At 71.3% G+C, this 57,444-nt stretch carries 51 protein-coding genes and 1 pseudogene (1 of these 52 running past the window's edge); 22 read left to right on the top strand and 30 right to left on the bottom strand.

Annotated elements, in window-relative coordinates; all coding sequences use genetic code 11:
* On the bottom strand, positions 1 to 277 hold the start of the coding sequence (locus IPK24_20915; protein ID MBK8077950.1) for an ABC transporter ATP-binding protein. The gene continues 479 nt to the left of window position 1, outside the view; 277 of the gene's 756 nt are visible here — the first part of the coding sequence; the start codon lies at positions 275 to 277; its stop codon lies off the left edge, out of view.
* Positions 278 to 379: 102 nt separating this feature from the next.
* Here IPK24_20915 and IPK24_20910 point away from each other — a divergent pair, with 102 nt between their 5' ends.
* Positions 380 to 1,111: a TetR/AcrR family transcriptional regulator C-terminal domain-containing protein gene (locus tag IPK24_20910; protein MBK8077949.1), complete on the top strand. Its 732-nt coding sequence runs from the start codon at positions 380 to 382 to the stop codon at positions 1,109 to 1,111.
* Here the strand turns inward: IPK24_20910 and IPK24_20905 are convergent.
* The 3 genes from IPK24_20905 to IPK24_20895 are packed head-to-tail and all read right to left on the bottom strand — an operon-like array spanning position 1,108 to position 3,040.
* Positions 1,108 to 1,317 carry a hypothetical protein gene (locus IPK24_20905; protein MBK8077948.1) on the bottom strand — a complete coding sequence of 70 codons (210 nt, stop codon included), beginning with the start codon at positions 1,315 to 1,317 and terminating at the stop codon, positions 1,108 to 1,110. The two genes, IPK24_20910 and IPK24_20905, sit on opposite strands and share 4 nt — an antisense overlap.
* Positions 1,318 to 1,322: 5 nt before the next feature.
* A complete protein-coding gene (locus tag IPK24_20900; GenBank protein ID MBK8077947.1) occupies positions 1,323 to 2,120 on the bottom strand; it encodes an ABC transporter permease in 798 nt (265 codons plus the stop codon).
* Positions 2,117 to 3,040 (bottom strand): ATP-binding cassette domain-containing protein, encoded by a 924-nt coding sequence (locus tag IPK24_20895; GenBank protein ID MBK8077946.1) that lies wholly within the window; start codon positions 3,038 to 3,040, stop codon positions 2,117 to 2,119. The genes IPK24_20900 and IPK24_20895 overlap by 4 nt, the downstream gene beginning before the upstream one ends.
* 129 nt (positions 3,041 to 3,169) lie before the next feature.
* Between IPK24_20895 and IPK24_20890 the strand changes: the two genes are divergently transcribed.
* Positions 3,170 to 4,399, top strand: a complete 1,230-nt coding sequence (locus IPK24_20890) for a sensor histidine kinase (GenBank protein ID MBK8077945.1) — start codon at positions 3,170 to 3,172, stop codon at positions 4,397 to 4,399.
* Positions 4,335 to 5,075 (top strand): response regulator transcription factor, encoded by a 741-nt coding sequence (locus IPK24_20885; protein MBK8077944.1) that lies wholly within the window; start codon positions 4,335 to 4,337, stop codon positions 5,073 to 5,075. The genes IPK24_20890 and IPK24_20885 overlap by 65 nt, the downstream gene beginning before the upstream one ends.
* Before the next feature lie 28 nt (positions 5,076 to 5,103).
* Here the strand turns inward: IPK24_20885 and IPK24_20880 are convergent, their stop codons facing one another.
* The gene (locus IPK24_20880) at positions 5,104 to 5,523 is read right to left on the bottom strand and encodes an NUDIX hydrolase (protein ID MBK8077943.1); all 420 of its coding nucleotides are present in this window, start codon (positions 5,521 to 5,523) and stop codon (positions 5,104 to 5,106) included.
* Positions 5,524 to 5,695: 172 nt separating this feature from the next.
* Between IPK24_20880 and IPK24_20875 the strand changes: the two genes are divergently transcribed.
* Positions 5,696 to 6,472 carry a DUF222 domain-containing protein gene (locus IPK24_20875; protein ID MBK8077942.1) on the top strand — a complete coding sequence of 259 codons (777 nt, stop codon included), beginning with the start codon at positions 5,696 to 5,698 and terminating at the stop codon, positions 6,470 to 6,472.
* Between the two features lie 279 nt (positions 6,473 to 6,751).
* On the opposite strand, the gene IPK24_20870 is transcribed toward IPK24_20875, so the two are convergent.
* From IPK24_20870 to IPK24_20855, 4 genes are read right to left on the bottom strand one after another with little or no spacing between them, the layout of a single operon-like run.
* Positions 6,752 to 7,273, bottom strand: coding sequence for an OsmC family protein (locus IPK24_20870; protein ID MBK8077941.1), 522 nt, complete (start codon positions 7,271 to 7,273; stop codon positions 6,752 to 6,754).
* The gene (locus IPK24_20865) at positions 7,267 to 7,437 is read right to left on the bottom strand and encodes a hypothetical protein (GenBank protein ID MBK8077940.1); all 171 of its coding nucleotides are present in this window, start codon (positions 7,435 to 7,437) and stop codon (positions 7,267 to 7,269) included. Before IPK24_20865 ends, IPK24_20870 begins: the two co-directional genes overlap by 7 nt.
* A gap of 42 nt (positions 7,438 to 7,479) precedes the next feature.
* The gene (locus IPK24_20860) at positions 7,480 to 10,467 is read right to left on the bottom strand and encodes a winged helix-turn-helix domain-containing protein (GenBank protein ID MBK8077939.1); all 2,988 of its coding nucleotides are present in this window, start codon (positions 10,465 to 10,467) and stop codon (positions 7,480 to 7,482) included.
* Positions 10,468 to 10,512: 45 nt separating this feature from the next.
* Positions 10,513 to 14,019 (bottom strand): MMPL family transporter, encoded by a 3,507-nt coding sequence (locus tag IPK24_20855; protein ID MBK8077938.1) that lies wholly within the window; start codon positions 14,017 to 14,019, stop codon positions 10,513 to 10,515.
* 161 nt (positions 14,020 to 14,180) lie between these two features.
* On the opposite strand from IPK24_20855, the gene dacB reads away from it, so the two are divergent.
* Positions 14,181 to 15,518 (top strand): D-alanyl-D-alanine carboxypeptidase/D-alanyl-D-alanine-endopeptidase, encoded by a 1,338-nt coding sequence (gene dacB / locus IPK24_20850; GenBank protein ID MBK8077937.1) that lies wholly within the window; start codon positions 14,181 to 14,183, stop codon positions 15,516 to 15,518.
* Positions 15,519 to 15,543: 25 nt separating this feature from the next.
* Here the strand turns inward: dacB and IPK24_20845 are convergent, their stop codons facing one another.
* A complete protein-coding gene (locus IPK24_20845; protein MBK8077936.1) occupies positions 15,544 to 17,928 on the bottom strand; it encodes an MFS transporter in 2,385 nt (794 codons plus the stop codon).
* A 413-nt stretch (positions 17,929 to 18,341) separates the two neighbouring features.
* Here IPK24_20845 and IPK24_20840 point away from each other — a divergent pair, with 413 nt between their 5' ends.
* Together IPK24_20840 and IPK24_20835 are read left to right on the top strand one after the other, a co-directional pair.
* A complete protein-coding gene (locus IPK24_20840) occupies positions 18,342 to 18,998 on the top strand; it encodes a hypothetical protein (protein ID MBK8077935.1) in 657 nt (218 codons plus the stop codon).
* Positions 18,999 to 19,109: 111 nt separating this feature from the next.
* Positions 19,110 to 19,616, top strand: a complete 507-nt coding sequence (locus tag IPK24_20835) for a gamma carbonic anhydrase family protein (GenBank protein ID MBK8077934.1) — start codon at positions 19,110 to 19,112, stop codon at positions 19,614 to 19,616.
* Positions 19,617 to 19,791: 175 nt separating this feature from the next.
* On the opposite strand, the gene IPK24_20830 is transcribed toward IPK24_20835, so the two are convergent.
* On the bottom strand, positions 19,792 to 20,244 hold the full coding sequence (locus tag IPK24_20830; GenBank protein ID MBK8077933.1) for a hypothetical protein: 453 nt from the start codon (positions 20,242 to 20,244) through the stop codon (positions 19,792 to 19,794).
* Between the two features lie 28 nt (positions 20,245 to 20,272).
* On the opposite strand from IPK24_20830, the gene IPK24_20825 reads away from it, so the two are divergent.
* The gene (locus IPK24_20825) at positions 20,273 to 21,214 is read left to right on the top strand and encodes a hydroxymethylglutaryl-CoA lyase (GenBank protein ID MBK8077932.1); all 942 of its coding nucleotides are present in this window, start codon (positions 20,273 to 20,275) and stop codon (positions 21,212 to 21,214) included.
* Between the two features lie 4 nt (positions 21,215 to 21,218).
* Here the strand turns inward: IPK24_20825 and IPK24_20820 are convergent, their stop codons facing one another.
* Positions 21,219 to 21,599, bottom strand: coding sequence for a hypothetical protein (locus IPK24_20820; GenBank protein ID MBK8077931.1), 381 nt, complete (start codon positions 21,597 to 21,599; stop codon positions 21,219 to 21,221).
* Positions 21,600 to 21,757: 158 nt separating this feature from the next.
* Between IPK24_20820 and IPK24_20815 the strand changes: the two are divergent.
* Both IPK24_20815 and IPK24_20810 read left to right on the top strand, forming a co-directional pair.
* Positions 21,758 to 22,602 (top strand): annotated as a pseudogene (locus IPK24_20815) (Fpg/Nei family DNA glycosylase).
* Between the two features lie 119 nt (positions 22,603 to 22,721).
* Complete coding sequence (locus IPK24_20810) at positions 22,722 to 24,572, top strand: S9 family peptidase (protein ID MBK8077930.1); 1,851 nt, start codon at positions 22,722 to 22,724, stop codon at positions 24,570 to 24,572.
* A 30-nt stretch (positions 24,573 to 24,602) separates the two neighbouring features.
* On the opposite strand, the gene IPK24_20805 is transcribed toward IPK24_20810, so the two are convergent.
* From IPK24_20805 to IPK24_20780, 6 genes are all read right to left on the bottom strand, one after another.
* Positions 24,603 to 25,394 carry a hypothetical protein gene (locus IPK24_20805; GenBank protein ID MBK8077929.1) on the bottom strand — a complete coding sequence of 264 codons (792 nt, stop codon included), beginning with the start codon at positions 25,392 to 25,394 and terminating at the stop codon, positions 24,603 to 24,605.
* 109 nt (positions 25,395 to 25,503) lie between these two features.
* On the bottom strand, positions 25,504 to 26,238 hold the full coding sequence (locus IPK24_20800) for a DNA alkylation repair protein (protein MBK8077928.1): 735 nt from the start codon (positions 26,236 to 26,238) through the stop codon (positions 25,504 to 25,506).
* Positions 26,239 to 26,320: 82 nt separating this feature from the next.
* Positions 26,321 to 26,749 carry a VOC family protein gene (locus tag IPK24_20795; GenBank protein MBK8077927.1) on the bottom strand — a complete coding sequence of 143 codons (429 nt, stop codon included), beginning with the start codon at positions 26,747 to 26,749 and terminating at the stop codon, positions 26,321 to 26,323.
* Between the two features lie 49 nt (positions 26,750 to 26,798).
* Complete coding sequence (locus IPK24_20790) at positions 26,799 to 27,323, bottom strand: helix-turn-helix transcriptional regulator (GenBank protein ID MBK8077926.1); 525 nt, start codon at positions 27,321 to 27,323, stop codon at positions 26,799 to 26,801.
* 3 nt (positions 27,324 to 27,326) lie between these two features.
* Entirely contained in the window at positions 27,327 to 28,412 is a 1,086-nt protein-coding gene (locus tag IPK24_20785; protein MBK8077925.1) for a hypothetical protein, read from the bottom strand.
* 162 nt (positions 28,413 to 28,574) lie between these two features.
* Complete coding sequence (locus IPK24_20780) at positions 28,575 to 30,080, bottom strand: PucR family transcriptional regulator ligand-binding domain-containing protein (protein MBK8077924.1); 1,506 nt, start codon at positions 30,078 to 30,080, stop codon at positions 28,575 to 28,577.
* A 151-nt stretch (positions 30,081 to 30,231) separates the two neighbouring features.
* On the opposite strand from IPK24_20780, the gene IPK24_20775 reads away from it, so the two are divergent.
* Both IPK24_20775 and IPK24_20770 read left to right on the top strand, forming a co-directional pair.
* Complete coding sequence (locus IPK24_20775) at positions 30,232 to 31,413, top strand: CoA transferase (protein MBK8077923.1); 1,182 nt, start codon at positions 30,232 to 30,234, stop codon at positions 31,411 to 31,413.
* Complete coding sequence (locus IPK24_20770) at positions 31,410 to 32,606, top strand: acyl-CoA dehydrogenase family protein (protein ID MBK8077922.1); 1,197 nt, start codon at positions 31,410 to 31,412, stop codon at positions 32,604 to 32,606. Before IPK24_20775 ends, IPK24_20770 begins: the two co-directional genes overlap by 4 nt.
* 187 nt (positions 32,607 to 32,793) lie before the next feature.
* Here IPK24_20770 and IPK24_20765 read toward each other — a convergent pair whose 3' ends face one another.
* Positions 32,794 to 33,558 (bottom strand): fumarylacetoacetate hydrolase family protein, encoded by a 765-nt coding sequence (locus IPK24_20765; GenBank protein MBK8077921.1) that lies wholly within the window; start codon positions 33,556 to 33,558, stop codon positions 32,794 to 32,796.
* A 180-nt stretch (positions 33,559 to 33,738) separates the two neighbouring features.
* Here IPK24_20765 and IPK24_20760 point away from each other — a divergent pair, with 180 nt between their 5' ends.
* A complete protein-coding gene (locus tag IPK24_20760) occupies positions 33,739 to 34,905 on the top strand; it encodes a serine hydrolase (GenBank protein ID MBK8077920.1) in 1,167 nt (388 codons plus the stop codon).
* A 25-nt stretch (positions 34,906 to 34,930) separates the two neighbouring features.
* Here the strand turns inward: IPK24_20760 and IPK24_20755 are convergent, their stop codons facing one another.
* Complete coding sequence (locus IPK24_20755; GenBank protein ID MBK8077919.1) at positions 34,931 to 36,652, bottom strand: biotin carboxylase; 1,722 nt, start codon at positions 36,650 to 36,652, stop codon at positions 34,931 to 34,933.
* 120 nt (positions 36,653 to 36,772) lie between these two features.
* Positions 36,773 to 37,906, bottom strand: a complete 1,134-nt coding sequence (locus IPK24_20750) for a serine hydrolase (GenBank protein MBK8077918.1) — start codon at positions 37,904 to 37,906, stop codon at positions 36,773 to 36,775.
* 286 nt (positions 37,907 to 38,192) lie between these two features.
* Between IPK24_20750 and IPK24_20745 the strand changes: the two genes are divergently transcribed.
* Genes IPK24_20745 through IPK24_20730 form a run of 4 tightly spaced genes read left to right on the top strand, consistent with a single transcriptional unit; the run spans position 38,193 to position 41,696 of the window.
* Positions 38,193 to 39,209, top strand: coding sequence for a tripartite tricarboxylate transporter substrate binding protein BugD (locus IPK24_20745; GenBank protein MBK8077917.1), 1,017 nt, complete (start codon positions 38,193 to 38,195; stop codon positions 39,207 to 39,209).
* Between the two features lie 16 nt (positions 39,210 to 39,225).
* Positions 39,226 to 39,744 carry a tripartite tricarboxylate transporter TctB family protein gene (locus tag IPK24_20740; protein MBK8077916.1) on the top strand — a complete coding sequence of 173 codons (519 nt, stop codon included), beginning with the start codon at positions 39,226 to 39,228 and terminating at the stop codon, positions 39,742 to 39,744.
* Positions 39,745 to 39,748: 4 nt separating this feature from the next.
* A complete protein-coding gene (locus IPK24_20735; protein MBK8077915.1) occupies positions 39,749 to 41,245 on the top strand; it encodes a tripartite tricarboxylate transporter permease in 1,497 nt (498 codons plus the stop codon).
* 43 nt (positions 41,246 to 41,288) lie between these two features.
* On the top strand, positions 41,289 to 41,696 hold the full coding sequence (locus IPK24_20730; GenBank protein MBK8077914.1) for a universal stress protein: 408 nt from the start codon (positions 41,289 to 41,291) through the stop codon (positions 41,694 to 41,696).
* A 43-nt stretch (positions 41,697 to 41,739) separates the two neighbouring features.
* On the opposite strand, the gene IPK24_20725 is transcribed toward IPK24_20730, so the two are convergent.
* The 5 genes from IPK24_20725 to IPK24_20705 form a co-directional block, all read right to left on the bottom strand.
* Entirely contained in the window at positions 41,740 to 42,624 is an 885-nt protein-coding gene (locus IPK24_20725) for an Fpg/Nei family DNA glycosylase (GenBank protein ID MBK8077913.1), read from the bottom strand.
* The gene (locus IPK24_20720; protein MBK8077912.1) at positions 42,625 to 43,092 is read right to left on the bottom strand and encodes a MarR family transcriptional regulator; all 468 of its coding nucleotides are present in this window, start codon (positions 43,090 to 43,092) and stop codon (positions 42,625 to 42,627) included.
* A gap of 30 nt (positions 43,093 to 43,122) precedes the next feature.
* Positions 43,123 to 43,533, bottom strand: a complete 411-nt coding sequence (locus tag IPK24_20715) for an EVE domain-containing protein (protein MBK8077911.1) — start codon at positions 43,531 to 43,533, stop codon at positions 43,123 to 43,125.
* Complete coding sequence (locus tag IPK24_20710) at positions 43,533 to 43,991, bottom strand: hypothetical protein (protein ID MBK8077910.1); 459 nt, start codon at positions 43,989 to 43,991, stop codon at positions 43,533 to 43,535. Before IPK24_20710 ends, IPK24_20715 begins: the two co-directional genes overlap by 1 nt.
* 129 nt (positions 43,992 to 44,120) lie before the next feature.
* A complete protein-coding gene (locus IPK24_20705) occupies positions 44,121 to 46,802 on the bottom strand; it encodes a CHAT domain-containing protein (protein ID MBK8077909.1) in 2,682 nt (893 codons plus the stop codon).
* 94 nt (positions 46,803 to 46,896) lie between these two features.
* Here IPK24_20705 and IPK24_20700 point away from each other — a divergent pair, with 94 nt between their 5' ends.
* The gene (locus IPK24_20700; GenBank protein MBK8077908.1) at positions 46,897 to 48,204 is read left to right on the top strand and encodes a S8/S53 family peptidase; all 1,308 of its coding nucleotides are present in this window, start codon (positions 46,897 to 46,899) and stop codon (positions 48,202 to 48,204) included.
* Positions 48,205 to 48,376: 172 nt separating this feature from the next.
* Here IPK24_20700 and IPK24_20695 read toward each other — a convergent pair whose 3' ends face one another.
* Both IPK24_20695 and IPK24_20690 read right to left on the bottom strand, forming a co-directional pair.
* Complete coding sequence (locus IPK24_20695; GenBank protein ID MBK8077907.1) at positions 48,377 to 48,760, bottom strand: DUF3037 domain-containing protein; 384 nt, start codon at positions 48,758 to 48,760, stop codon at positions 48,377 to 48,379.
* 11 nt (positions 48,761 to 48,771) lie between these two features.
* A complete protein-coding gene (locus IPK24_20690; GenBank protein MBK8077906.1) occupies positions 48,772 to 49,587 on the bottom strand; it encodes a hypothetical protein in 816 nt (271 codons plus the stop codon).
* Positions 49,588 to 49,871: 284 nt separating this feature from the next.
* Here IPK24_20690 and IPK24_20685 point away from each other — a divergent pair, with 284 nt between their 5' ends.
* The 3 genes from IPK24_20685 to IPK24_20675 all read left to right on the top strand — a co-directional run bounded on the left by IPK24_20685 (position 49,872) and on the right by IPK24_20675 (position 54,685).
* Entirely contained in the window at positions 49,872 to 51,533 is a 1,662-nt protein-coding gene (locus IPK24_20685) for an alpha-D-glucose phosphate-specific phosphoglucomutase (protein MBK8077905.1), read from the top strand.
* Positions 51,534 to 51,728: 195 nt separating this feature from the next.
* Positions 51,729 to 53,159: an aspartate aminotransferase family protein gene (locus tag IPK24_20680; protein MBK8077904.1), complete on the top strand. Its 1,431-nt coding sequence runs from the start codon at positions 51,729 to 51,731 to the stop codon at positions 53,157 to 53,159.
* The gene (locus IPK24_20675; protein ID MBK8077903.1) at positions 53,156 to 54,685 is read left to right on the top strand and encodes an FGGY-family carbohydrate kinase; all 1,530 of its coding nucleotides are present in this window, start codon (positions 53,156 to 53,158) and stop codon (positions 54,683 to 54,685) included. The genes IPK24_20680 and IPK24_20675 overlap by 4 nt, the downstream gene beginning before the upstream one ends.
* A gap of 19 nt (positions 54,686 to 54,704) precedes the next feature.
* Here IPK24_20675 and IPK24_20670 read toward each other — a convergent pair whose 3' ends face one another.
* Positions 54,705 to 55,358: a TetR/AcrR family transcriptional regulator gene (locus IPK24_20670; GenBank protein ID MBK8077902.1), complete on the bottom strand. Its 654-nt coding sequence runs from the start codon at positions 55,356 to 55,358 to the stop codon at positions 54,705 to 54,707.
* The gene (locus tag IPK24_20665) at positions 55,345 to 55,992 is read right to left on the bottom strand and encodes an ATP-binding protein (protein MBK8077901.1); all 648 of its coding nucleotides are present in this window, start codon (positions 55,990 to 55,992) and stop codon (positions 55,345 to 55,347) included. Before IPK24_20665 ends, IPK24_20670 begins: the two co-directional genes overlap by 14 nt.
* A 91-nt stretch (positions 55,993 to 56,083) precedes the next feature.
* On the opposite strand from IPK24_20665, the gene IPK24_20660 reads away from it, so the two are divergent.
* On the top strand, positions 56,084 to 57,340 hold the full coding sequence (locus IPK24_20660) for a DUF1015 domain-containing protein (protein MBK8077900.1): 1,257 nt from the start codon (positions 56,084 to 56,086) through the stop codon (positions 57,338 to 57,340).
* Positions 57,341 to 57,444 lie beyond the last annotated feature (104 nt).

Raw genomic sequence — 57,444 nt, 5'->3', positions numbered from 1 at the left:
CCAGGTGGTCGCGTCGTGCCCGTGCCCGCTCGGTCTGGCTCGATGTGGCCATGTCCACCCCGGCCACCTGAACGCCGCCGGACGTGGGCTGATCGAGGCCCGCGACCACGTTGAGCAGGGTGGTCTTGCCCGAGCCCGACGGACCCATGATCGCGGTGAAGCTGCCGTGCTGGAGCGTCAGATCCACGTCGGCCAGAGCGGTTGTCGCCGCCGGACCGACGCCGAACCGTCGTGACACCGCGTTCAGCCGCAGGGGCACGGGAACTGAATGAACCATCAGGGTCTCATTTCTGCATGCGTTATATACAGTCTGCGTTGCAGACAGATAATAGGCAGGCATCTGCGTATCCCACAAGCAGTTGGCGACTAGAATCCGGGCGTGTCCGAGCTGCCGCGCTACCTGCACTTGATGTGGGGCCGCGAACCGGCGGGACGCCGCGGACCCCGCCCGACCCGCACCATCACCGAGATCGGCCGAGCCGCCGTCGAACTGGCCGATGCCGCCGGGCTCGAAGCGGTGACCATGAAGAGCGTGGCCGAGGCGATCGGCTTCACCACCATGTCGCTGTACCGCTATCTGGACAGCAAGGACGAGCTGTTCGCGGTCATGCTCGACGTCGCGGCCGGCCCGCCCCCGCAGCCGGACGTCGGCCAGAGCTGGCGGTCTGCGCTGACCACGTGGGCGCGGGACATGGCCACACATCGATTGGCACATCCGTGGATGCTGCAGATCAGTCCTGGGTCGCCGCCACTGACCCCCAACATGCTGGCCTGGACGGACGCCGGTCTGGCCTGCCTGGCGACGACGCCGCTCACGGCCGCAGAGCGTTTCTCATCGCTGCTCGCGGTGGATGCATGGGCAGCTCAGCACGTCCGGCAAAGCCTCCAGTTCCAGTTGATCGGCCCGCGGAAGGACGATGCCGCGGCTGTCTCGTACGCCGTCAACCTGGCGACCCTGGTGGACCCGGAGCGGTTGCCCGCGCTGTGGGCGGCCGCGCAGGAGGCCCTGCAGGACAATGACCATGACGAGGACTTCTTCGAGGACGAGTTCGCTCGTGGGCTGGCATTGCTGCTGGACGGGGTGCAGGCCATGATCCACCGCAGGCTCTAGCCAGGCGCGTTCACTCGATCAGCCAGGACCGCCAGCACTCCCCCGACGACCGCGAAGCCGAGGCTCAACATCACCTCCGTGGCAGTGGCCAGGTCGAGGTAGCGCACGATGGCGATCCACCGGAACCAACCGATCCACAGGTGCACCAGGCCGACGATCGCCTGCAGGACCAGCAGCCCTCCGGCAACCTCGAGAATCTGCTTCACGGCCGTCAGCTGATCTCGCGACGGGTGAGCCACCACGACCCGATGACCAGCGGCATCAGCACCCACACCGTCGACGCCGTGGCCAGGTGCGCCCAGGCCTGGCCACTCATGTGCCCCTCGCCGACCGGGCCGGACGCCCGAACCAGGTCGAGCCAGGTGGCGTAGCGGTCTAACCGCCCGATCACCGAGCCGAGAATGGTCCACACCGTCGGCAGGCCGAAGAAGGCCACGATGGCGAGGGCCGGGCTGCTGAACAGCAGCCCGAAGGCCACCCCCTGCACCACCGAGAGCACCTGCAGCAGAACGAGTCCGGCCAGCACGTCGTTCTCGGCGTGCCACTGGGCCGGGACGTCGCGGAACTGCACGGCCAGCAGGTGTCCGAGGGCCGCGAACCCCACCGCGAGGGCGAGGCCGACCACGGCCCAGCCAGAGGCCGCCACCAGTTTGGCCGCGACCACGCGAGTCCGGCGTGGCTCGACCGTGAAGGTCACCAAGCCGGTGCGCTGCGAGAACTCCGCGGTCATGGCCAGGATGCCCATCACCGGGTAGAGCACCGCCTGCACCAGGGTGGTGGCCCCGATCAACGAGCCGAAGGTCAGCTCCTCCCGGCTCTCACTGAACGTGATCACGGCGGCGAGCAGTCCCGCGGTGAGCAGGGCAATGGTGATCATCAGCCAGCGCCCCGACCGGGTGTCGATCAGCTTGCGCGCCTCCAACCGCAGCAGCCGGGTGAACGGAATGCCGGATCGTCCCGAGATCGGCAGCTCTCGTCGTCCCGCCGCCGTTGCCGTCATGACGCTCATGCCGCCACCCCCACCGTCGTGGTCGAGCGCCCGCTCGACCGATCGCTGTCCGAGGTCAACTCCAGGAAGAGTTGTTCCAGTCCGGCCCCGTTCGCGGGCCGCAGCTCGGTGACCACCACCCCGGCGGAGGCGGCCGCGCGGCCGATCTGCTCGCCGTACGCATCGACGGTCAACGTGGCTCCGCTGCGCGAGCGGACGACGTAGCCCGCCGCGCGCAGGACGGCGTCCAACCGGTCGGGGTCCAGCGCGGTCACGGTGCTGCCTACGGCCTGCAACAAGGATGCCTTCGATCCCTGGGCCACGATGCGACCCCGCCCGATGACGACCAGTTCGTCGGCCACCAGCTCGACCTCGTGCAGCAGGTGCGACGACAGCAACACCGTGCAGCCGCGGTCGGCGATCGAGCGCAGCAGCTCGCGCATCCAGTGAATCCCTTGTGGGTCCAGGCCGTTGGCGGGTTCGTCGAGCAGCAGCACCTGCGGATCTCCGACCAGGGCCTGAGCGATACCCAGGCGCTGGCGCATGCCGAGCGAATAGTGGCGAAGCCGCCGTCGGGACTCGGCGGGGCTCAGACCCACCACCTCCAGCAACTCCTCCACGCGGGCGTGCGGGCGGCCCGCGCCCGTGACCGCCAGGGTGAGCACCTCCCGGCCGGTCCGTCCGGCATGTTGCGCGGCGGCGTCCAACAACGTGCCGACCACGGCGGACGGCGTGGGCAACTCGCGGTAGGGACGACCCAGCACGGTGGCCGAGCCGGACGTCGGCGGCGTGAGCCCGCAGATCATGCGCAGCGTCGTGGACTTGCCGGCCCCATTGGGGCCGAGGAACCCGGTCACCACCCCGGGGCGCGCCTCGAAGGAGATGTCGTCAACCGCCGTGAAGGCGCCGTAGCGCTTGGTCAGGTTCTCGATGAGGATCATGGATCCAGCCTCGGACCGGCGACCGGTGACCGCATCGGGCAGTGAGCCAGATCGGGTCCGACCAAAGTCGATGCCGAGGTCGACCTCCGGCGGTGTCCGCGGCCGATCCGCCGCTCCTAGTCTGTCGGTGTGATCACGTCCATCGACCGGATCGCCTTCGAGGCGCCGGGCCAGCCGCCGCTCGGCCGACTCGGTCACGCCTGGCGGATCGTGATCTGCGTGCTCCTGGGCCTGATCTTGTTCGCCTTCAGCGTGGAATCAGTGCTCGCACGCCCTCCGGTGGCTGGTTGGATGCGCCTGCTGCTGTGGCTGGATCTGCTCCTCCTGGGCCCGGCGTCCTGGGTGCTCCTCGCGCTTCATCGCCGCTTCCCGATGCCGGTAGCGGTCAGCGTCATCGCACTCAGCACGGTGTCGGTCCTCGCGGCGCCGGCGAGCCTGTTGTGCCTGGTGTCGATCGCTGCGCGGCGCCGATCCCGCGAGATCGTGACCATGGCCACGCTCGGCCTGGTGACCGGTTGGATCTCCCTGCGGGTCTATCCCGACCACGACACGCCGTACTGGGTCCAGCTGGTGCTGGTGCTCCTGATCGTGGCCGTCTCGGTCGCCTTCGGCATGTACCTCGGCGCCCGTCGTGAGCTGAGCTACTCGTGGCGACTGCGAGCCGAGGCAGCGGATCGTGAACAGGCACTGATGCTCGAGCAGGTGCGAACCGGTGAGCGAACCCGGATCGCCCGCGAGATGCACGACGTCCTGGGTCACCGGATCTCGCTGGTGTCGATGCACGCCGGGGTGTTGGCGCTGCGCGAGGACCTGACCGGCGACCAGGTGCAGGCCGAGGCGCGGTTGATCCAGCGCACGGCGCAGGAGGCCATGGAGGAGTTGCAGGGGGTACTCGGGGTGCTCCGTGGCGGGGATGACGCCGGAGACGCTCACCGGGTCGAGCACCCACAGCCCACCCTGGACGACCTGGATACGCTGATCGCCGAGGCGCGCACCACCAACCCGGTCGAGATCGCCGGCAACCCGCGGCCCGACATCCCGGGCCGGCTGGGGCGGCACGTCTACCGGATCCTGCAGGAATGTCTGACGAATGCCCGCAAGCACGCGCCGGGCAGCGCCGTCCGGGTGCAGGTGACCGGCACCCCACGCCGCGGGCTGGCCGTCGAGGTGACCACTCAGCCACCGCACACGCGTTCGCCGGCCGGACAGCCCGGCCCGACCGGATCGGGGTTCGGGTTGCTGGGCATCACCGAACGGGTCGAGGCCCTGGGCGGCACGATGGAGCACGGATCCGATGGCGGCGGTGGCCATCGCGTGCAGGTGTGGCTGCCGTGGAAGGGGGTCGCCGACGGTGAGTGAGGCGACCGCCAGGGTGCGGGTGCTGATCGTGGACGACGACCCGCTGGTGCGGTCGGCGCTGCGCATGATGCTGGGCGCCGATCCGCTGATCGAGGTGATCGGCGAGGCCGCGGACGGCGCGCAGGCCGTGGACGCCGTCCGCTCGCGGCGACCGGACGTGGCGCTGATGGACATCCGGATGCCGGTGCTCGACGGGATCGAGGCCACGGCGCGGATCATGGCGATGCCCAGCGGGCCGGACGACGTCCGGACCCAGGTGATCGTGCTGACGACGTTCGATGCCGACGAGTTGGTGAGGGCGGCGATCCGTGCCGGGGCGAGTGGGTTTCTGCTCAAGCACACCTCGCCCGAGCGGCTGCTGAGCGCCGTGCACCGGGTGGTGGCGGGTGAACCCATGCTCTCGCCGTCCGTGACACGCCAGATGATGAGCCTGGTCGCGGCGGCGGACGCCGACCCGCGACGTGCTGCGGCCCGGGCCGACCTGGCGGGCCTGAGCGAGCGGGAACGTCAGGTGGCGCTGGCGATCGGTCAGGGCAAGTCGAATGCCGAGATCGCCGCGGAGTTGTACCTGTCGGTGGCCACGGTCAAGTCACACGTGACGCACCTGTTGACGCGATGGGATGTCACCAACCGGGTGCAGATCGCGATCCGGGTCCACGACGCCGGGCTGCTCTGAGCTGTATACAGACGGATGGGTGTTGGCGTCAGATCGCGGCGTCGATCGCGCGGCGGTAGATCTCGGGCAATGCCTTGGGCAGCTCAACGAGGGGAAACCACCGCAGGGCCGAGTGTTCGGGCGCGTGATGGTGTTCCGTCGCGTGATGCGGCTCGGGGCCGCCGGGCTCGACCGACGTCGGCTCAGGTGAGGTCACCACGACCACCGAGAAGGCGACCACCACGACGCGACGGCCGGGGATCACCTCGAACAGATCGGCCAGCACGAGTCGACCGACCGCGACGACAAGACCCGACTCCTCGCGAAACTCCCGGACCAGGGTGTCGGCGACCGAGGTGTCCGCCGCGTCAGGTTGGCCCCCCAGCAGCTCCCACTCGTGGCGCGGGTTGCGACCCAGCAGCACGAGTCCGTCGTGGACGAGGACTCCCTTGATCGTGACCGAGGCCATGGCAGCCATCCTGCCGGAGCGGCTGGGCAAGCGCAGCGGTCCCCAGTGGGTGAAGTGCCGTAGCGGGCGCTCTGTGACAGTGAGTTCCTTCACAAGAATCGTTCTGCTGCAATGGCTTTCATGAGGTGTTCAGGCGGCTTGGTTGTCGGTGGTCGCCCCTACTGTTCGATCCATGGAACCGGAGCAGACACCCCACCCGGACGGCGGGGCCGCCGTCGGGAACAGTGGCCTGCCCGGCACCCCGGCCTCGCCGGTCACCACGGTCTTGGACGCCGTGTCGACGCAGCGCCGCGAGCTGCAGACCGCACCGACACCGACCCTGTCGGACGACGAACTGCGCACCGCGCTCATCGCCACGTATCGAGTCGTCAACCAGGTCGAGGCCGCCACCTTGCACCTGGTCCGTGCCCTGGACGACCGGCCCCAGGCGATGCCGACCTGCACCGCCGGCAAGGTCGCCGCCACGTTCCTGGTCCACGCCCTACGCCTGGACCCCGGTCAGGCCGCCCACGACGTCGCCGCCGCCCGCGCCCTGGACCCCGACGGCGCCGGAGTGGGCGTGGACACCGGAACGGACCCACTGGACAGCGCCGCCACCTCGGGGCTACCCGAGATCGGGGCCGCACTCGCCGCCGGGGACATCTCCCGCCGCCACGTCGACCACACCATCGGCTGCCTGAACCGGATCGACCAGGACGTGCTGACCCACATCGACCCCGACGGGATCGCCGGGATCGCCGGGATCGCCGGGACGACGAGTTCCTGGCCGAGATGGCCCGCACGCACGCCCCGCACGTGTTCCGGCGCCTGTGCACCCAACTGGAAGAAGCACTCAACCCCGACAAGGGCTTCGACCCCAAGGCCCACGAGAAGCGGTACCTGCACCTGGGCACCGACGCCAACGGCATGCTCGTCGGACGATTCGCGCTCTCCCCCGCCGACGGGCTGACCGTCCGCACCGTGATCCACGCGTTGAGCACACCCACCACGTCGACGCAATGGCCACGGTCTGCGAGCGCGACCACACCGGCATCCACGCCGGGATCTGGACCATCACCATGATCAACGGCGTGCCCTGGGTCATCCCCCCACCCTGGATCGACCCCCACCAACGACCCGTCCGCAACACCCTCCACGACGACGAACACACCGCCCACCACCTCGCCACCCACCTCGGCGACCAACTCACCCTCGACCTCGGGGAGGAACCACCAGGAGCGGGCGGGACTCAGGACGTCGAACGCACCGTGGGCTCGTGGTCGACCGGGAAGTTCACCGAGCGGGCGATGAAGCAGAACTCACCCACCCGATGGTGAGCCGCCCGGGCCGCTTCGATCATCGACGCCTCGGCCACCGTGACCGTCGGACGCAGCACGACCCGCTCGAAATGGCCTGCGCCCGAACCATCTTCGACCATCACCCCGAACGGCGCGTCGACGTAGTCGGTCACCACGACACCGACCGTGGTGACCAAGTGCAGGTACCAGAGCATGTGGCACTGGGCGAGCGAGGCGACGAGCAACTCCTCGGGGTTCCAGCGCGCGGGGTCACCACGAAAAGCCGGGTCGGAGGAGCCGAGGATCACCGGCTTGGCCACCGCCCCCTGATCCGCCGGAGCCGCATGGACCATCGCGCCCGTCGCGCCACCAAACAGCTCGTGATCGCGGCTGTAGGTGCGATAGCTGCTGGTGCCGGTGCCCTGATTGCCGGTCCACCGCAGCGACACCTCGTACCGATGGGTCGTCACCATCCCTCGCTCTCCCTCCTGCCATCAGTGCCATCAGTTTCACCCGTGCCGTCGCTGTCGCAGCCCAGCCGAGCGAGCCCGTCGAGCACCAGATCCAACCCCACCTCGAAGCTGGCGCCGAACGAATACTCCGGGGTCATCACGTGTGTCATCGCGAACCGGGCCATGCTGGTGGAGGCCGAGGCTGGTGGAGACCGAGACCGGGCGAGCTAGCTGACGGCCGTCCGGCCGGTCGACCCCACGGCCACCAGTGCCCGCTCCACCCGGTCACGCTGCCAGGGGGACGGCATCAAGCCCACGTCCTCGGTCAGCACGATGGCTCGCCGAAGGGTGGGCTCGGCGCGAGGGTCGCCCAGGGCGGCCAGGGCACAACCCACCCCGAGATACGCCTCGGTCGCGCCCAGGTTCGCCTCGCCCGGAGCCGGCACCGGCCCGTCCGGCACCGCGCCCTCGGTGGCGGCCCAGGCTGTGGCCGGCTCCGTGGCCGCACCGAGCCCCTGCGTGAAGTACCCCACCGCAGCCCTCGGCAGGTCACAGCCCAGCGCCGCCCACCCCGCGTTGATGACCAGTACCCCCGTGGACGGCGTCCGCAGCACCCGATGGGCCCGCGCGATGGCGTCCTCGAGAACCGTCAGGGCCTGTCGGGCCTCACCGGATTCGATGTGCGCCAGGGCGATCTTGCCCACGACGGCGACGGCATGGGTGGCCGTCGTGTCGGCGCGCACCAGGTGCCAGGCCTCTCGGGCGGCCTGGTTCGCCCGGTCGACCTGCCCGCTCGCAGCACAAGCCGCCGCCAAGGTCGACAAAGCCTCCGGCAGCTGCCCCGGCGCACGACGCCGAGCCAGGTCCACCAGGCTGGACGAGGTGAGGGCGGCCCGGTCGAACTCCCCGGCGACGTACTGCCCCACCGCCTGCGCCGTGAGGGCCTGGGCCAGCCACTCGTCGTCCCCGGCGGCTGCGAGCACGCTGACCGCCTCGGCGAGCACCTCGGCGGCCGGCGCCCCGGGGACCTGCTGCAGCATGGCGCCGTGCAACACGAGCACCCGGGCGCGCGGGACACCACCGGACAGCCCGTCCAACAGCCCCGACTCCAACACCGCGCCGGTCCACCGCGCCCCGGCTGACATCGACTCGGTGAACAGCCACCACCGCCCCAAGGTGATCGTCAGATCGGAGGTCCCGGCGGCGTCCCCGGCAGCCATGGCCTGGCGCAGCGCCTCGAGGTAGTCGTCGTACCCGGCCCGGACGTCGTCCACCAGGTCGTCGTGCAGCGGCGCCGAGCGCCACCGGGCCGCGAACCACTCGCGGTGACGGCGCCGGGTGGCGTCGAGGTCGCCGGCGGCGGCCAGCTCCTCCAGCGTCAGATCGCGCACGGTGCGCAGCAGCCGGGCCCGCAGCACGGTTCCGCGGCGATCGGCGGCGACGTGTCCCTCCCGGATCAGCCGGCGCAGCACGACGTCCGGGTCCGCACCGCCCGGCAACGGCCCGACCACCGCCCGCGCCGCGGCCAGGTCGAACGGTCCGACGAACACCGCGAGCCGGCGCAACACCTGCTGCTGCACCGGGTCCAGCCGATCGATGCTCCACGCCAACGTCTCACGCAACGACCGGTGCCGTGGCGTCCGGTCGCGGTCATCCGCGCGCACGTCGAGTGGCGCCTCGATCATCTCCACCAACTCGGCCAGGGTGTGGGTGGCGGCATGCCCGGCCACGAGTTCGAGGGCCAGCGGCAGCCCGTCCACCCGGCGCACGATCCGAGCGAGCGCCTCGTGATCGGCCGGCGTCGTCGGCAGGCCCGCGGCCTCGTCGGCGAGCCGATCCCGCAACAGCCGGACGGCGGGCGCCTGCTCGATCTCGGCCACCGTCGCCTCCGGCGCGGGGCAGGCGAGCGGCCCCAGGACGACGCGGCGCTCTCCGACGATCTCCAGCGGCACCCGTGAGGTGACCACGAACCGCAGCCCGGGGCAGTCGTCCAGCAGCCGCCGCCCCAGCGCGGCCACCGAACCGACCGACCACTCCGCCTCGTCGATCAGGATCACCAGGTCGGAGGAGGCCAGCATGCTCGCGACCGCTGTCACCGGATCCTGCCCGGCGATCGCCACCCCGAACGCCATCGCCGAGGCCTCGGCGAGATCGGCGGGACTCAATCCGTCCGCCCCGGACACGTCCAGGTAGGCCACCTCGTGTGAGGCGAGCAGCGCCGCGCCCACCTCCGCAAGCAACCGCGACTTGCCCACGCCCCCGGGACCCAGCACGGTCACCATCCGGTGGCCCTGGCGCAACGCCTCGAGTACCGCCTCGACCTCGCCCTGGCGACCGATGGTGGGGTTGCTCGGCACCGGCACGCACCGGGCGAGAACCCGGGCCGGCGACCGCTCCACGATCGCCTCGACCGGGTGGTGGCCATCGGCCGACGGCTGCCGGGGGGACCCGGCCGCCAGGGCAGGATCCTGCGCCAGGACCTGCGCGTGCACCGTCGCCAGCGCCGGGCTCGGATCGATGCCCAGGTCCTCGCGCAGCCGAACCCGTAGCCTGCGGTAGACCTCGAGTGCCTCGGCCTGCCGGCCCAATCGGTACGCGGCGACCATCGCCAGCGCATGCGGCCGCTCGCGCAGCGGGTTCTGCCGACTCGCCTCGGCCGCCAGCTCCCATGCCTCTTCGGCGGCCGCCTCGGCGCCATGATGCGGATCGGCCGGACCGGACGGATCCAGCAGCGCAGCGGCCAGGTCCTCGATCGCCGCCGACCGTAATTCGTCCAGGCGCACCCGTTCGGACAGCACCAGGTCGACACTGACCCCGGCATAGGCCGGCGTACCGCGCCACAGGGCCAACGCCTCGCGATAGAGCGGCACCGCCTCGGCCGCGGGGACGCCGCGGGCGCGTCGCACCCGGTCGGCGAACGCCTCGGCGTCCGTGGTCGCCGCACCGGTGAGCCGGTAGCCGATGTCATGGGTCTCGACCACGTCGACCCCCAGGCTGCGGCGCAACCGGGCGATCACGGTGTGCACCGCGGCCACCGACAACGTGGCGCCCGAGTCCCCCGAACCCCAGACCAGGTCGAGGATGGTCTCGGGGGGCACGCTCTGGCCACGCCGCTGCAGCAGCACCGCCAGGACGTCGCGAGGTCGCTGCCCCCGGGGCGTCACCGGCGCGCCGTCCCGCTGCACCAGCAGTGGCCCCAGCACCCCGATCTGCACCCGTTCATGACAGCACGCCCGGTGGTGTGCGGCCTACCCACACCGCTACCCGAGATCACCCAGGCCACCCGGCGGCACCCCGAGTCCGCCGGCACCGGCCCATGACGAGGCGCGCAACAGCACCTTGCCGGTGAGCCGACGCCCGGCCAGGGCGCGGTGTGCGGCGGCTGCCTCGACCAGCGGGTAGCGCTCGACCACCCGAGCCGACAGCCGACCGCCCCGGACGTCGTCCAGCACCTGGGCCATCACCTGGCCGCGGGCCGAGCCGGCGAGGTAGTCCGAGGCGGCCACCCACCTCACCCCGAGCGACCCTGATCGGCCGCCTCGCCCCGCGGGGGCGGTGAGTCCCGACAGACTCTGCGGTGACAGGGGCCGAGGATGCCCGGTGATCGCGCCGTAGAGCATCAGGGTGCCGCCCGTGGCGAGCATGTCCAGGCTCGCCTCGAAGGTGCGTGCGCCGGTGGCGTCGAACACCATGTCCGCGCCGGTTCCGGTGAGCCGACGCACCTCGGCCGTCAGGTGCGCCAGCTGAGCCGGGCCGGGGACGACGCCACTGATGATCACGTCGTGGGCCCCCAGCGCCCGGGCGACGGCGGCCTTGGCCCGGGTCGAGGTGATGGCGATGACCCGAGCCCCCTCGGCCGCGGCGAGCTGCACCACCGCCCCACCGACCGACCCGGCCGCGCCGTGGACCACGATGGTGCGCGCGATCACCCAGGAGGCCATCCGCACCAGGACATGCGCGGTGGTGCCGGCCATCGCGACGGCCGCTGCGACGTCCAGCGGGATGTCGTCCGGCACCACGCTCACGTACTCGACCGGCACCGCCGTGTACTCGGCGTAGACCCCCGCCAGGTGGCCCAGGTGCACCACCGGACGGCCGCGCAACCCGGGATGGACGCCGGCCCCGACCGCCTCGACCACCCCGCTCGCCTCGGTGCCGGGTACCAGTGGCAACGTCACGGGGAAGGCCTCTCCTGCGCGATGCTGCAGGTCGACGTAGTTGACCCCGATCCAGGCGTTGCGCACCAGCACCTCACCCGGCCCCGGGGGCGGTACCGGCAATCGCACCTCGGTCAAGATGTCCGGCCCGCCGTGGGCGCGGACCTGGATCGCCGTCATGGTGCGCGCCGGGGCGCTCAGCGGGCGCACCGACCCCACCTCACCCTGCTGCAGGCTCTCGGGGGACGCGCACCCCTCGTGGGCGGTCATCGCCGCGACCCGATCGGGTTCCCGTTGGTGAGCACCTCGACCCGGGGCGACCCCGGGCTCGGCCAGGCCGGCAACGCCGGAAGCCGGCGCTGCAGCGGACGTGAGAGTCGACGTGAGAGTCGGCCTGAGAGTCGACGTGGGAGCCATGGCCGGCTCGGCCAGGCCTACCCGGTCGTGCAACCGGCGCACCACCGACGGCGCCCACCAGTTCGCTCGCCCGGCCAGCCGCATCGCGGCCGGCACCAGGACGCCGCGGATCACCGTGGCGTCCAGCAGCACCGCGAACGCGCAGCCCAATCCGAGCATCTGGATGAAGCTGACCGAGCTGGTCGCGAACGCCAGGAAGGTCACCGACATCAGGGCCGCGGCGGCGGTCACGATGCGCCCGGTGTGCGCGGTCCCGGCGATCACGGCCGCCGAGGTGTCCAGGCCGGCGCGGTGGTATTCACTGATCCGGCCGAGCAGGAAGACCTCGTAGTCCATCGAGAGGCCGAACGCCAGGCAGAACATCAGCGGCGGGATCGAGACCGACAGCGGGGTGGCGGTGAAGCCGAACAGGTCGGCGCCGTGGCCCTGTTGGAACATCCACACCATGGCGCCGAGCACCGCTCCGATGCCGAGCATCGTGGTGACCAGGGCCTTCAGCGGCAACACCACCGAGCCGGTGAACAGGAAGATCACCACGAAGCTGCTCAGCATCATCAGCAGCCCCACGAACGGCAACCGGGCGCCGATGGTCGCGTTGACGTCGACCAGCCGGGCGGTGGGGCCGCCGACCAGCCGCTCGCCCGGTGCGGGCAGGGCACGGATCTGGTGCACCACCTGTTGCGCCGTCTGGCTGTAGACCTCGGCGTCCGGCACCACGCGAACCGCCGAGGCGAGGCGCCCCGACGCCGTGGTGGCGCCCAGGTCCGCGCGACCTGGGCCGACCCGGGCGCCGGCCACGAAGGTGCCGGACGGCGCGTCCACCCGACTCACGTGATCCAACCGTGAGAGGCCGGCGGCGTAGGAGGCCGTGGCCTGCGGTGGCGTGGACGGCAAGGCGATCACCACGGCGTCGTTCTCGCGACTGGTGAACTGCCCCCGCAACACGTCACCGACCCGGCGGGCCTGCGAGAGCTCGGCCGGCACCGTCCGGTCGTCCGGCAGGCCGAAGGCCACCGAGCCCATGGGCACGGCGAGCAGGGCCAGCAGGGCCACCGCCGGGACGCCGGTCAGCACCGGACGGCGGGTGACCACCCGGGCCAGCCGCTCCCAGAACACCGAGCGGGCCGTCGTGGGGCGGCCGAACCGGCGCCGCGCGGCCCGGTGACCGAGCAGCCGCAACGCCGACGGCAGCACGGCGACCGCGGCGAGCGCCGTGAGGGTCACCACGGCGATCCCGGCGTAGGCGAACGAGCGCAGGAAGTACATCGGGAACACCAACAGGGCGGCCAGTGCCGCAGTGACCGTGGCCGCCGAGTAGAGCACGGTGCGGCCGGCGGAGTGCAGCGTGGTGCGCAAGGCCGACTCGACGTCGTCCCCGTGGTGCAGTTGCTCGCGGAACCGGTTGACGATGAGCAGGGCGTAGTCGATACCCAGGCCGAGCCCGAGCGCCAGGGTGAGGTTGAGCGAGAAGATGCTGACGTCGGTGACGCCGGTGAGCAGCCGCAACACGGCCAGGGTGCCGACCATCGAGACCACCCCGATCATCAACGGCAGCAGTCCGACCAGCACCGAGCCGAAGGTGAGCACCAGCAGGATCAAGGTCAGCGGTACGGCGATCGCCTCGGCGCGCGCGAAGTCCCTGCGCACCTGGCCGGTGATGTCGGTGATCGACTGGGCGAAGCCGCCGGTGCGGATCTGCACGCCGACGCCGGTGGACCCTTGGGGACCGACCGAGGTGCTGAACGCCGGTTGCAGCTCGGCGATTCGGTCGCCGATGGCGTCCTCGTCACCCTCCAGGTGGGCGACCACGAGGGCCGAGCGCGAATCCCGGCTGCGCAGGGCCTCGGCCGCGGCGGCGGGTGCCTGCCAATAGCTGACGAGCACCCGGACGTCGGGTTCGGCATCGAGGCGGCGGGCGACGTCCAGCCCGGCGCGGACGACCTCGGGGGTGTCGACCCGCTGATCGGCGGGTGCGGTGACGAGCAGCACCAGGTTGGCCGCGGGCTGACCGAGGTCGCGCTCGAGAACCTGCACCGCCCGGGCCGACTCGGCGTCCGGGTCGTCGAAGCCGCCGGCACGCAGCCGGTCGAGAGCGCCGGCCCCGAGAACGCCGGCCAGCACGGTGGCGAGCAGGGTGAACAACAGAACGGTCCGCGCCCGCCGAAGTGCCAGGTGCGTGAGTGCGTCGAACATGGGTGACCTCACGATCGAGTCGGGTGAACCCGATGAGCGTGCGAGAAGGCCCTGCCAGCCACCTGTCACCGATCTGTCACGTGCGCACTCGCCTCACGCTCGCCGGGCCGGCGTTCCGGTCGACTCTCACGTTCCGGGCCGAACCTGCCGAGGGTGCGGGGGTGAGACGGTCTGCGCACGGCGCCCTGGTGGCCATGCTGGTGTCCCCGGCGATCCTGCTCGCGGCGAGCTCGCCCGCGATCGCGAACGACGACACCCGCGAACCGGTCGTGGCCGCATGGACGGCGGCGGCGAGCTCGGGAGCCTCGGGTCCACGGGCTCTCGCCGCGCAGACCACGGCCTTGGACGCCGCTCAGTTCGCCGCGGCCATGACCACCACGCTGACCAGCGCCGCCGACGGCAGTCGCTACCTCGGCCCGACACTGTCGGGTCTGGTGATCGACCCGGTGGACGGCACGGTCATCTGGCGCCACCTCGACGGCCGATCACGTCTGCCGGCCTCGACCCAGAAGCTGCTCACCGCCTTCACCGTGTTGCGCTCGATGAAGCCGGACGCCGTGCTGACCACGCGGGTGTATCAGAGCACCGCCGATCGCGGCCGGATCTACCTGCGCGGCGGTGGTGACCCCTCGCTCGGTGCGGCCCGGATCGGGGCGCTGGCCGAGGCGACAGCCCGTCGGCTGGCGTTGCAGAAGCGCACCTCGGTGGTGCTCTACGTCGACCGGTCGATCTTCCCGGCGCCGACCATGGCACCGGGGTGGAAGGCGAGCTACCGCAGCGACGTCCAGCCCCCGCAGGGCCTGACGCTGGCCGGGTACCGCAAGCCGGACGGCGCGCTGGCCGCCGGGCGAGCGTTCGTCGCCGCGCTGAAGGCCCGCGGGGTGACGGCGAAGCTGTCGACCATCACCACCACACCCGCAACCCGCACCGAACTGGCCACGACGGCGTCGGCACCGATCTCGCGACTGGTGGCGAGCATGCTCAACGCCAGCATCAACGACTACGCCGAGTTCCTGCTGCGCCATGCCGCCCAGGCCGGTGGCAAACCGGCCACCTGGCAGGGGGCGGCCCAGCACGAGGTCGCCGTGTTGCGCGCGGCCCGCATCCCGCTCGGCGGGGTGCGCATCATCGACGGCACCGGGCTGTCGCGGCTGGCGCGCATGACCCCGGCCACCCTGGCCAGCGTCGTCCGTCTGATGTGGAATACCCCGGCCGACAAGGCGATCGTCTTCTCACCCAACGGCATTCCGCGGGCCGGGCAGACCGGAACCCTGGCCACGCGCTACCGCATCACCGCGCATCGCTGCGCGCAGGGGCAGGTGCTGGCCAAGACCGGAACCCTGGACGACGCCGTCGCCCTCGCCGGGGTGGCCCAGGGCGCCGACGGACGCGACCGGGTGTTCGCCTTCGTCGAGAACGGGATCGTGGGCAAGAACACCTCGGTGCGGCTCGCCCTCGACACGCTGGCGACGACGGTGGTGGGCTGCCGGCTGGGCTGAGTTCCCGGCAGCCCGCCTGCCGACCTCAGCTCATCAGGCGCTGGGCGGCGTCCTCGATGTCGTTCTGCTGCACCAGAACCAGATTCGCGGCATCACCCAGCGGCACGTAGGAGTCGTCGCCCGCGATCCGCATCAGGCGGCCGTCGAAACCGGCCTCGAGCATCGCGGTCACCAGGCCCTCGCTGACGCCACCACTGCGCCGGGTCTCGTCGACGATCAGCAGGCGGCCCGTGGCCCGGGCCTCGCGCACCACATCGGCCACCGGCAACGGGGCGAGCCAGCGCAGGTCGACCACTCGGACGCCGATTCCCTTACGCGCCAACACATCTGCGGCCCGAAGTGACATGCGCAGGCCGTTGCCGAAGGTGGCGATCGTCAGGTCGGTTCCAGTGCCCCAGGTGGCAGCGCGCCCGATCGGCACGTGCGTCATCGACCACAACTCAGGCGGGGTGTACGGCGCCAGCCAGCCGCCGTCACCGGGGGTGAGCATGTCACGTTCGTGATACAGCGCAATGGGTTCCAGCACGACACTCACCGTGCCGTCGACCCGTGCGGCGGCCAGGCAGGTGCGCATCACGGCCGGGGCGTCCGAGGGGTGGGCGGGGCAGGCGATCACCAGCCCGGGGATGTCGCGCAGCGCCCCGATGGCGTTGTCGTTGTGGAAGTGGCCCCCGAACCCTTTCTGATAGGCCAGCCCCTGCACCCGGACCACCAGCGGGTTGCGGTAGGCGCCCTGCGAGAAGAACTGCAGACTCGCTGCCTCGCCACGGATCTGGTCCAGCGCATTGTGCAGGTAGGCCAGGTACTGGATCTCGGGCACCGGCAGCAGGCCGCTGACGCCGGCACCCAGGGCCATGCCGAGCACGGTCTGCTCGTCCAGCACGGTGTCGATCACACGCGAGGCACCCAGCCGCCGCTGCAGCCCGCGGGTCACGCCGTACACCCCACCCTTGCGGGCCACGTCCTCACCCAGCACCAGCAGCTCGGCGTGCGCGGCGCCGACGTCCAGCAACGCCCGGTTGATGCTGGCGGCCAGCGTCAGCCCGCCCTCGGTCTCGGGCAGCTTCTCGCCGAACACTCGCGCCCGCTCGGGCGGCTCGGCACTGGCCACCGCCGCGGCGGCCACCTGCTCCGGACGGCGCGGCGACAGCGGCTCGAGCACCTCGGCAGCGGAGGTCAGCCGCGGACGGCGCAGCGCCTCGGCCACCGCTTCGCTCACCTCGTCGCGACGTTCCGCCCAGCGCCGCCGGACGTCCTCGGCCGTCAGCACGCCATGCTCGACCAGGGCGCGCATGGTGGCCGCCACCGGGTCGCGCAACAGGTCACCGGCAATCTCGGAGGGGCTGCGGTAGGCGGACTCGACGTCCGATCCGGCATGCCCGCCGATCCGGACCGTGCGCTGGTGCAGCAACACCGGCACCCGCTGCTCGCGCGCGTGATCGACCGCCTCGCGCGCCGTCCGCAGGCTGATCAGCGGGTCCTCGGCGTCGTCGTGCCGGTAGACCAACCCGGGCGCAGCGGCGAACATCGCCTCGGGCCAGCCGGTCGGCGTCCGGGTCGAGATGCCGATGCCGTTGTCCTCCAGCAGGAGCAGCAACGGAATCGGAATCCCCTGGTGCGCAGCCCATCGGGCCGCATTGATGGCACCGACGGCGGTGGAGTGGTTCGCCGAGGCGTCCCCGAACGAGGCCACCGCCACGGCGTTGTCGGGCCAGTGCAGCCGGCGCCGCAGCCGGGCGGGGAGGGCCGCCTGCCGTCCGATGGCCCAGGCGACCCCCAGCGCCCGCGGCAGGTGACTGGCGATGGTCGAGGTCTGCGGGATCACGGCCAGGTCGGGATGGCCGAACACCTTGTGCCGGCCACCGGCGATGGGTTCGTGGGCGCTGGCGGCCAAGCCCAGCGCGACGTCCATGATGCCGTCGAGGCGGCGCGCCGCCGCCCCGGCGGTCGGCTCGGCGTGCCGCTGCGCGGCTCGGGCCAGGTAGAAGGCCCCGGAGCGGTAGTGCAGCAACGCCGGGTCGTCGCGGCGCATCGCCAGCGCGACGGCGGCGTTCGTCTCGTGACCGGCCGAGCCGATGGTGTAGAAGCCCTCGCCGGCGGCCCGCATCCGGCGCGCCGCGACGTCCAGCCAGCGGCTCGACACCTGGGCGTCGAACAGGTCGAGCAGCCCCTCACGTTCCTCGGCGGCCACGGCCCGCGGGTCGTGGGGGGTTCGCGCGCCGGGAAGCGTCACCGACACCGCCGACGCAGCCGACACCGGGGGCGAAGCCGGTACCGGCGACCCGGCGAGCGGGCCGGCGGGCGCGACGTCCGGGCGGTGGCGCTCCAGCCCGGCGAGGACCGGGGTCAGGTGCGCGATGAGTTCCTCACCCGCACCGGGGACGCGCAGATCGGCAGCCGAGAGCGTCATGTCGTCCGCCGATCCAGCCTCTCGTCGATGATGTGCCCGGCGGCCGCGCCGCGTCGTGGCGTGCGAGGGCGCTGCCGTCGATCGACTGACATGCCTCGAGCCTGACACACAACCTCCTCGGCCAACCCGGATCGACCCGGATCGGCCCGATGCGGCACCCACCGTGCGGATCGCCCGGGTCATCCTTCCAAACGGGAGCGGCGAGCCGTGGGCGCGACGCTCGGTCAGGCGCCCGGACCTGATGACCGATTCCGCCGCCGGCTCGACCTTGTGGGACGCAATGAGAGGGTTTCGTGGGGTTCACCACGGGTGTCGGGAAGCATCGGGCACACCGGCCGGGAACCGCAGCCTCACCCTCGCCATCTCACCTGCCGAGGACAGTCAGAGCGGATCCAGCCAGAGGGAGCGATCGAATGACCGGCGGACGGCGGGCGAGGACGGCTGCAGTGCTCGGGGCCACCCTGGTGGGTCTGGCCGGGGTGAGCGGCTGTGGTGGCGGTGTGACGACCACCCAACCCGGCCGGACGGCGTCCACGGGTGCCCCCGCGGCAGCCACGGCGACCAGCGCGGTCAGCACCCCGGACGGTGAGCCCGGTGTGGTCGACGGCAGCCCGGGCTCCGGCGTCACCCCGGACGACGGCGTCACCCAGGTCGTCACCGGCACCGGCGGCGCCACCGGACGCGGCGCCCCCGTGCCCTGGGACGGCGCCCGAATGCCGAGCCCCGCCTCACTGCCCAAGCGCCCGTCGGGCAAGGCCTCGCTGACCATCCTGCTGGACGACGGTTTCGGGATCCGCACCACCTGGACCCTGACCTGCGATCCGCCCGGAGGCACCCACCCCGACCCGGCCTCGGCCTGCGGGGTGCTCGGCGCCAAGGGGGCCACCGCGTTGCCCGAGCCGAAGGGCCGCGCCTGCACCGAGCAGTACGGCGGGCCTCAGAAGGCCAAGATCACCGGTAGCTGGAAGGGCACGAAGGTCGCCGCCCAGCTGAGCCTCGAGAACGGCTGCGAGATCGACCGCTGGACGGCGCTGCTCGGCCTGCTGCCCCCCGGTGGCCTGCCCGGCTGAGCCGCTCGCCGGCCCGCTCGCCCAGTGATCACTGTCGTGCAGGGCTCTTCCCCCGCTGGAGGGGGGAGAATCCCTGCACATCAGTGATCACCGCGGCGGGAGGGTCTCACCATGATCATTCAACTGGGGGAACGGGTCCCGCAGATCGACCCCACGGCCTGGGTGGCGGCCTCCGCGACCGTGGCGGGTGACGTCGTCCTGGGGGCGGAATCGAGCCTCTGGTACGGCGCCGTGGTGCGGGCGGACACCGAGGCGATCCGGATCGGGGCGGGCAGCAACATCCAGGACGGCAGCGTGCTGCACGCCGATCCGGGCTTCCCGTGCACCCTGGGCGCCGGGGTCGTGGTCGGACATCGTGCGGTGGTGCACGGCTGCACCGTCGAGGACGACGTGCTGATCGGCATCGGCGCCATCGTGATGAACGGCGCCGTGATCGGATCCGGCTCGCTGATCGGCGCCGGTGCCCTGATTCCCGAGGGCGTGCAGATCCCGCCGCGGTCCCTGGTCCTCGGCCAACCCGGCCGGGTCCGCCGCGCCATGTCGGACGAGGACGTCGACCGCATCCGCCGCAACGCCGCCCACTACCGCGCCCTCCGCCTCCTCCACGCCACCACCTGACCCACCCACCCCCCCCCCCCCCCCCCCCCCCCCCCCGCCCCGCCCCGCCGCGCCCAATCCCCGGTGAGCGCAATGTCACGTCACGCTCGTCTGGCGAGTGCAACGTGACATTGCGCTCGTGGGGGACGAGCGTGACGTGAGGGGACGGCGCCGCCACGCTCACGTGGGGTGAGATTCAGCTCTCGGCGGGGGCCAGCCACGCTCGTGTGGACGGCGCCACGGTCAGGGCGGTGCCCAGGACGGCGAGCACGGCGACGGCCAGCAGGGTCGCGGTGCGACCGCTCACATCACGGGCACCGAGCCAGGTGAGGGCGAGCGGGGGCAGCAGGTGAGCCAGCAGCGAGAGCACCGTGGCCGACGTCCGGCGTCGCGCGCGCAGGGCGAGCCATGCCGTCAGATCGATCACGCCCACGACGCCCGCCCCGGCCGCCACCAGCAGCAACACGGCGATCGCCAGGTCGCTCCAGTCACCCGAGGTGCGGTTCAGCCAGGTGATGCCCGCTCCGATCAACGCCAGCCCGGCGAGGATTATGGCGGTGGCCGTCTCGACCAGCAACAGCGCCGACAGCGCGCGCACGGTGGCGGGACGAACCCGGGTCGAGCCGGCCGAGCCCGTCGAGGTGGTCATCTGCCGAGCATGCCAGCACAGTGGTGCCATGAGTGTGTTCGCTGAGCAGCCTCGCCGAATCGAGATCGTCGAGGTGGGTCCGCGCGACGGACTGCAGAACGAGGCGGCCGTCCTCACGACCGAGACCAAGGTGGAGCTGATCCGTCGCGCGCTGGCGGCCGGCGTGCGGCGCATCGAGGCCGTCAGCTTCGTGCACCCTCGGCTGGTGCCGCAGATGGCCGACGCCGAGGCCGTCATGGCAGCGGTGCGTGCCCCCGAGTTCTGGCACGACGTGCCCCACCGGGACGAGGTGGCCCTCATCGGGCTGGTGCTCAACCCGCGCGGGTTCGACCGCGCGCAGGCGGCCGGGGTCGACGAGGTCAACGTGGTGGTCTCGGCCAGCGAGGGCTTCGCGCAGCGCAACCAGAACGCCTCCCGGGCAGACCTGCTGGATGCCGCGGCCGACATCGCGGGCCGGGCGCGGGACGCCGGCCTGGCGGCGTCCGTGGTGATCACCACCTGCTTCGGGTGCCCGTTCGACGGCAAGGTGGCGCCGGGCGAGGTGCTGGACGTCGTCCGCTCGCTCGTGGCGTCCGGCTACCGCGAGATCGCGATCGCCGACACGATCGGGGTCGGGGTGCCGGCGCAGGTACGCGAGCTGGTCGAGGGGATCCGGTCGATCGATGCCGGCGTCGGGCTGCGGGCGCACTTCCACAACACCCGCAACACCGGCTATGCCAACGCCCTCGCCGCCGTGGAGGCGGGGGTCGAGGTGCTCGACGCGTCGATCGGCGGCATCGGCGGTTGCCCGTTCGCGCCCGATGCCACCGGCAACATCGCCACCGAGGACCTGCAGTACCTGTTGCAGCGCAGCGGGTTCGAGACCGGGCTCGAGCTGAGCGCCCTGGCCGATGCCGGCACCTGGATCGGCGAGCGGTTGGGTCGTCCGACTCCGGCACTGCTCGGGCGGGCGGGTGACTTCCCGCGCTGAGCCCTCAGCCGCCCGACTCGGCAGCCGGGGTGCGACCGCGCAGCGGCCGATCGCGTGGCACCAGTCCGAGGGATTCGATGAGCTCGCCCACTCGCACGTGCTGCATCCGTCCATCGGTGGTGACCAGGTCGCCCAACCGGGCGGCCGGAACCAGGATCTGCCCCGGGAACAGGTCGTCGAACACCGCCGCCAGACGAGTGAGTGGCATCTGCGAGGCCGTGAAATCGACGAAAAGCTCGGGGTCGGGGGCCTGTCGCAGCGCGAGTTTCGCCAGCGGCGGCAGGGTGATGTTCTCGCACCAGCACTCGCATCCGGCGAGATCGGAGATGCAGGCGCAGCCGAATTCGCACGAGATCCCGCAACCGTCCAGTTCACATTCGGGCATGCCCCACCCCCGCAGGAATTCGGATCCGACCGGCGACCCCCGCCGTCCTGATGACGCTACCCGCGACCTGCTCCGGCGCAATCGGACTCGGCCCACCCGAGAGTCGCGTTTCGCTGGCTGCGCGCCTCGACCCGCACGCGGCGTGAGAGGCTCACGCCATGCCCGAAGGTCACACCTTGCACGCGCTGGCTCGCGACCTGGACACCGCCTTCGCCGGCAGCGCACCGCAGGTGACCAGCCCCCAGGGCCGCTTCGCCGAGGGCGCCGCGCTGCTGGACGGGCATGCGGTCATGCGCGCCGAGGCGCACGGCAAGCACCTGCTGATCGCGTTCGACCACGACCTGTACCTCAACGTGCACCTCGGCCTGATCGGCAAGTTCTCGGTGACCCGGTTCGCCCGTCCGTTGCCCCGGCCGGCCTGGGACGACATTCCGCGCACCGGCCAGATCCGGCTGCGGCTGGTCAACGAGTGTCATGTGGCCGACCTGCGGGGGCCGACATTGTGCGCGGTGATCACGTCCGAGGAGGCCGCGGCGGTGCGCGGGCGGCTCGGGCCGGACCCGTTGCAGCCGGACGCCGACCCCGAGCTCGCCTGGACCCGGATCCAGCGCAGCCGACGCAGCATCGCCGAACTGCTGATGGACCAGTCGATCATCGCCGGCGTCGGCAACGTCTATCGCTGCGAGGTGTTGTTCCGGTTGCGGCTGAGCCCGTTCACCCCCGGGGCCGAGCTCCGGCGGCGCAGCTGGCAGGCGATCTGGGCGGATCTGGTCGACCTGATGCCGCTGGGGGTCGCCTCGGGCCGCATCATCACCGTGCCGGACGACGTCGCGGCCGCCCGAGCCGAGCTCGCCGCCACCGGACGCATCGGCCCCGGCGACCGCGCGTCGTCCGTCTACAAGCGGCAGTCGAGGCCTGCCCGGTGTGCGGCTCCACCCTTCGCACCCAGCTGGTCGCGGGCCGCAACCTGTTCTGGTGCGGCCGCTGCCAACGCCGCCACTGAACCCGCTCATGCTCCGCAGGTGACGGCTCGATGCCGATGAAAACGTTGCCAATGCGTCAGCTGCGGAGCATGAGCGGTCACCTGCGGAGCATCAGCGGGTTTCGCACTAGGGTCGGCGGATGGCCCTTCCTGAGCTGATCCAGCGGTCGGTGTTGTTCGGCAACCCGGACCATCTCGCACCCACGGTGTCCCCCGACGGCAGCCAGCTCGGCTGGGTCGCCCCCGAGGACGGCGTGCTCAACGTCTGGGTGGCCCCGCGCGACAACCCCGGGCAGGCCCGGGCCATCACCCACGACCGCGACCGCGGCGTGCGCGAATTCCTGTTCTGCCACGACGACCGGCACCTGATCTACGCCCAGGATCGCGATGGCGACGAGAACTGGCGGCTCTACCTGCTCGATCTGACCACGGACGCCGAGGCCCGGCTGATCACCCCGGGCGACGGCATCCAGGCGCGCATCCTCGGGCACAACCGCTGGAACCCCACGGCCGTGCTGATCGCGCTCAACAACCGGATGCCGCAGCTGCACGACGTCCACCGGCTCGACCTGACCTCGGGCGAGCTGACGCTGGTCGCCGAGAACCCCGGGTTCATCGAGTGGCTGGTCGACACCGACCTGGCACTGCGCGGCGGCACCACGATGGCGCCGGACGGCTCGGCCACCGTGCACCTCGGCTCACCGGACGCCCCGGCCGGCGACTACCAGCCCTACCTCGAGATCCCGCCGGACGACGCGGGCAACACCGGCGTGCTCGGCTTCACCCGCAGCGGGGCGCTGTTGGTGCTGTCGAGTGTCGGCGTCAACGCGACCCGGCTGGAGCGCCACGACCTGGCCACCGGGGCGCGCGCCGTCCTGGCTTCCGACGAGGCCTACGACATCGGCGGGGTCTGGCAGGACCCGGCAACGCTCGAGGTACAGGCGGTCGAGGTGCTCCGGGCGCGCCAGGACGTGCAGTTGCTGGACGACGCGCTGGCCGTTCATCTCGACCGGTTACGAGCCCTCGGCGAAGGCGACCTCCACATCGGACGGCGCGAGCGCAGCGGTCGCTGGTGGATGGTCAGCATCGCCCCCAGCGACGGACCGATCGCCTACCACCTCTACGACGCCGAGTCGGGGCAGAGCCAGTTCCTGTTCCCGCACCGAAAGCAGTTGGCGGCGTTGGCTTCTGGGACGCTGGCGCCGATGGAGCCGTTCTCGTTCACCGCCCGTGACGGGCTCGAGGTGCACGGGTACCTCACGTTCCCGCCGGGGGTCGAGCGCAGCGGGCTGCCCGCCGTCCTCAATGTGCACGGCGGGCCGTGGGCACGTGACCTGTGGGGATTCCACACCGAGGCGCAGTGGCTGGCCAACCGCGGGTACGTCTGTGTGCAGGTGAACTTCCGCTCCTCGACCGGGTACGGCAAGGCATTCCTCAACGCCGGTGACAAGCAGTGGGGTCTGGCGATGCAGGACGACCTCACCGATGCGGTCGAGCACGTGATCGCGCAGGGCTGGGTCGATCGCGAGCGGGTCGGCATCTACGGCGGTTCGTACGGTGGCTATGCCGTGCTGGCCGGCGCCGTGTTCACCCCGGACCTGTACCGCTGCGGCATCGACATCGTCGGCCCCTCGAACCTGCTGACCCTGCTCGCCTCGGTGCCGGAGTACTGGAAGCCGCTGATCGCGATGATGCACCAGCGCGTCGGCAACCCGGAGACCGAACCCGAACTGCTGCAGGCGGCCTCACCCCTGAGTCACGTCGACAAGATCCGGATTCCGCTGTTGGTGGTGCAGGGCGCCAACGACCCCCGGGTCAAGCAGGCCGAGGCCGAGCAGATCGTCGCGGCGCTGACCGAGAAGGGCCTGCCGCACGAGTACCTGCTGTTCGAGGACGAGGGTCACGGTCTGGTCAAGCCCGAGAACCGCGAACGGATGTACGCCGCGGCCGAGGCCTTCCTGGCCGAACACCTGGGTGGCCGGGTGCAATGACGCGTGCAGTCATCGGGCCGTTGACCGGCATCACGGAGCCTGCACCGGATCGATGACGACCGCGCAGGGGTGCCATCGCGAGACCTCGGCGGCCACCGCCCGCAGGTGCGCCAGCTCGTCGTCCGAGGTGTGCACGGCGGCGATCCATCGATCCCGGTCGGCACGGGCCAACCGGCCGAGCAGGGCACGCACCTGGCGCCCGACCGGACTCTCGTCGACGTCGATGACCCAGGTCTGGTCGCGGTAGAGATAGCCGACCGGGCCGTCCGGGCCGTCGAAGCGCAGCTGGGGCAGCGGACGGGGGCTGCGCTGCTGAGATCGGTACACGTCGACCTGCAGCGGGGTGAGCAGGCTGATCGGATCGACCTGCTGCCGCTGGTAGGGCACGCGTCCCAGCAGCAGCAAGGCGGCGTAGTCGCGACAGGCGGGTCGGTCCTCCGGCCAGGGTTCGACCCGTTCGCGCAGCAGGGTGTCGACCCGGTGCTCGACCGCCGCACGCTCGACCGGGTGCAGCTGGTCGAGCGCTGCCCGAGCCCGCGCGGCCGCCTCGTCCACCCGCATCGCCACGCGCACCGTGACCGGTCCGTACGGCCAGCCACCCCCGCCGCGGCGACGATCCTGCAATGCCACCAGGGCCACCGCTCGCACCTCGACCACCCGGCGATGGCCGGCGTGCTCGCGCACGACGGGGGCGTCGTCGTCCAGCAGGGGCAGCAGGTACTCGTCGGCGCCGAGGTGCTCGGTCCACTCGGAGATGCCCCGGACCCGTTGCTCCGCCGAGGCCGCCGTGAGCAGCCCGGCGAAGAAGACGCTCAGATCCATCGGGGAACCTGTTGTGCGGTGGCCATGGCGCGAGAATGGCAGCGGACGATCAGCACGACATCAGTACCAGCCCAACCCGCCCCGGGGAACAGAACCGGGCGGCTCGCGATCACCGGCGGTAGGCCGCCAGAATGGCGTCGCGGTCTGCCGGGGACAGGTACCTGACCGCCTCGCGGACGGTCACTCCGCTCGCCCGGTGCGCCCGAGGGAGCAGCCAGTCGTGCACGACGTCCGGGCGTTGCCGAGACGTGGCGCGCAGCACCCAGCCGATGGCCTTGCGGATGAAGAACTCTCGCTCGTCGAGCATCGCGTCGGCGTACCGCAGGAAACGCGCCAGGTCACCGCGGCCGGCACCCAGCGGACGCAGGTGAGCCAGTAGTGCGCTGCGCCGGATCCAGAAATCGCCGTCGGCGGCCCACCGGTCGAGCACCTCGTCGGCCCAGGGCTGATCGTCCAGCAGCGCACTGCCGACGTCGGCGGCCAACAGGTCGAGCAGTGCCCAGGTGCGCGAGTCGCGCAGGAGTCGTTCCAGCAGAAAGAGATCCGAAGGACCCAGGAGCTTCAAACGGCTCGACAACAGGACGGTCGCCAGAAACCGCCGCTCGTGCACCGGCGCAGCGGCCGGCTCGTCCCACAGCAGGGTGACGACGTCCACCAGCTCGTCGTGACCGAGGTCCGGATGGGCTCTCAGGAACGCGCGGGCCGTCGTCCGCAGCGCCGGTACCCGCACGCCGTAGTGCACCAGCGTGCTCTTGAGGTACCGTCGCTCGGCCTCGGCCCGCTCGGGCCGACCGGCGTCACGGATCTCGGCGTCGATCGCCGCAACCTGCTGGGCGACGTCCATCGGATCACGCTAGCCGACCGGCTCGATCGTCTGGGTCGGACGTCTGGGTCGGACGTCAGGGTCGAACCTCAGCGGCTGAACCTCACGCGCCGAACGAGGGGTTGAGCTGGCTCAGCCGCAGGTTGTTGCCCGACGGGTCACGGAACCCGCAGTCGATGCCGTAGGGCTGCTGCTGCGGCGGCTCGGTGAAGGGGACGCCGCGCGCGGACATCTCCTCGTAGGACTTCTGGCAGTCGTCGGTGGTCAGGAAGACCGTGCCGGCCATGCCCTTGCCCATCAGATCGCGGATCGCGGCACCGGTGGCCTCGTCGGCCATCGGCGGGCCGGGGATCGCCATGAGCACGATGGCGATGTCGCTCTGCCCGGGAGGGCTGACGGTGAGCCAGCGGAAGTTGCCCATCTCGGGCACCGTCACGTCGGTCTGGACCTCCATGCCGACCTTCTCGGTGTAGAAGGCCAGGGCCTCGTCCTGGTCGTGAACCCACAGTTGGGCCGTGGCAATGCGGATCATCGAAACTCCTCGATTGGGGGTGGACCGTTCCAGAGCTCAGTTCTACGGGTCAGCCGGACGCCGCGTCTTCTCGAAACGTGCGCACCTCGCGCGAGGTCCGGATCACCGGCCGGCCGTAGACCCGCAGCACGCAGGCCGGCACCCGCGCCAGGCTGGTGGCGGGCGGGTAGGCAGCGCGGTAGGCCGTCGGAGTGCTGCCGAACATCCGGCTGAAGCTGGAGGTGAACGAGCCCACGCTGGTCAGCCCCACCGTGACGCAGATCCGCGCGACCGGCCAGTCCGTGGTGCGCAGCAGGGTGGCGGCCCGCTCGAGCCGACGACTCAGCAGGTACTGGTGCGGGCTCTCGCCGAAGGCGCGCTTGAACTGCCGGCTGAAGTGCGCCGCCGACAGCATCGCCGCGGCAGCCATGTCGGCCACCGTGATCTCGTCGGCGTAGCGCGCGTCGGCCAGGTCCTTGGCGCGCACCAGGTGCCGGCTGGGCGGCAGGGACGACGACGCGCTCACCCGATCGAGTCTGCCAGCCGATACGCCTCCTCGCGCATGCGCGAAGTACCGAGAGGTGGACGACCCCATGGATCAGGTTCCGGTGGCAATCACTGCCTGGCTGGTCGAGCCGGAACAGATAGCAGCGCCAGGAGTCACGTAGCTGGACCTCTCATAGACCGCACGATAGGCGCCACGGCCGGCGCGCAGTCGCACCAGGAGCGACCAGCGCCCACTACGACGGACGGCAACGGAGGAGACCGTCTGCCACGGGTCGCGACCCGCTCGATATTGAATCAGGAGTCCCGCCCACGCCGGGCACAGCTCCACGCCGATCGCCGATCCGGCCAACGGCAACAGTCGTCCGGTGCGACCCTGCCGCACGGTGCTACCCGCCGAGATCAGAGGCTGGCGTGTGGGCGCAGCCACCTCCACCCGGTCGAGAGTGGCGCGGGCCGGGGTCCCGTTGACGCCGCCAGGTATCGGGTCCGACCAGAGGGTCACCACGCTGGAGGCGGCGGTCCGCCTGATCGAGAACCGACCCGCGCCATCCGTGGGCACCAACGGCTCGTCATCGGGTCCTTCGTATTCCTGACGACCGCACCGTGCCTGCGGACACAGACTCACCTTTGCCGGCACGCCGGCACGCGAGTCCGAGTCGATCACACGCCCCGACAGGACGTAGGCGGAATTGCCCGAGACCGCGCGCGGCGCCACCGTCGTGACGAGACGAGGCTGGTGCATGCCCACCACCGTGTACGACGCGGGTACCTGCTGTTGGCTGACGATGAGTGGACGAGCCATGGAGTCACACGCGGCGATCATCGTGACCTGATGGGTGCCTGAGCTCGTCGAGCCCACCCGGTAGGGCAGCGCCCACTCGCTGTCGGATCCGTCGGTGCGGACATGGCTGGCGTAGTCGAAGGGCGACACGCTCCCGCCCCAACAATCGCCGACGCCTACCACGGTGGGGACAACCGAGCTCCGCAGCCGAATGGTCACGGTGACCACCGCCGCTTCAAACCCTGACAGCGTCACCATGGCGGGGCTGACCGAGAGCTCCAGCACCTCGACGGTGTCCGCCGCCTTGGCCGGCGCCGCACCACCCCCGAGACCCCAGGTGATCGCCAGAGCTGCCGCCGCAACCGCGGACTTCCATCGTGGTGTCGAAACCCCCATGATCGACACGCTAGACACTGATTGATCATGAAGTGATCGCCTGTCCGGACTCGCCGAGATCGCCGCGAGTGTGCCGCCTCGACCCGATGTGGCACAGGCTTCGTCGCGTTCACCACCGATGTCGGTGGTCAACTCGACGAACCCCTGGCGAGGGGACGCGAGTCAGGCGTGGCCGGTGGCGCGCAGGGCGAGCCACACATGGGCAGCCGTGTCGGGGTCGTCCAGGTCCGCGGCGGCTACCCGTGACGCCGTGGCGATGCGCTGACGCAGCGTATTGCGATGCACCCCAAGGGTTTTCGCCGCCTGCTCCCAGTTTCCGCGATGCCCCAGGTACGCAGCAACAGCCGGCACCAGCGGCGCGCGCCGGTATGCCACCAGTCGGGCCAGCTGGTCGCGCGCCACCACCTCGACGTCTGCCGATGCCGCTCCGGCGGTCGTCACCGCGATCTCACCGGGCGCAGCACCGGCGAGGGCGGTGCGCAGCGGGTCGATCGGTACCGATCCGAGCGGCGCGACGGGCGAGCCCACCGCTCTCAGGCCGGGGGCCGCGCCGTCCCGCAGCCGACGCAGCGCCCGTTCGGCCGGCTCGGTCACGCCGTCCGGCACCAGCAGCACCAGCATGTCGCGGTCGGCCCAGGCCCAGAGCCGGCGCAGGACGCCGCCGCGCTCCTCCTCGAGCCGGTCGAGCACCTCGTCACTGGTCAACGGGTCGGCGCCGGCCACCAGCGTCAGCCGCACCTGATGGGGCAGCGCGTCCTCGCCGAGCTGGGCGGCCAGCTCCCGCGCCGCCTCGACCCGTCCGGCGAGCACCAGCCGGACGACGCACGCCCGCTCGGCTCGTCGGGCCGCAGTGCGCGCCAGGCCGTAGTCGAGGACCGCCGACAGCAAGGTGCACGCGGTCAGCACCACGCCGCGATCCGGGCTGCGGATCGGCCGCTCGCACCCGATCGCGACGAACCCGACCAACGCCGACGGCCCACCACCCCCGGCCGGGGCGACGGTGCGGGTCAGCGGGTGCACGATCACGTCGTCCCCGTCGAGGGAGAACGTCGCCGACGCGTGCGGGCCGGCGGCGCGCAACCGCTCGACGTCCCCCCGCAGCCGCACCGCCACGGCGTGCCGGCGTCGGGGCCAGACCTCGATCAGCTCGCCGTCCGGGCCGAGTCGCGCCGCCCAGCCCTGCACCGAATTCGCCAGCACCCGCACCACCGCCGACACCGGGTTGCGGGTTGTGGCCGCCCGGGCCAGGTCGCGGTGCGCGCCCAGGGCAGCGCTCAGTTCGGCGTGTCCGGCGGCGGTCAGCAGCGACCAATACGCCCTGGTCACGGCCAGGAACGGCGTCGGGATCGGCACTACGAGCAGCGGCAGACCCGCTGCGGCGCAGGCCGCGGCCAGCGCCGGTGGCACCTGGTCGTGCACCGGCCCGAGCCCGATCGCCAACCCGGCCAGTCCCCGTTCGGCCAATCGGGTGGCGTAGGCGCGAGCCTGCGTCACCTGCCCGGTCAGCCCCAGCCCCGTGGTCAACAGCAGCTCGCCACCGTCCAGGTACGGGGTGGGGTCGAGCAGCTCGCTGACGTGCACCGCGCTGACCTCGGCGTCAAGCCTGGTCGAGGCAGGATCGCCCACCGGGATCAGGTCACCGGGCAGGGCGCGAACGAGTCGGCGCAAGCTGGGCATGATGTGTGCAGAGTATCCATTGACTGAGTGATCACGGCCAGAACATCCACAGACAACCCGGACGCCGACCGCCTACCGTGGCAGCGTGAGCGCCGCTCCCCTCGATCCTGCCTCCCCCGACGCCGGCCACCCCCTGGACGGCGTGCTGGTCGCCGACTTCAGCCGGGTGCTGGCCGGGCCACTGGCCACCATGACCCTGGCCGACCTCGGCGCCCGAGTGATCAAGGTGGAGCGCCCCGGGGTGGGCGACGAGACCCGGGCCTGGGGCCCGCCGTACTCGACCCACCCACCCCAGGCCAGCACCTACTTCGAGTCGATCAACCGCACCAAGGAGTCGGTGACCCTCGATCTGGGTGACACCTCCGACGGCGGCGATCGCGCCCTGGCGTTCGAGCTGGCCCGGCGCGCCGACGTGGTGATCTCGAACTTCAAGCCCGGCACCATGCAGCGGCTCGGCCTCGGCTACGACCAGGTTCGCGCGGTCAACCCGGGCGTGATCTATTGCGAGATCAGCGGTTTCGGCTCCGGCGCGGGGGCCGACCTGCTGGGCTACGACTTCGTGGTGCAGGCGGTCGGCGGTTTGATGAGCATCACCGGCGCCCCGGGTGAGCCCACCAAGGCCGGGGTGGCGCTGGTCGACGTGCTCACCGGCAAGGACGCCACCATCGGCATCCTGGCCGCGCTGACCGCCCGTGCCCGCACCGGACGCGGTGAGCGCATCGAGGTCGCCCTGCTCACCTCGTCCCTGGCGGCGATGGTCAACCAGGCTCAGGGCGCCCTCGAGACCGGGCGCGCGCCCTCCGGCATGGGCAACCGGCACCCGAGCATCGCGCCGTACGAGACGTTGCACTGCAAGGACGCGCTGATCGCCATAGCCTGCGGCAACGACGGCCAATTCGCCCGGCTGGCAGAGGTTCTCGGCGAACCGACGCTGGCTACCGAGCCCGACTTCGCCACCAATGCCGCCCGGGTGGCTCACCGTGACGCGCTGAGCGAGCGACTCGAGGCGTTGCTGTCCACCGACACCGCCGATGCCTGGGTGCTGGCGTGCACGGCAGCCGGCGTCCCGGCGGGACGTGTCGGCACCATCCTGGACGGCGTCGCGCTGGCCGAGCGGCTCGGCCTCGACCCGGTCGTCGACGTCGCCCCTGATGACTCCCCGCGCACTCCTCAGGTGCGGCACCCGGTGCGCTGGACCAGTTATCGCACCGCCGTACCCACCCCGCCACCGGCCCTGGGCGAGCACGATGCCGCCGTCCGCGCCTGGCTGCGCACGCCATCCGACGACGCAGATTCCACCACCGAGACGAGAGCGAACCGATGAAGACCTCCGCCCCCCGCAGCATCAATCCGCACGACCTGGCCGACATCGACGCCATGCTCACCGCCGACGAGAAGGCAGTGCGCGACGCCGTCCGGCAGGTCTGCGACGACGCAGTCGAGCCGCACATCGCCGAGTGGTACGAGCGCGGCGAACTGCCCACCGCGCGCGAGTTGGCGAAGGAGTTCGGCAAGGTCGGCCTGCTGGGCATGCACCTGGAGGGGTACGGCTGCGCGGGCATGAGCGCGGTCGACTACGGCCTGGCCTGCCTCGAACTCGAGGCCACCGACTCGGGCATTCGCAGCCTGGTGTCGGTGCAGGGGTCGCTGGCGATGTTCGCGATCTGGCGCTGGGGCAGCGAGGAGCAGAAGCAGGAGTGGCTGCCCCGCATGGCCTCCGGTGAGGCGATCGGCTGCTTCGGCCTGACCGAGCCCGACGCCGGATCCGACCCGGCGTCGATGCGGACCAGTGCCCGCCGCGACGGCGACGACTGGGTGCTGGACGGCGCCAAGATGTGGATCACCAACGGCTCGATCGCCGACGTGGCCGTGGTGTGGGCCAACGCCGGTGAGCAGAACGGCGGCATCCGGGGCTTCGTCGTCCCGACCGCGACGCCCGGGTTCTCGGCGCCGAAGATCAAGCACAAGATGTCGTTGCGCGCCTCGGTGACCAGCGAGCTGGTGCTCGAGGGAGTGCGGCTGCCGGGGACGGCGGTGCTGCCCGAGGTACGCGGACTGAAGGGTCCGCTGTCGTGCCTGAACGAGGCCCGGTTCGGCATCGTCTGGGGAGCCCTGGGTGCCGGACGGTCGGCCCTCGAGGCAGCGCGGCGATACTCGATGGAGCGCGAGCAGTTCGGCAAGCCGATCGCGAGCTTCCAGCTGACCCAGGCCAAGCTGGCGAACATGGCCGTGGAGCTGATCAACGGTCAGCTGCTGGCGCTGCACCTGGGCCGACGCAAGGACGAGGTCGGCCTGCGCCCCGACCAGGTCAGCCTGGGCAAGTACAACAACGTCACCAAGTCACTCGAGATCTGCCGGACGGCGCGAACCATCCTGGGCGCCAACGGCATCAGCGGGGAGTTCCCGGTGATGCGCCACGCCAACAACCTGGAGTCGGTGCTGACCTACGAGGGCACCGTCGAGATGCACACCCTGATGATCGGCCAAGCCCTCACCGGCATCTCCGCCTACCGCTGACCGACACGACACCCCGAGAACCGGCTCATGCTCCGCAGGTGACGCGTCTAGACGCCAAATGAGGTCTGAAATGCGTCCGCCGCGGAGCATGGACGGTCACCTGCGGAGCATGAGCAGGTTTGGAGCATGCGCAGGTTGCTGCATGAGCAGGGCTGGCTCGAGCGGGTTGGGGCACGCGGGGTCCGGCTCAACGGGTCAGCGCGACCGAGGCGACCTCGCCGAACCGCGACACCGCGCCGTCCCCCACCGGGACGGCGACCGCCGCCGTCAGGCCACCCGTGATCACCACCGATCCAGCGGGAGCCTGCAGCCCCCGGTCGGCGAGATGATCCCGAAGCCAGGCCAGCGCCGTCCACGGTGATCCCATCGCCGCCGCGGTCGTCGCCTCCGAGACCACCTCACCCACGGTCAGCTGCACTGCGAGGTCGTCCACGGCGTCCAGCGGGATCACCTCGCCCAGCACCACGTACGCGGCCGAGGACCCGTCGGCGGTGTTGTCGGCCAACGTGAAGCGGTAGTCCCGCCAGGTGCTGTCGACCACTTCCAGCGCCGCCCGCGCCTCGACCACCACCGATCGCACATCCTCGACGGACGCCTCACCGACCAGGTCGGAACCGAGCACGAGGGCCACCTCAGGCTCGACCCGAGGGTGACGCACGTCGTCCGGCAACTGCGCCGGCACACCCTCGGACGAACGCAGGATCATCGCGTCCGTGAGCGGCCCGCTGTTCGGTTCCGCGATGCCCATCTGGGTGCGCATCGCCGCCGAGGTGTACCCGAGCTTCCACCCGGCAGCCCGCTCGCCCCGGGCCAGCCGACGCCGGTGCAACTCCTCCTGCACCGTGTACGCCGCGGCGAGATCGAGCCCACCCGCACTCAGGCTGGGCGGATCGAGCAGCACCCCGTCACGCCGCGCGGTCCAGATCCGCTCGGCCCACACCTGCACCGTCATCGCACGCCCGCCGCGCCAGTCATCGCGCCAGTCTGCCGCCCACCGGCCCGAGACGGCGACCCGCCGGCCGGATAGGATCCGTTCGTGTCCGAACCAACGCGCGAACTCCCCGTGGAGCATCCCTACTACCAGCCCGAGCCCGGTACGGCCTGGGCTCAGGTGGATGCCTGGAGCGGGGTGATGCCGCCCGGACGACCCTTGATCACGCTGGCCAACTGGCAGGAGGCGCCCAACCAGGAGTGGGCCTTCCAGCACATGCGCGAGCTGATGCCCAGCCACGTCATCGACGGCACCGACACACCCCGCCCGCTGGCCGTGCAGCCGCAGAGCCTGGGTGCCATCGCGGTCGAGACGCCGTCCGGCCCGACCACGGTGGACGACGTCGTCGAGACCACCGACACCGACGGCTTCCTGGTGATCCATCGCGGCGAGGTCCTCGACGAGCGCTATCGCGAGCCGATGACCGCCCGCCGCCGCCACCTGGTGATGTCGGTGACCAAGTCGGTGGTGTCGTGTGTGGCCGCCTCGCTGGCCGCTGACGGCCTGCTCGACCCCGAGGTCCCGGCCGAGACCTATGTGCCCGAGCTGAGTGGGTGCGGCTACGCCGGTGCGAGCGTGCGCACCCTGCTCGACATGCGCTCGGGCATCCGATTCCACGAGACCTACCTCGACCCGAACTCCGAGGTGCGGGTGATGGAGCGCTCGATGGGGTGGGCGCCGCGCAACCACGGCGACCCGCTGGGCATGTACCCCTACATCCTGACCGTGGCGGGCGAGCAGGAGCACGACGGGGTCTTCGTCTACCGCTCGATCGACACCGACGTGCTGGGGTGGGTCTGCGAACGTGCCGCCGGGTTGCGCATGGCCGACCTGATCAGCACGCGGGTGTGGCAACCGATCGGCGCCTATCACGACGCCGAGATCTCGGTCGACCCGCTGGGGTCGGCGATCCACGACGGTGGCCTCTCGGCCACTGTGCGCGACCTCGGCCGGTTCGGGCTGATGCTGCTGGACGGCGGCGCCGTCGGCTCGCGTCAGGTGATCCCGTCCTCCTGGCTCGAGACGGCGCTCGCGCCGCCCGCCGACGTCCGGGATGCCTTCGCGCGCAGCGAGAACGAGCCCTACCTGCCCGGTGGCTGGTACCGGAACCAGTTCTGGTTCATCCCCGGGGACGCCGGGCCGATCCTGCTCTGCCTGGGCATCCACGGACAGATGGTCTACGTCGAGCCGTCGACCCAGACCGTGGGGGTCAAACTGTCGTCCTGGCCGCTGCCGCAGGACTCCGCTCGACTGCAGTCGAGCATCGCCGCCTTCCGCGCGATCGCCCGCACCCTCGCGTCGTCCTGAACGCGTTCGGCGCCGGCGCACCGGGTCATTTCAGGTAGGCGAGGTGACTGATCGGTCGTGCCTGGCGGCGGATCGGCGAGGTCTCGTACTCCGCGTGGATGCCGTCGATGAAGTTGCGGCACTTGTCGGTGAGTTCGTTGTCCTCGGTCTGCATCCGCGCCTTGGACACCAGGATCCCGAGGTCGGCGCCCTTGAACAGGTACGACCCGGAGCCGTACACCCGCAGGAAGAACGCCTCGTCCGCATCGGCCAGGTAGTGCCAGTCCAGGGTGTTGCGCAGGTACTGCAGCGAACCATCACTGCGCATTCGGTAGATGCCGGTCTCCGGCGCCCGGTCGATCCGGCGGACCTCGGGGTCGGAGGTCTTCATGATCAGTTGACTCCAGACGTCCACCGCCGCCAGCTCGAGCCACCGCTCGTTGATCTCGTCGATGTCCACGTCGTAGTCGACATCGAGGAATTCCAGCAGGTGGAACAGGAACAGCGGGACGTCGGCATAGGCGCCGGCCGTCACGTTCGTCATCGAGCTGGCCCCGGAGATCCGCGGGTTCAGCTCGCCGAGATACACCTCGTCGGTCTCGAGATCGACCAGGACGTCGACCTCGAAGAAGCCGCGATAGCCCTCCTTGCGCAACCGGTCACCCAGGCGGCGAACATGCCGGACGGCGCGCGCTCGCTGCTCGGGGTTCAGGGCCTCGGGGTACAGGTCGTTGCCACACCATCCGCCGCGGTACGGCGTCAGCTCGCCGAAGCCGGTCAGGTCGGTCATGAACGGCCCGACGATGGTGCCGTGCCGGGTGTTGACCGCCTCGACGGCGATCGCCCGGTTGGTGATCCGCTTCATGAGCTTGATCTGTTCGCCGACCACCTCGGTGGCGCAGCGGTTCCAGTCGGCACGTGAGGCCACGAAGAACGTGGTCTTGCCCGAGTCGCCATAGGCGGTCTGCAACACCAGGTCTCGCCCCAGCCCGGCCTTCTGCGACTGGGCGATCAGGTCCTCCCAGGACTCCACCGTGGTCAGCACGTTGGGCACGCTGGGCGCCCCGGCCTCCTCACCGAGCCGGGTTGTGGTGATCTTCGAGTCCAGGTGGGTGCGCAGCGCGTGGGACGGCAGGATCAGGTCGTAACCCGCTTCGGCACAGATCATCTCGGTCTGCTCGTCGAAGAACACCATGGCGATCTTCGGGCGGTCACCCGGGCGATGCACCTGCGCCGCAATGTGTTCGCGGACAGCGGGGTGGGTGAGCAGGTAGTTGTTGATGTCCTCGCCGCTGGTGAACTCCTCGTGCGCGATCTCCGCAGGGGCGAACACGCGGGGGTGGTAGCCGTCCCAGGAGTCGTAGTAGGTGATGAACGAGAAGTTGCGCACCCACCGGTCGACCCCGAGCAGGTTGAACGCCGTCGGGCCGATGAAGAAGATCGGGGTCTCATTGGTGCGGAAGAAGGTCCGCACCTCCGACATGTTGCGCAGGTGCGGCCGGGAGGCCCTGGCCGACTTGCCGCCCCTCACCGCGCGCTCCGACGGCGGCAGCTTCGACGCCTTGGCCACCTTCGACCCCTTGGCTGCCTTGGCTGCCTTGGACACCTTGGCTGCCTTGGACACCTTGGCTGCCTTCGATTCCACGGCAGCCTTCGATTCCTTGGCCTTGCCCGACGCGGCGGCCTTGGCGGACTTCTTGCCCGGGGACGCCGCGCCGTGGGCAGCACGCTTCGACGGGCCGTGCTTCTTCGCTGCCTTGCTCGACATCCGGTCTTCCCTTCGCGCGGACGGGCGCGGTCATCTTGCCCGAACCGGACCTTCCCCGGCAGGGGTTGTCGACAGATTCGCGTGCACTCGACCCCGGCTGCCCACCGGTTGGACCAGGGATCAACCGTGCAGGGACAGTCCCCGGCCCGAGGGTTCGGCCAGCGCCTCCACCGCGGCCAGGGCCACGGCCAGCCCGGTGTCGAACCGTTGCGGGTCCTGCGGGGTCGGCCAACTCGACAGCAGCACCACGACCACCCCGGACTCGCCGTCGACCAGCACCAGCTGACCGTGCACGCCCAGACAGAGCAGTCGCGGGCGACCCGGCTGCACCACCCAGAACTGGTTTCGATACAACCCGTTCGGCGGCAACGGCGCATCCGGCCCGAGAGTGGCCTCCACCCGGTGGCGGAACGCCGCCACGGAGTCGGCCTGCCCGGTGCAGGTGTCCCGCACGAAGCCCTCGGGCAGCACCTGCTCGTCCCCGACCGCCCCGCCGTCCAGCAGCAGGGCGCCGAACCGGGCGACGTCGCGCGGCACCAGCGCCAACCCGCCCGAGGCCAGCGCGCACCCCGCCGGGTCGACCTCGAACCGCCCGTCGGCCTCGACGCCGATCGGCGCGAGCAGGCGCCGACCCACCAACTCGGGCAGCGGCGTTCCGGTGACGGCCTCGATCACCCAGCCCAGCACCTCGGTGTCGGCCGAACGGTAGGCGAACGGTCCCCCTGAGGCCGCCGTCCGATCGATCGTCGCCAACCAGGCCCGCACCGAGGCCGGCACCTCTGGCACGTCAGGCACGCCGTCCGGCCACCAGCCACAGATCCGACCCAGGACGGCGAGCTCGCCCGCCGCGTCGTCGTAGGACTCGCGGTAGTCCCCGCCCGTGCGCATGTCGAGCAGGTCGCGCACGGTGGCGGACCGGTACCCGCCACCGGCCAACTCCGGCACGTACCCGGACGCCGCGGCGTCCGGGTCCAGCAGTCCCTCCGCGATCACCATGCCGGCGAGGCAGCCGACCACCGACTTGGTCACCGAGTGCAGCGGGTGCAACGCGTGCTCCACGTCCGGATGGCGGTAGTCCTCGCAGACCAGCGCCCCCTCGTGCAGCACCAGGAAGGCGTCGGCGCCCGTCACCCGCAATGCCTCGCCGAGCCCCACCTCGCCGACCAGTTCGGTACTCACCGGCAGCGCGGACAGGTCCGGCGCAGCGGCCGACCGACGCAACGGCCGCGCCGCACCGCCTCGCCGCACCGTCACGGATCCCACCTCGGGGAACCTACCCCCGGTGCCCACCGGACCATCGCGCCGCCCGGCCAGCCGGCCTCGCCCCCGCGCCGTCCGGCCGACGCAAGATCGGCCAAATCGATATGTACAGCCTCTTGGCGCACAAACCGGATGATCGGAATACTCGACCTGAACATCACATGACAGCCATATCGGGTCATTGATGATCTGAACGGCAGGGTTCGAGTGGTCAGGTTCCGACGAAGGAGCGCGATCCATCATGATGCCGTCCTCCCCACACACCTCGACTCGCACGTCGATGCGCCGCGGCCGGGCAACGGTCACCCTGGCCGCGGCGGCTCTCGCCCTGACCGCCTGTGGCGGGTCCAGCGACTCCGCAGGCTCCGGCGGCTCCGGGGGCGGGGCGGAGGGGTACCCGAAGGGGCCGGTCACCATCGTGGTTCCGTTCTCGGCCGGTGGGCCGACCGACACGGTGACCCGGTTGATCGCCGAACCGATGAGCACGGCGCTCGGTAAGCAGGTCATCGTGCAGAACGTCGAGGGCGCCGGCGGCACCCTGGGCGCCGCCGAGGTGGCCTCGGCCAAGAACGACGGGCAGAAGCTGCTGCTGCACCACATCGGCATGTCCACCGCGCCGTCGCTCTACCCGAATCTGCCGTACAAGCCGCTGGAGAGCTTCGCCACGATCGGCCTGGTCACCAATGTGCCGATGACGATCATCGCGAAGAAGGACTTCCCGCCGTCCACGCTCGCCGACCTCGCCACCTACGTGAAGGCCAACGCCGACAAGGTCACCTACGCCCACGCCGGCATCGGCGCCGCCTCGCAGCTGTGCGGGCTGCTGATCGAGAAGTCCTTCGGGGTGGATCTGACCGAGGTGCCCTACAAGGGCACGGGGCCGGCGATGACCGACCTGGTCGGCGGCCAGGTCGACTTCATGTGCGACCAGACCACGAACACCACCCCGCAGATCAAGGCCGGCAAGGTCAAGGCCTACGCGGTCACCACCGCCGAGCGGGTGAAGAGCCTGCCCGACATCCCGACCACGACCGAGGGCGGCATGGCCGACCTGAAGGTGGGGGTCTGGCACGGCCTCTACGCGCCGGCCGGCACCGACCCGGCGATCATCACCAAGCTCACCGGCGCCCTGGCCACGGCATTGAAGGACCAGAAGGTGATCGACAAGATGGCCGACCTCGGCACCGCCCCGGTGCCGGCCGACCAGATCACCCCCGCGGCGCACACCGCCTACCTGAAGGCCCAACTCGACCTGTGGGGACCGGTGATCAAGGACTCCGGGGTGAAGGTCTCGTGACCGGCCGGGCACACTGATGAGTCGGCCGACCCGCGACGACCTGATCGCGGGGGCCGTCTTCATCGCCTTCGGGGTTGCCTTCGCCGCCACCGCGGCGACCTATGAGACCGGGTCGCTGCTGCGGATGGGGCCGGGCTACTTCCCGATGGTGCTGGGGATCATCCTCGCGGCGTTGGGCGTCGCCATCATCCTGACCAGGGCGCTGCTCGCGCGGCGAACCACGGGTGCCACGGCACCCGCGGGGACGACCCTGGACGGCGACGAGAACGGCGGCGAGCATGGCGGCCAGGACGGCGACGGCGTCCCCTGGGTACGCGGCCTGCTGGTGCTGGTGGCGATCATGTTCTTCGGGTTTGCCATCGCGCCGCTGGGCCTGGTGCCGGCGCTGTTGGTCGCCACCTTCCTGTCGGCACTGGCCGGCCACGGCACCCGACCGGTCAGCGCGCTCGTCATCGCCGTCGCGCTGACCGCACTGTGCGTGGTCATCTTCGTGGTGATCCTGCAGCTCGAGCTGCCCTTGATGGCGGGGAGGTAGCCGAGTGGACAACATCCTGCTGGGCATCGAGACCGCACTGACCCCGACCAACCTGCTGTTCTGCCTGATCGGCTGCATCCTCGGGACGGCGATCGGCGTGCTGCCGGGGATCGGCCCGACGGCCACGATCGCCCTGCTGCTGCCCATCACGTTCAACTTCGACCCGGTCTCCTCGATCATCATGCTCGCCGGGATCTACTACGGAGCGCAGTACGGCGGGTCCACCACGGCGATCCTGCTCAACCTGCCGGGCGAGACCTCGGCCGCGGTGACCGCGATCGACGGCTATCAGATGGCCCGCAAGGGCAGGGCCGGCCAGGCCCTGGCGACGGCGGCCCTCGGGTCGTTCTTCGCCGGCACCGTGGCCACCGTGGTGCTGGCCGCCTTCGCCCCACCGCTGGCCGAGGCGGCACTGAAGTTCGGTCCGGCCGAGTACTTCTCACTCGTCGTCCTGGGGCTGGTCGCCTCGATCTCGCTGGCCAGCGGCTCGCTGTGGAAGGCCCTGGCGATGATCGTGCTGGGCCTGCTGCTGGGCCTGATCGGCCAGGACGTCGAGTCCGGCTTCCCGCGGTTCACCTTCGGCGCCCGCGAGCTCTACGGCGGGCTGAACTTCGTCTCGCTGGCCGTCGGCATGTTCGGCGTCGCCGAGATCCTGCGCAACCTGCAGACCGGGGTGCACCGGCCGTCCATGGTGCGCGAGGTGAGCACGCTGCGGCTGAGCCGGGCCGACGTCCGGCGGATCATCGCCCCGGTGCTGCGCGGCACCGTGATGGGCTCGGCCCTGGGCATCCTGCCGGGCGGGGGCCACGTGCTGGCCTCGTTCACCTCGTACTCGGTGGAGAAGCGGGTGTCCAAACATCCGGAGGAGTTCGGGCGCGGGGCGATCGAGGGGGTGGCCGCTCCGGAGTCGGCGAACAATGCCGCCGCGCAGACCTCGTTCATCCCGTTGCTCACCCTGGGCCTGCCCGCGCACCCGGTGATGGCGCTGCTGATCGGGGCGTTCATCATCCAGGGGATCACCCCCGGACCCAACGTGATCAACGACGAGCCGGTGCTGTTCTGGGGCCTGATCGCCTCGATGTGGGTGGGCAACCTGATGCTGGTGCTGCTGAACCTGCCGCTGATCGGCATGTGGGTGAAGCTGTTGTCGATCCCCTATCGCATCCTGTTCCCGGCCATCATCGCCTTCTCGGCGATCGGCTGTTACTCGTTGGGACTCAACCGGTTCCACGTGTTCGGGATCGCGTTCTTCGCGGTGCTCGGGTACGTGCTGATCCGGGTCGGCTGTGAACCGGCACCGTTGCTGCTCGGCTTCGTGCTCGGCCCCCTGCTGGAGGAGAACTTCCGGCGCGCGATGACCATCTCGCGCGGCGACGTCAGCGTGCTGTTCACCCGGCCGATCTCACTGACCATGTTGATCATCGCGGCCGTGGCGCTGCTCGTGGCCGTGGCACCGGCGATCCGCTCGAAGCGGGAGGTCGTCTTCGCCGAGGAGGACTGAGCCGCGCCCGCGCACCCGAGCGTCCCACGGGAAGGTGAGGTACATGATCATTGTCGTCGGGTACATCCCCACGCCGGAGGGCCGGGCTGCCCTGACCGCCGCCATCGACGTGGCGCAGCTGCAACGGGCCACGGTGCTCGTGGTCAACGCCAGCCGGGGCGACGCCCCGGTCGACCCACGGTTCTCCTCCGACGAGGAGTGGGCGCAGGTACGTCGCACGCTGGCCGAATCCGGACTCGAGTTCCGGCTCCTGCAACTGCTGCAGGCCACCGAGCCCGCCGATCAGGTGCTCGAGGCCGCCCGGGAGCACTCCGCCGACCTGATCGTGCTCGGGCTGCGCCGCAGGTCGCCGGTCGGCAAACTGCTGCTCGGCAGCTCGGCCCAGCGGATCCTGCTGGAGGCCGACTGCCCGGTGTACGCGGTGAAGGCGCCGACCCTGCCCGAGCCGTGAGACGCCGGATCACTCCACCAGCCGGATCACTCCACCGGGCGGGTCACTTGAGCAGGCGCGACATCCGGCGATCGGCGAGGACCTTGCCCCCGGTCTGACAGGTGGCGCAGTACTGCAGGGAGGAGTCCGCGAAGGAGACCTCACGGACGATGTCGCCGCACACCGGGCAGGCTTGACCGGTGCGGGCGTGCACCCGCATGCCCGCGCGCTTGGCGTCCTTGAGGTCCTTGGCGGGTTTGCCGGACGCCGCGGCGATCGCGCCGGTGAGCACCTCGCGCAGCGCGGTGAACAGCCGGTCGACCTCGGCGTCGTCCAGGCTCGCGGCGATCGCGAACGGTGACAACCGTGCGGCGTGCAGCACCTCGTCGCTGTAGGCGTTGCCCACCCCGGCGAGCACCGACTGCTCGCGCAACAGGCCCTTGATCTGCTGTCGCTTACCGGCCAGGACGGCGGCCAGCGCCGCCCGATCGAAACCCTCCGCCAGCGGGTCCGGTCCGAGGGCGGCGATTCCCGGCACCTCGGACGGCGAACGCACCACGTACACCGCCAGCGACTTCTTGGTGCCCGCCTCGGTGAGGTCGAACCCGGGCCGGCGTTCGCCGTCCGGCAGGTCGAGATCATCCAGCCGAACCCGTAGCGCGATCGGACCCTTGCCGGGCCGGATCACGGTCTCGGGCAGGCCGTCCGACCAGCGCAGCCACCCGGCTCGGGCGAGGTGGAAGATCAGGTGCAGCCCGCCGATGTCGAGGTCGAGGAACTTGCCGTGGCGGGCCACGCCGTCCACGGTCATGCCGGCCAGCGCGGTCGGCGGTGGGTCGTAGGTGCGCAAGACGTTGATCGTGCCGATCTCGACGCCGGCCACCACGCGGCCGACCGCACGCTCACGCAGGAACTCCACCAGGGCGGCGACCTCGGGCAGTTCAGGCATCTACCCAGTCTGCCCGCCGCCGGCCATTCGGCGAAGCAGGCTGCTGAAGGCCGTGACGTCCGGCCCGAGGGCGGCGAAGAAGTCGCGGTCGCAGGCCTCGACCACCGCCACCGCGCGATTGGCCAGCTCACGCCCGGCCTCGGTGGCCGCCAGTGCCCGCGCCCGGCCGTCGAGCGGGTGCGGACGACGGGTCACCAGGCCCAGCCCCTCGAGCGCCCGCAGCACCTGAGAGGTCATCATCGGGTCGGCCACGGCGTGATCGGCCAGCTGCTTCTGGGTGACCGGCCCCTCGACGTCCAGCCAGACCAGCGAGGCGAGCAGGACGAACTGCACGTGGGTCAGTCCGAGGGGCTTCAGTGCAGCGCGCTGTGCCGCCTGCCATCGGTTGGTCACCCGCCACAGCAGCAACCCGGGGCTGTCGTCGGCGTCGGCGAACTCGGTCGCCAGCCCGGTCTCGGGGGCTCTCACCACGACGTCCTCGACGGCATCACGAGGTCATCACGACGTCATCGTCTCGCGGATCAGGTCGACGTCGCGCTCGCTCAGGGGGAGCAGTCCCCGGCGCAGGGCATACCCCCAGTTCGGGGCCGCTGTCAGATCCAACCGGTCGCGAAGCTGCGCGATCGGCACGGACCGGGCGTCGAGGTCGTACTCGACCCGGCGCCGCCAGGGCCGGAAGCTGCCTTCATCGGCCTGCCAGATCACCTCGTCCGCGATGCGGCCGACGGCCGTGAACGCCCGCACCGGCTCGGAGCCGCCCAGTCGTTGCTGCGGCGAGTAGTAGATCAGGCCGTCGCCGAGGCTCATCCGGGCCAGGCCGGTGCGCTTGCCGTGGTTGGTCTGGGCGATGCCCAGGGCCACGCCGCGGGCCACGTGCTCGGCCGAGACGACGCCCAACCAGGCGGCCATCAGAGGGCGCCCTCGGCCACCCCGACCCGCTCTGCGCCCTCGGGATTCTCGGCCACCTCGACGAGCCGGTCGAGGTCGCCCTGCAGCGTCGCCGCGATGTCCCTGCCCAGGATCAGCGTCCACACCCGGGCGAGCGGTCCGGACATCGACACGGTCACCGTCACCGCGGTGCCACCCGGCGTCCTGCTCACTTGGTGGTCGAAGGTGAGCCGTGCCCCGAGCAGGCGCGAGGTGTCGACGAACTCGCGGCCCTCGACCAGTCGCTCGATCACGAACGACACCGTGGGGCCACCCTTCGGCTTCAGCGTTCCGGTGGCGCCGGCGACGAACGGGCCGTCGAGTCGGACCCACTCGGTGTCGAGGTTCCACTGCGGCCAGGTGGCCATGTCGGCCCAGCGTGCGAAGAACGCGGCGGGCTCGGCGGTCGAGGTGGCGTGGGCGGTGGCGAGAGTCGTCATGTATAAACTATGCGCGCTTATTAGTTTCTCGTCAAGCGCCGTCCTTGATCACCGATTGGGCGCCACTTTGCAGGGTTTTCGTCCCGAATCGGGAGTCCAAACAGTGATCATGGACTGACGAGAGACAGCTCAGGCCGCGCCGTAGGCCGTGTAGGCGAACCAGGCCATGAAGTCCACCGGTCGGTCCGTGAAGTCCTCGGCGACGGCGCCCACCGAGGCCCGCGCCGTCCACAACGCCTGCGACAAGGTGTCGCCCTGCGCGATCCGGCCGTGCAGCGCCGACATCAGCGGCACGCTCTCGCCGTCCGGCACCGGCATGGTGGCGGCCACCATGCCCGCCGTCCCGCGGGCCATGAACGCACTGACGAAGCCGAGCACCTCCTCACCGGCGTAGCTGACCTGCGCCCCCGAGCGGCATGCCGCCAGCACCACGCGGTGCACCAACCGACTGGAGGCGGCCAGCTCGTGCACGGTCAGCGATCCGTCACTGAGCTGGAACGAGGAGAACGTCGGGTTGTCGGTGCGCAGGAACCCGTGGCACGCCAGGTGCGCCACCCGCGCCGACGACAACGCCGCGGTCACCGCCTGCACCGTGCTCGCCGGGGGCAGCATCACCCTCGCCGAAGTCGGCGCGTACACCGCCTCGAGCACGCTCACCTCGGCCAACGCGCCGGGCAGATCGGGGCCCGCCACCAGGACGACGTCCGCGCCCCGCGCCGGCGTCGCGGGCACCGGTGGGGTGCGGGTCCGCAGCCACATCGACGCGGACGGCGCCACGCTCACCGGCGCCTGCTGCAGCGCCGACCAAGGGACGCCGTGCAACCCCCGCGCCGGGACGATCACCAACGGGATGTCCGGCGCGCAGTGCAACGGCTCGAGCAGCAACAACCCCAGCCGATCCAGCACCAGGGCGGCCGAGCGCAGCGCCGACCGGGCGGCGATGCCACCCCGGCTCAGCCGCCGCATCGCGAAACGCAGCGCCTCACGCTCGGCCGCGACCTTGGCGTACGAGCCCAGCCGAACCATCCGGGTACGGCGCGGCTCGACGACGACGGCCAGCACCTCGCCGTCCAACACCGCGAACTCGACCAGCACCGCACCGCCGAGCTCGGCCCGCAACGAGGCGGCGCCCACCAGCTGTTCCTGGCCGGCGGCCTGCGCGGTGGTGGCCCAGGCGGCGCGGCGGATCCGGCGTTCCAGCGAGCGCACCCGCCCCGACAGGTCGACCGACGCCCCGGCGTCCGCCCGGCGGGCCTCGCGCAGGTCGGACTCGACCGCCCGCAGCGTCGCGAGCGCTTGCTGGATCTCGGGTGCCGGGGGCGGGTCCACCAACACCATGGCCGCGGCCCGGGTGCGTTCCAACCAGGTCAGCACCCGCGCCGCCGACGCCGTCGGCACCAGCGCACGCAGGCCCAACACCCCGAGCTGCTCACCGTGGCCCGACGCCAGCGCCCGCAGTTCCATCGACGGCAGGGCGGCCCGGTGGCGGGCCAGGTCGTCCAGACCCAGGCGCGCCTGCCGCACGACCTCACCCTGCCGCCCGGTCAGACCGGCAGCGGACGCCGCCGCGAGCCGCCCGCGCAACCGCACCAGCACGGATTGGCCGCGCGAGAGCTCGTGGGCACGCTGCCAGGAATCCAGCGCCGCGGCGCGGCGACCCAGGCGGTCGGCGAGCTGCCCCGCGACGAGGTGGGCCTCGACCGCCGAGCTCAGCTGTCCTCGTTCGAGCGCTCCTGCTGCCCGCCGGATGGCGCGCAGATCGGCCGGGGTGGCCGACCCGAGGGCCATCACCAGCTCGGCCCGGGTGATCAGCGCCCCGGCCACCCACATCGGACGACGTTGTCGACGCAGCGCCGCGAGGGCGTCGTCCACCTGTCGCAGCGCCTCGGCCGGTTCGCCGTCCAGCATCGACAACCGAGCACGGCGCAGTCGCGCCTCGGCCGCCATCAGCGGAGCGCCCAGCCGTTCGAGGTCCGTGACGGCCCGCTGGGTGACCTCGGCCGCCTCGCGCATCAGCCGCAGGTCGACCAGGGCGTCGGCGTACTCGACGGAGAAGTCCGCGGTGGGCATCGAGGCCTTGACGAACCGGCGCTCGGCGTCCTCGAAGGCGCGCATGCTCTCGGACAGCCGGCCGGACTGCATCAACACCCAGGCGCGCGACTGGGCGACCGCTGCGGCCAGACCCGGTCCGAGCACCTGGGCGCCGTCCAGCGCCGCATCGGCGAACGGCAGCCCTTCGTCGGCCCGGCCGCACATCGCGAGCAGGTGAGCCAGGTTGTTACCCGCCTTCACGTGCACCGCCGGTGGACAGGACGGGCGCGCGAGCAGTTCGCGGTAGAGCTGCCCGGCGTCGATCAGGGCGCCCTGGTTGTGGCACAACACGGCCCGCTGCAAGGTGATCTGGCACCGGCTGCCGCTCTCGATCTCGCCGCCGTGCCGAGTGGCCCAGGACAGCGCCTGGTCGAGATCGTGGTGCGCGGCGGTCATCCGGCCCAGCTCGTGGTTCACCGCCGCCCGACTGGCGAGCAGCTCGGGGAGGCGTCGGGTGAGTCCGTGGCGCTCGGCCACCCGCACCGCTGCGTCGAGCCGCTGGCGAGCCGCGTGGTTGCCGACCAGCAGGTGCTCGATCCAGCCCAGGGCGTGCAACGCGACGACGAGCGCCTCGTGGTCGCCGCGGCGGCGGCTCTCCTCGATCAAGATTCTGGTGGCCGCCATGTACGAACGCGGGTCGGACACCGCTCCTTCGTACGCCAGCTCGGCGTGGCGTACCAGGCTGTGCCCCGGCTCCGCGATCGCGGGTGTCGGAGCCATGGCCAACCGCCTCTGCCGGGGGGAAGACTGCAGCCACATCGTAGAGACCGCCACCGGCGGCGCCCTACAGGATTACGCATCGAGGGGACACAGCATGAGCGGGCATCAGATCCGCCCCGGGGACTACTCCTACTCGCCCGACCAGCAGGTCATCGCCGACGCCGAACGCGAACGGCTCGGGGCGCAGCTGACCGCGCTCAGTCACCGGGATCGGTTCACCCTGGAGCGCAATGCCGACCGCCGACTCGCCCGGGCCGGCTGGTTCGACTTCGCCCGCGGCCGGCACCTGGCCGAGCATCACGCCTACGTCAAGGACGAGCGGTTGGTGCACGTCCTCGACCGGGGCACGACGGAGTGGTCGCTGGAGACCGCCGAGTCGGCGGACGACACCTTCTACCGACGCGAGCGCACCGGGGCCGTTCAGACGGCGCCGATCCACGTCGTGGCCGAGGGCTCGGTGATCAAGGGGGACAGCTCCCCCGAACGCACCGATCGCCGATTCACCCACAGCAGCGCGATCGTCGCGGACATTGCCGAGCAGCCGCCCGCGCGAATCGCCGTGATCGACACCGGCCTGGCCAAGGAGAAGCGCTCGGACGCCTGGCTGGCCGAGGTGCCCCGCACCGACGCCAACCGTGACGAGCTGGACGGCGCCGACGACACTCCGCACCGACTGGACCTGGGTGCCGGGCACGGCACCTTCGTGGCGGGTGTGGTGCAACAGGTCTGCCCGAGCGCACAGATCACGATGTACAAGGCGCTGGACAGCGACGGCGTCGGGCGCGAGGACGAACTGGCGACGACCCTGTTGCAGGCCGCCGCGGATGGCCACGAGATCATGACGTTGTCGCTCGGCACCGACACCGCGGACGGCGAGCCGCCGCTGGCGCTCCAGCTGGCGATGCGCCGCCTGGCGGCGGAGTACCCGGAGGTTCTGGTGATCGCCGCCGCCGGCAACGACGGCAACGACACCGAGATGTGGCCGGCGGCGTTCAAGAACGTCGTGGCCGTGGCGGCCCTCACCGCCGAGCTTCAGCCGACGGAATGGTCGAGCCGGGGCGACTGGGTGAGCTGCTCGACCGTCGGCGAGGGCATCGTGTCGACCTTTGTCGACGGCACCGAGACCGCCGCGGCGGGCGGCAGTGTGTTCGGCCCCAGTTCCTGGGCGATGTGGTCCGGCACCTCCTTCGCGGCACCGCAGATCGCGGGTGCGGTGGCCCGGCTGCTGCAGGCGAACCGGGACGCCGCCTGGACGCCGCGCCAGGCCTACGAGGCCCTGCTCGCCGCCGCGCCGGCGCTGCCGGGGTTCGGGCGCGTGATCCGGCTGCTGCCCGGTACGGCTCGGCCCGCGGGCTTCCGCTTCCCCGTGACGACTGCGGCGCCCGCCCCGGTGCAGACCTGAGCACCTGAGCCCGCACCACCCAGACCCCAGCCCACCCCCACCGCGACCGTCCATGATCACCGTTAGATCGCAGTTTGCTCCGCTCGAGCCGGAGCAAACTGCGATCTAACGGTGATCTTCGAGGCGTGGTGGGCAGCGGGGTCGGGTCAGGCGGGGTCGTGTCAGGTCGAGCTCAGCGCACCAGCCGGGTCATCAACCGGTCGAGGGTGCGCTGCGGGTCACCGGTGACGCCGGAGTGCACCGGCCCGGGTTGGACGACGGTGCTGCGTGGGGCGGTCAGCCAGCCGAACCGTTCACCCGTCGTCCACCCGGGTTGGGCACCGCCCTCGCAGACGGCCCGGATGCCGTCGAGCGCGGCGTGCACGGTGTCGAGGTCGAGCTGCGGGTCGAGTGCGAGCAGCCGCGCGTCGTCCAGGTGGACGTCGATCACCAGCCGGCCCGGCCGGTCGGCGGTGTGGTGGCAGTAGAGCACCACCCCGATGTTCAGGTATTCGCCGCGGTCCACCCGCGGGACGGCGCGCAGCACCGTGTACTGGAACGGAACCCGTTCGGGCACAGAGTGTTCACTCATGGGATCAACCCCTGCTGCCAGGGGCGGTCACCGGCCAGCCGGGCCAGCAACTGGACGACGTAGCGCTCCCGCCAGGCGTCGGCGCTGCGAGCGGGCAGGCCCGAGCGCTCACGGGACTCGGCGTCGCTTCGGGCGGAGTTCATGTCGAGCAACCACTCGTCCGGGACGACGTCCAGTACCTCGCGCAGTACCGGCTCGGTGAGTGCAGCGGCACAGGCGGCGTCCAGCTCGGCCCACGCCGCGGCGTCCAGGCGGCGCGCCATCGGCAGCAGCACGTGCTCGGACAGGTCATAGACCTTGACCGCCCACACGAGCGGGTCGGGCCAGGCGTGCTGGAAGACCAACGCCCCGGCGTGGTCGATCGCCCACAGCTGCCGGTGCCAGACCAGCAGGTTGGGGTTGCGCCAGGTGCGGTCGACGTTGGCGGTAGCGGCGTCCAGCCACAGCACCCGGGCGGCGTCCCGAGCCGGTGGCGCCCACCGACCCAGGCCGTCATAGCCGACCGACCCGGGCAGGAAGTCCAGGCCGAGGTTGGCCCCGGCGCTGACCCGCAGCAGGTCCTGCACCTCTTCGTCGGGTTCACGCGGGGCGATGCGGTCGTCGAGCTCGACCACCACCACCTCGGGCACCCGCACCCCGAGCCGGCGGCCGAGCTCACCGACGATGACCTCGGCCACCAGTGAGGCGGTGCCCTGCCCGGCGCCGCGGAACTTGGTGACGTAGATGCCGTCGTCGTCCGCCTCGATCAGTCCCGGTAACGAGCCACCCTCACGCAACGGCGTCACATAGGCGGTGGCCTGGACGACGCGCAACGGGGGCACGTCCCGAACTCTAGGCGCTGGTCATGATCACTGTTATCTCGCAGTTCACTCCGGTTCACCGGGAGCAGACTGCGATCCAACGGTGATCATGGTGACTGGAACGGTCTGATCCTCCCGCTCGGCCCCTGACCTGGCCCGGCTGACGCACATCGGGACCCATGGGACCGTGCACCAGCCCTCACCGCCCGTTAGCCTCCGATGCGGGACGACCATCTCGGGCGCCACCAGGGGACATGCACCACCAAGACAGTGCGTGACGAAGGGACGAGCTCCTCATGGCTCACGAACGCGCCGGGCAGCCGGCTCAGGCCAGTGATCTGATCGATGTCGCGCACCTGGTGACCGCGTATTACACCACCTGGCCCGATCTGGACGACCCGGCGCAGCGCGTCGCCTTCGGCACCTCCGGTCACCGCGGGTCGAGCCTGAAGGGCGCGTTCACCGAGGCGCACATCGTGGCCACCACGCAGGCGATCTGCGACTACCGCGCCGCCCAGGGCATCGCCGGCCCGCTGTTCGTCGGCCGCGACACCCACGGGCTGTCCGAGCCGGCCTGGGCCAGTGCGCTCGAGGTGCTGGCCGCCAACGGCGTCACCACGCTGATCGACGACCGCGACCGCTACACCCCGACCCCCGCGGTGAGCCACGCGATCCTGAAGGCCAACCGCGCCCTGGGTGGAGCTCCCGACGGAGGAGACAACGCTGCCCGCGCCGACGGCATCGTGATCACGCCGTCCCACAACCCGCCGGCCGACGGCGGCTTCAAGTACAACCCGCCGCACGGTGGCCCGGCCGACACCGACGCCACGAAGTGGATCGAGAACCGCGCCAACGAGCTGATCACCGCCCGGCTGGACGGCGTCAAGCGCGTCCCGCTGGCCCGCGCCCTGGCCGCCGAGACCACCTCGCGCTACGACTTCCTGGGCAGCTACATCGACGACCTGCCCAACGTGCTCAACCTGGACGCCGTCCGCGAGGCCGGCCTGCACATCGGCGCCGACCCGCTGGGCGGTGCGAGCGTCGACTACTGGGGCGAGATCGCCGAGCGCCACCGCCTCGACCTGACGGTGATCAACCCGCTGGTCGACGCCACCTGGCGGTTCATGACGCTCGACTGGGACGGCAAGATCCGCATGGACTGCTCCTCGCCGTCCGCGATGGCCTCGCTGATCGCCAACAAGGACGCGTACGCGATCTCGACCGGCAACGACGCCGACTCCGACCGGCACGGCATCGTGACCCCCGACGGCGGTCTGATGAACCCGAACCACTTCCTGGCGGTGGCGATCCAGTACCTGTTCGCGAACCGTCCGGCCTGGGGCGCGGACGTCGCGATCGGCAAGACGCTGGTGTCGTCGTCCATGATCGACCGGGTGGCGGCCGCGCTGGGACGCACCCTGCTCGAGGTGCCGGTCGGGTTCAAGTGGTTCGTGCCCGGCCTGCTCGACGGCTCGGTCGGCTTCGGTGGCGAGGAGAGCGCCGGGGCGAGCTTCCTGCGCCACGACGGCACGGTGTGGACCACCGACAAGGACGGCATCCTGCTGGCGCTGCTGGCCAGTGAGATCCAGGCGGTCACGGGTACGTCGCCGAGCGAGCACTATGCAGCGCTGGCCGCCGAGCACGGTGCCCCCGCCTACGCCCGGATCGATGCCGCGGCCTCGCGCGAGCAGAAGGCCGTGCTCGGCAAGCTGTCGCCCGACCAGGTCACCGCCACCGAGCTGGCCGGCGAGCCGATCACCGCCAAGCTCACCGAGGCCCCCGGCAACGGCGCGGCCATCGGCGGGCTCAAGGTGACCACCGAGTCGGCCTGGTTCGCGGCGCGTCCCTCGGGCACCGAGGACGTCTACAAGATCTACGCCGAGTCGTTCCAGGGTGCCGAACACCTCGCGCAGGTGCAGGCTGCCGCCAAGGAGCTGGTGGACGGCGTCCTCGGCTGAGTTCACCGCCGAGTCGCCCATGATCACCGTCTTGCAGGGACTTCCCCGAGCTGGGGGAACCCCCGCAAGGCGGTGATCTCTTCGTGATGGACGACAATCGCCGGGTACGCACACCGGGATGGTCATCCTCATGGCCGGATAAACATGAACGTGATTCATGTAGCCTCGCGCTGCAGTCCCCCGGAAGGCAGGCCCATGAGCGAGTACCCCTACGCCGAGCGCTACCCGGTCAACCGCGGGCTGCCCGACCACGGCCGACCACGCCAGGCGATTCTCGACGAGCTGGCCACCATCGCCGCCGCCGAGGACGCCACCTGGGCCGACGGCCGCATCTCGGGCACGATCTACAGCGGGGACGCCGACCACTACGCCTTCCTGACCCGGGCGTACGGGCACTTCGCCCACGTCAACGCCCTGCAACGCGACCTGTGCCCGTCGATGACCCGGTTCGAGGGCGAGATCATCGCGATGGTGCTCGACCTGATGCACGGCGAGGCGATCAGCGGCCCACACCCGGACGGCGCGCCGGCCACCGAGCCCGCCGGCCTGGTCACCAGCGGTGGGACGGGCAGCATCCTGCACGCCCTGCTCGCCTACCGTGAGCACGCCCGCGCCACCCGGGGCATCACCGCGCCCAACATCGTCAAGCCCGAGACCGCGCACGCCGCCTTCGACAAGGGCTGTCACCTGTTCGGCATCGAGTGCCGCACCGTGCCGGTCGACCCCGACACCACCCTGGTGCGCCCGCAGGACGTCGCCGCACAGATCGACGCCGACACCATGGCCATCATCGGCTCGGCCGGCAGCTACCCGTACGGCACCGTCGACCCGATCGGTGCACTCTCGGAGCTGGCCCTCGCCCGCGGCGTGGGGCTGCACGTCGACGGCTGCCTGGGCGGGTTCATCCTGGCCTTCGCCGCCGATCACGGATACGACCTGCCCCCCTTCGACTTCCGCGTCCCCGGGGTCACCTCGATCTCGATCGACACCCACAAGTACGGCTACGCCCCCAAGGGCTCGTCGGTCGTGCTGTTCCGCGACAAGGCGTTACGCACCGCGCAGTACTTCCACCTGGTGGGTTGGTCGGGCGGCAAGTACATGTCACCCGGCATGGACGGGTCACGCTCGGGCGGCCTGTTGGCCGCCACCTGGGCCGCACTGGTGCAGTACGGCCGCGAGGGCTACCGCCGCTACGCCGGCGAGATCCTGAGCACCGCCCGCGAGCTGATGGACGCCGTCACCGCCCACCCCGAGCTGCGACTCATGGGCGAGCCCACCTTCTGTTTCTCGTTCACCAGCACCGAGTTCGACATCTACCACGTGGCCGACTTCATGCGACCCCGGGGCTGGCGGTTCAACGGCCAGCAGTACCCGAACGCGATCCACCTGGCGGTCACGCGGCCGCAGACCCGGCCGGGCGTCGTCCAGGCCTTCACGACCGACCTGGCCGAGGCGGTCGCCTACGCGAGACAGCGCCACGCGGACGGCGCCACCCCCGAGCTCGGTGCGATCTACGGCGGCGTGGCCGGTGGCCTCACCGAGGCGAGCGAGATGTTCATCGTCGGCTTCATGAACGCCATCCTCGACAGTCAGCAAGGGCTACCGCCGGCCCAGACCACGCCATGACCGAACTGGTGCTGTCCATCGACCACGGCAGCGGCGGCTCCAAGGCCGGGCTGGTCACGTTCACCGGCGAGATCGTGTGGTCCTGGAACGAGCGGCTCGACATCGTCAACAGCTCGGCCGCCCAGGACGCCGAGGGCTGGTGGCAGTCGCTGACCACTGCCATCCGGGAGGGGATCCGGGCCGGCGGGTGGGGTGCTCGGGTGGCGGCCGTCGCGGTGACCGGGCAGTGGTCGAGCACGATCGCGGTGGACGTCGACGGGCTGCCGGTGACCGAGTGCCTGATGTGGACCGACACCCGCGGTGCGGACTACTCCCGGGAACGGTTCGCCGGGCCGGTGGCGGGCTTCTCGCCTCGGGCCGCGGTCACCTGGCTCCGGCGCTCCGGCGGCATCCCCAACCCGGCCGGGTCCGACCCGATCGCCCACATGCTGCACCTGGACCGCGACCGGCCCGAGATCCAGGACCGTGCCCGGTGGTACCTCGAGCCCGTCGACTACCTGACGATGCGGTTCACCGGGGTGCCCGCCGCGACGGTGATGTCGATGTTCCCGTCCTGGTTGATCGACAACCGCACGGCACACCCCACCGGCTATGACCCGGTCCTGGTCGACCGCGCGGGTATCAACCCCGACCGGCTGCCGCCCCTGGTGCCCAACGGTTCGGTGATCGGCACGGTCAGGCCGGACGTCGCGGCGTCCCTGGGCATCTCGGCCTCGGCTCGGGTGGTCACCGGGCTGCCGGACATCCACAACGCCGTGGTGGCCTCCGGGTGCACCGAGCTCCACCAGACCCACATCGGGCTCGGCACGTCCGACTGGGTGACCTGCCCCATGCCGCGCAAGACCACCAGCCTGCGCTGGCAGATGGCCTCCGTGCCCGGCCTCGGCCTCAGCGATGCCGAGGGCGACTACATCCTGGTCAACAGCCAGGACAACGCCGGCCGCGCGATGGAGTGGTTCCGCCATGCGGTGGCCCCCGACCTGGACCACGAGCAGATCGAGGTACTGGCGGCGTCCGCGCCCGTCGGCTCGGGTGGGGTGATCTTCACCCCGTGGCTCACCGGCGAACACTGCCCGGTCGATGATCGCCTGGCCCGCGGTGGCTTCCACAACGTCTCGCTCACCAGCGGGCGAGGTGAGCTGGCGCGCGCGGTGATGGAGGGCGTGGCCCTGAACGTGCGGTGGCTGCTCACCGGAGCCGAGCAGGTGACCCGCCACCGACTCGACCCGATCCGGGTGATCGGGGGCGCCGCGCGCAGCGATCTGTGGTGCCGGATCGTCGCCGACGTCACCGGGCGCACCCTGGAGCGGGTTGCCGACCCGGCGCTGGCCGGGGTGCGCGGCGGCGGACTCTACGCCGGCCTGGTGCTCGGTCACGTCGCCCGCGCGCAGCTGCGTGATCTGGTGCCCGTCGACCGGGTGTTCACCCCCGACCCGCATCACCGGGCGGTCTACGACCGGTTGTTCGCCGAGTTCCCCCGACTGCACGCCCGCACCAAGGGCATGTTCCGGCGGCTCAACGGGTGATCGGGGCCGGTGCCGCTGATCAGGGCCGGTGCCGGGGATCGGCCGCGATGTCGGCGAGGTAGAGCTGCAGGATGCGCAGTGCCTCCTCCAACGTCGTGGGATCGCCGGCCGGGTCGACCCGAAACGCCAGGTACAGCAACGAGTCCGCGGCCTGGGTGGCCACCCGACACACGGTCCGGAGCCGGTCGGAGGGCACCAGGTGTTCCTGGGCGACCAGCAGTTCGGTCAACAGATCGGTGAAGGTCTCGACGTCCCGGTCGTCCTGGCGCTGCGCCATGGGGCTGAGTTGGCGCTCGACCCAGATGGCAACGTAGGCCGGGTCGGCCCGCAGCCGCTCGACCTGCAACCGGTACAGCTCCGCGATCACGGCCTGCCAGGGGTGGCTGCGCCGGAACGAGCCGATCTCGTCGATCATGCCCTGCATCGACAGCCCGTGCCGGTGCACCAGGGTGTCGAGCACCCCCGCCTTGTCGACGAAGAACTGGTAGACGGTGCCGATCGGGACGCCGGCCTCCTCGGCCAGGCCGCGCATGCTCAGGCCGTCCAGCCCGTCGCGCACGATGATCTGCTGCGCCGCGGCCAGGATCGCCAGCACCCGCGAGCGGCTCCGCGCCTGTTGCGGCGGCTTGCGAAGACCGGGGCACGACCCGGTCAGCCAGTCATCCTCGGACACGTCCCCGCCCCCGCGTCACCGCCCCGAGCTGGGCCCCGAGCTGGTCACCGAACTGCCGCTCGGCGGACGGCGCGCCGTCCCGGTTGTCGATCTCGAGGTGCGCCACCGGCGGCGGGACGTCGGGCTGCATCCGGGCCACGAACGCCGCGAACGCCGCGGGCGTGGCCAGCTTGCCGCCGTCGCGCGGGTTGGCCCGGCCCTCGATCCGGCGGCGCAACGTGGCGGCGTCCGAGCGCACCCACACCAACTGCACCGGATCGCCGCCCAACTGCTCGACCCACGCGGCCCAGGCCGCTGGGTCGCGGATCTGGCCGGTGAACGGAGCATCCAGCAGCACCGGGCACCCCGTGGCCCGGATCTGCCGGGCCGCCGCGGTCAGGGCCTGGTACTCGTGCCGTTTCACGTGAGCGTCGTACCACGCACCCTCGCGTTCGCCGTGATCACGGCCGTGGGCGGCCAACAGGGCCGAGACGAAGCCACTGAACAAGGTGTCCTTGTCGAGCACGGCAGCCGGGGGATCCAGCCGGTCCAGCAGGGCCGCGGCCACGGTCGACTTGCCGGCCCCCGGCGCGCCCGCGATCACCCACACCGTCGCCGGACGGGCGCCGTCCCGACTCGGCTCGCCACTGTTCACACGATCGAACGTACCCGGGACGAGGCGCTCCGTTGCGACGATCCGGTCCGTGTGGCGCTCCGGTGCCGTTCAGGTGGGGGAGGATGGAGCCATGGCGGACCTACGACCATTCCGTGCCCTGCGACCGCGCGTCGACCTCGCCGCCCGGGTGGCCGCGCCCCCGTACGACGTCGTCGACGTGGCCGAGGCGCGGGTGCTGGCCGGCGACAACCCGGACTCGTTCCTGCAGATCTCTCGCCCCGAGATCGCCTTCCCGGACGGCACCCCGGCCGACTCCGAACCGGTGCACCAGGCTGGTCGCGCCGCGCTGAACCACCTGCTCGCCCGGGGCACGTTCGTGCTCGACCCGGCGCCGACCTACTCGGTCTACCGGCAGCGCCGCGGTGAGCACGTGCAGACCGGCCTGGTCGGCTGCGCCGCGGTGGCCGACTATGCCGGTGGGCTGATCAAGACCCACGAGCAGACCCGCATCGACAAGGAGACCGACCGGATCAACCACCTGCTCGGGCTGGCCGCCCACGACGAGCCGGTGTTCCTGCTGACCAGCCCCGCAGACCCGGCCTGGAAGCCCGTGGCCGACCTGCTGGCCCGGATCACGGCCCGCCCGCCGCTGATCGACCTGGTCACCGACGACGACATCGGCCACACCCTGTGGCGGGTGGACGACGACGCCGAGGTCGCCGAGTTGGCCGCCGCTGCCGCGGGCCTTCCGGAGCTGTTCGTGGCCGACGGTCATCACCGCAGCGCAGCCGCCGCGGCCGTGGCCGAGCGCCTCGACGGAACCGGCGGCAGCGACGCCTTCCCGGTGGTGGTCTTCCCGGGAGAGGAGCTCGAGATCCTGCCCTACAACCGGGTGGTCGCCGACCTCGGTGGCCGCGACGCCCAGGGCTGGGTGAACGACCTGTCGACGCTGTTCGACATCACCCTGATCGGCCCGGCGGGCAGCGCCGGCATCGATCCCACCGGACGCCGCGAGTTCGCCATGTACTGCGCCGCCACCTGGTTCCGGCTGCGCCTGCGCGACGGCGTGGTCGAGCCGGCCCGACTGGCCGATCCCGTTGCGGGACTGGACGTCTCGCTGCTGCAGGACCTGGTGCTCGCCCCCGGTCTGGGCATCACCGACCCGCGCACCGACACCCGGGTCGCCTTCGTCGGGGGCATCCGGGGCACCGCGGAACTCGAACGGCTCGTCGACTCCGGCACCTGGGCGGCCGCCTTCGCGTTGCACCCGACCTCGGTCGCCGAGCTGGTCGCCGTCGCCGCCACCGGCCGCGACATGCCCCCCAAGTCGACCTGGTTCGAACCCAAGCTGCGCAGCGGCCTGTTCGTGCATCGGTTCGCGGTCTGAGGCTGTCGTGACCACCGGACACCTTCGGCCGGGGGGCGTCGTCCGCGCCACCGGCACGGTGCGCGCCGACGGCACGGTGTTGACCACCTCGACGGTGGCTCCGG

Source organism: Kineosporiaceae bacterium (assembly GCA_016713225.1).
Lineage (GTDB): Bacteria > Actinomycetota > Actinomycetes > Actinomycetales > Kineosporiaceae > JADJPO01.
The sequence above is the reverse complement of the archived record's forward strand: the minus strand, read 5'-3'. Positions and strand labels throughout refer to the sequence as shown.

Coding starts and splice junctions, on each gene's coding strand:
- IPK24_20685 (MBK8077905.1), top strand. CDS start 49,872: ATGGCTCACGAACGCGCCGGGCAGCCGGCTCAGGCCAGTGATCTGATC.
- IPK24_20885 (MBK8077944.1), top strand. CDS start 4,335: ATGGCGGCGGTGGCCATCGCGTGCAGGTGTGGCTGCCGTGGAAGGGGG.
- IPK24_20800 (MBK8077928.1), bottom strand. CDS start 26,238: ATGGACGTCGCCCAGCAGGTTGCGGCGATCGACGCCGAGATCCGTGAC.
- IPK24_20725 (MBK8077913.1), bottom strand. CDS start 42,624: ATGCCTGAACTGCCCGAGGTCGCCGCCCTGGTGGAGTTCCTGCGTGAG.
- IPK24_20805 (MBK8077929.1), bottom strand. CDS start 25,394: ATGGATCTGAGCGTCTTCTTCGCCGGGCTGCTCACGGCGGCCTCGGCG.
- IPK24_20660 (MBK8077900.1), top strand. CDS start 56,084: ATGGCGGACCTACGACCATTCCGTGCCCTGCGACCGCGCGTCGACCTC.
- IPK24_20745 (MBK8077917.1), top strand. CDS start 38,193: ATGCGCCGCGGCCGGGCAACGGTCACCCTGGCCGCGGCGGCTCTCGCC.
- IPK24_20730 (MBK8077914.1), top strand. CDS start 41,289: ATGATCATTGTCGTCGGGTACATCCCCACGCCGGAGGGCCGGGCTGCC.
- IPK24_20790 (MBK8077926.1), bottom strand. CDS start 27,323: ATGGGGTCGTCCACCTCTCGGTACTTCGCGCATGCGCGAGGAGGCGTA.
- IPK24_20835 (MBK8077934.1), top strand. CDS start 19,110: ATGATCATTCAACTGGGGGAACGGGTCCCGCAGATCGACCCCACGGCC.
- IPK24_20755 (MBK8077919.1), bottom strand. CDS start 36,652: ATGTCGAGCAAGGCAGCGAAGAAGCACGGCCCGTCGAAGCGTGCTGCC.
- IPK24_20895 (MBK8077946.1), bottom strand. CDS start 3,040: ATGATCCTCATCGAGAACCTGACCAAGCGCTACGGCGCCTTCACGGCG.
- IPK24_20855 (MBK8077938.1), bottom strand. CDS start 14,019: ATGTTCGACGCACTCACGCACCTGGCACTTCGGCGGGCGCGGACCGTT.
- IPK24_20820 (MBK8077931.1), bottom strand. CDS start 21,599: ATGCCCGAATGTGAACTGGACGGTTGCGGGATCTCGTGCGAATTCGGC.
- IPK24_20715 (MBK8077911.1), bottom strand. CDS start 43,533: ATGGCCGCCTGGTTGGGCGTCGTCTCGGCCGAGCACGTGGCCCGCGGC.
- IPK24_20875 (MBK8077942.1), top strand. CDS start 5,696: ATGGAACCGGAGCAGACACCCCACCCGGACGGCGGGGCCGCCGTCGGG.
- IPK24_20865 (MBK8077940.1), bottom strand. CDS start 7,437: ATGGCCCGGTTCGCGATGACACACGTGATGACCCCGGAGTATTCGTTC.
- IPK24_20680 (MBK8077904.1), top strand. CDS start 51,729: ATGAGCGAGTACCCCTACGCCGAGCGCTACCCGGTCAACCGCGGGCTG.
- IPK24_20675 (MBK8077903.1), top strand. CDS start 53,156: ATGACCGAACTGGTGCTGTCCATCGACCACGGCAGCGGCGGCTCCAAG.
- IPK24_20740 (MBK8077916.1), top strand. CDS start 39,226: ATGAGTCGGCCGACCCGCGACGACCTGATCGCGGGGGCCGTCTTCATC.
- IPK24_20840 (MBK8077935.1), top strand. CDS start 18,342: ATGACCGGCGGACGGCGGGCGAGGACGGCTGCAGTGCTCGGGGCCACC.
- IPK24_20710 (MBK8077910.1), bottom strand. CDS start 43,991: ATGACGACTCTCGCCACCGCCCACGCCACCTCGACCGCCGAGCCCGCC.
- IPK24_20705 (MBK8077909.1), bottom strand. CDS start 46,802: ATGGCTCCGACACCCGCGATCGCGGAGCCGGGGCACAGCCTGGTACGC.
- IPK24_20760 (MBK8077920.1), top strand. CDS start 33,739: ATGCCGCCCGGACGACCCTTGATCACGCTGGCCAACTGGCAGGAGGCG.
- IPK24_20900 (MBK8077947.1), bottom strand. CDS start 2,120: ATGAGCGTCATGACGGCAACGGCGGCGGGACGACGAGAGCTGCCGATC.
- IPK24_20785 (MBK8077925.1), bottom strand. CDS start 28,412: ATGGGGGTTTCGACACCACGATGGAAGTCCGCGGTTGCGGCGGCAGCT.
- IPK24_20825 (MBK8077932.1), top strand. CDS start 20,273: ATGAGTGTGTTCGCTGAGCAGCCTCGCCGAATCGAGATCGTCGAGGTG.
- IPK24_20830 (MBK8077933.1), bottom strand. CDS start 20,244: ATGACCACCTCGACGGGCTCGGCCGGCTCGACCCGGGTTCGTCCCGCC.
- IPK24_20700 (MBK8077908.1), top strand. CDS start 46,897: ATGAGCGGGCATCAGATCCGCCCCGGGGACTACTCCTACTCGCCCGAC.
- IPK24_20870 (MBK8077941.1), bottom strand. CDS start 7,273: ATGGTGACGACCCATCGGTACGAGGTGTCGCTGCGGTGGACCGGCAAT.
- IPK24_20845 (MBK8077936.1), bottom strand. CDS start 17,928: ATGACGCTCTCGGCTGCCGATCTGCGCGTCCCCGGTGCGGGTGAGGAA.
- IPK24_20880 (MBK8077943.1), bottom strand. CDS start 5,523: ATGGCCTCGGTCACGATCAAGGGAGTCCTCGTCCACGACGGACTCGTG.
- IPK24_20770 (MBK8077922.1), top strand. CDS start 31,410: ATGAAGACCTCCGCCCCCCGCAGCATCAATCCGCACGACCTGGCCGAC.
- IPK24_20810 (MBK8077930.1), top strand. CDS start 22,722: ATGGCCCTTCCTGAGCTGATCCAGCGGTCGGTGTTGTTCGGCAACCCG.
- IPK24_20795 (MBK8077927.1), bottom strand. CDS start 26,749: ATGATCCGCATTGCCACGGCCCAACTGTGGGTTCACGACCAGGACGAG.
- IPK24_20765 (MBK8077921.1), bottom strand. CDS start 33,558: ATGACGGTGCAGGTGTGGGCCGAGCGGATCTGGACCGCGCGGCGTGAC.